This window comes from Pseudomonas sp. M1 (genome assembly GCF_022760135.1).
In the GTDB taxonomy this organism is placed as follows: domain Bacteria; phylum Pseudomonadota; class Gammaproteobacteria; order Pseudomonadales; family Pseudomonadaceae; genus Pseudomonas; species Pseudomonas citronellolis.
Window position 1 is genome coordinate 5556049 of the sequence record NZ_CP094343.1, and the last position, 57267, is coordinate 5613315.

Sequence of the window (57267 nt, forward strand, 5' to 3'; positions counted from 1 at the left end):
CCACACCGTCGTTCCCGCAGGATGCTCTACCCATGCTTCGCTCGCTGTCCTTCGCCAAGAAGATCCTTCTGGCGGCCTCCCTCGTGGTGATCTTCGCCTTCGCCTGCTTCATCTTCTTCAACGACTTCCGCCAGAGCCGCGCCATCCAGGAGGACACCGACTCCTACCTGCGCGAGATCGGCAGCCTCACCGCCAGCAACATCCAGAGCTGGCTGGAAGGCCGCATCCACCTGGTGGAGATGGAAGCCGCGCAACTGGCCGATGGCGAGCCCACCGCCGAGCGCATCCAGCACGTGCTGGAGCAGCAGGTGCTGCAGCGGAACTTCGAATCGGTGTACCTGGGCGAGGCCGCCAGCGGCGTCTTCACCATGCGCCCCTACTCGCCCATGCCCGACGGCTACGACCCGCGCCAGCGCGGCTGGTACAAGGACGCCGCGGCCGCCGGCCGGCTGATCGTCACCGAGCCGTTCCTCGACGCCGGCACCAAGGAGCAGATCCTCGCCATGTCCATGCCGGTCATGCGCAACGGCCAACTGGTCGGCGTGGCCGCCGGCGACATGAAGCTGCAGACCATCACCGCCATCCTCAACTCGCTGAAGTTCGACGGCGACGGCTATGCCTTCCTGGTCAGCGACGCCGGCAAGATCCTCCTGCACCCGGACGACGCGAAGGTGTTCAAGAACCTCGCCGAGGTCTACCCGCACGGCGCGCCGCAGGTCCGCCCCGGCGTGCAGGAAGTGGAAGTCGACGGCCATACGCAACTGGTCTCCATGACCCGCGTCGAGGGCCTGCCGGGGGTGTCCTGGTACGTCGCCCTGGTGCTGGACAAGAGCGCCGCCTACGCCATGCTCAGCGACTTCCGCACCTCGGCGGTGATCGCCACCCTGGTCGCCATCGTCGCGATCATCTTCCTGCTGGGCATGCTGATCCGCGTGCTGATGCAGCCGCTCACCGACATGGGCCGCGCCATGCAGGACATCGCCCAGGGCGAGGGCGACCTGACCAAGCGCCTGAAGGTCGACAGCCGCGACGAGTTCGGCCTGCTGGCCGAGGCCTTCAACCGCTTCGTCGCGCGCATCCACGAGTCCATCCGCGAAGTGGCCGGCACCGCGCGCCAGCTGCATGACGTGTCGCAGCTGGTGGTCAATGCCTCCAACTCGTCCATGGCCAACTCCGACGAGCAGGCCACCCGCACCAACAGCGTGGCAGCGGCGATCAACGAACTGGGCGCCGCCGCCCAGGAAATCGCCCGCAACGCCGCCGATGCCTCGCACCACGCCAGCGACGCCAGCCACCAGGCCGGCGACGGCCGTCAAGTAGTGGAGCAGACCATCGCCGCGATGAACCAGCTGTCGGAGAAGATCAGCTACGCCAGCACCCATATCGAGGCGCTGAACAGCCGCACGGTGAACATCGGGCAGATCCTCGAAGTGATCAAGGGCATCTCCGAGCAGACCAACCTGCTGGCGCTCAACGCCGCCATCGAAGCCGCCCGCGCCGGCGAGGCGGGCCGCGGCTTCGCCGTGGTGGCCGACGAGGTGCGCAACCTGGCGCACCGCGCCCAGGAATCTGCGCAGCAGATTCAGGGCATGATCGAGGAACTGCAGGTCGGCGCCCGCGAGGCGGTCAACACCATGGGCGAAAGCCAGCGCTACAGCCTGGAAAGCGTGGAGATCGCCAACCGCGCCGGCCAGCGCCTGGCCAGCGTGACCGGACGGATCAGCGAGATCGACGCGATGAACCAGTCGGTGGCCACCGCCACCGAAGAGCAGACCGCGGTGGTCGATTCGCTGAACATGGACATCACCGAGATCAACACCCTCAACCAGGAAGGCGTGGAAAACCTCCAGGCCACCCTGCGCGCCTGCGCCGACCTGGAGGCCCAGGCCGGGCGCCTGCGGCACCTGGTGGACAGTTTCCGCATCTGATCCGCCATCCATGAACAAGGCGCCTGCGGGCGCCTTTTTCATGTTCGCAAGATGCCATCTGTAGGAGCGGGCCCTGCCCGCGAATCGCGCGCAGGGCGCGCTCCTACAAGGGTGCGAGGCATGGGCACCCGTAGGGCGTATAACCGTTCGCGGTTATACGCCGATACACCTCATCCACAGGCCACCTCCTGGCCGAGCCCGGAATGCGCGGAAACAGAGGTTCGGGCTCGACCATGCAAGGGCCTGGAACCAAGGCCAAGCGGCGTATAACGCGGAGCGTTATACGCCCTACGCACGTCTCTGCCTTTCACCCTCCGACCGCTACCGTTCGTCCGCCTCGCTAAAGCTTCCTACAGAAAATGCCGACTTCTTGTCTGAAAGCCGCATCAGCCGGCGCTTCAGCCCCGGGCAAGGGCTTCCCGGCACAGGAGTGCCACCGGCCGCACGTCACCCGCGGGCGGCCCCACCGCCGCCCCACCCGGCGCGCGGTCTGTAGTCCGGGGGCTCGGAACCATCGCCGAGGCCCCCAAATCACTGGCCCCATCCCTGGATGCAAAAACAAGATGATGAAGAACCTGAAGTTCAGCCACAAAATACTGCTGGCCGCTTCTCTGGTGGTTTTCGCCGCATTCGCGCTCTTCACCCTGTACAACGACTCCCTGCAGCGCAACGCCATCCGCGCGGACCTGGAGTCCTACCTGCAGGAAATGGGTGAAGTCACCGCCAGCAACATCCAGAACTGGCTCAGCGGGCGCATCCTACTGGTGGAACACACCGCCCAGAGCATCGGCCGCGACAGCGCGCCGGCCAGCCTCGGCGGCCTGCTGGAGCAGAAGGCGCTGACCTCGACCTTCAGCTTCACCTACCTCGGCCAGGCCGACGGCACCTTCACCATGCGCCCGGACGACAAGATGCCCGACGGCTACGACCCGCGCACCCGCCCCTGGTACAAGGACGCCCTGGCCGCCGGCGGCACCACCCTGACCGAACCCTACGTCGATGCCGCCACCGGCCAGTTGATCATCACCATCGCCACGCCGGCCCAAGCCGCCGGCAAGACCGTGGGCGTGGTCGGCGGCGACCTCAACCTGCAGGCCATCGTGCAGATCATCAACTCGCTGGACTTCAGCGGCATGGGCTACGCCTTCCTGGTCAGCGGCGACGGCAAGGTGCTGGTCGCCCCGGACAAGCAGCAGGTGATGAAGAACCTCAGCGAAATCTACCCACAGAACACCCCGCGGATCGGCAGCGGCTTCAGCGAGAGCGAGCTCAACGGCTCTACCCGCATCCTCGCCTTCGCCCCGGTCAAGGGCCTGCCTTCGGTGAACTGGTACATCGGCCTGTCCATCGACAAGGACAAGGCCTACGCCATGCTCAGCACCTTCCGCACCTCGGCGGTGATAGCCGCGCTGGTCGCCATAGTCGCGATCCTTCTGCTGCTGGGCATGCTGATCCGCGTGCTGATGCAGCCCCTCACCGCCATGGGCCGCGCCATGCAGGACATCGCCCAGGGCGAAGGCGACCTGACCAAGCGCCTGGCGGTGCACAGCCGCGACGAGTTCGGCGCCCTGGCCGAAGCCTTCAACCGCTTCGTCGAGCGCATCCACGAGTCCATTCGCGAAGTCGCCGGCACCGCGCGCCAGCTGCATGACGTCTCGCAACTGGTGGTCAACGCCTCCAACTCGTCCATGGCCAACTCCGACGAGCAGGCCAACCGCACCAACAGCGTGGCCGCGGCGATCAACGAGCTGGGCGCCGCCGCCCAGGAAATCGCCCGCAACGCCGCCGATGCCTCGCACCACGCCAGCGACGCCAGCCACCAGGCCGGCGACGGCCGTCAAGTAGTGGAGCAGACCATCGCCGCGATGAACCAGCTGTCGGAGAAGATCAGCTACGCCAGCACCCACATCGAGTCGCTGAACAGCCGCACGGTGAACATCGGGCAGATTCTCGAAGTGATCAAGGGCATCTCCGAGCAGACCAACCTGCTGGCGCTCAACGCCGCCATCGAAGCCGCCCGCGCCGGCGAGGCGGGCCGCGGCTTCGCCGTGGTGGCCGACGAGGTGCGCAACCTGGCGCACCGCGCCCAGGAGGCCGCGCAGCAGATCCAGGGCATGATCGAGGAACTGCAGGTGGGCGCCCGCGAGGCGGTCACCACCATGGGCGAAAGCCAGCGCTACAGCCTGGAGAGCGTGGAGATCGCCAACCGCGCCGGCCAGCGCCTGGCCAGCGTGACCGGGCGCATCAGCGAGATCGATGCGATGAACCAGTCGGTAGCCACCGCCACCGAGGAACAGACCGCGGTGGTCGACTCGCTGAACATGGACATCACCGAGATCAACACCCTCAACCAGGAGGGCGTGGAGAACCTCAAGGCCACCCTGCGCGCCTGCGCCGACCTGGAGACCCAGGCCGGGCGGCTGCGGCAGTTGGTGGACAGCTTCCGTATCTGAACCGCCATCCATGAACAAGGCGCCTGCGGGCGCCTTGTTCATGTTCGCAAGAGGCCACCTGCAGGAGCGGGCCCTGCCCGCGAATCGCGCGCAGGACGCGCTCCTACAGGGGTGCGGGGCATGGGCACCCGTAGGGCGAATAACCGTTCGCGGTTATACGCCGATACACCGATCTCATGCCCGGCCCATCGCGGACGGAGTCCGCTCCTACGGTTCCAGGAAGCACGGCTTTTCGTAGGATGGCGTTGAGCGAAGCGATACCCATCACCGCAACCGCATGGGTTTCGCAAGCTCAACCCATCCTACGAAGAGCATCGCGGCGCCGGCTGTAAGCGATATGCCCACCTACCGCCGCTTGCCGCCCAGCAGCGAGCCCATCAGCCCGCGCACCAGTTCGCGGCCGATCTGGTTGGCGGCCTGGCGCACCACGGTCTTCATGGTCTGGCTGGCCAGGTTGCCGAGGATTTCCCCGGCCATGCTGCCCAGGCTGCTGCCAACGTCGGCCTTGGTTTCGCTGGGCGCCATCTTCTCGTCGGTGCGGCCGGTCAGGCGCTCGTAGGCCGATTCGCGGTCGATCGGCTTGTCGTAGCGCCCGGCCAACGGCGAAGTGCGGATGATCTGCGCGCGCTCGGCGTCGGTCAGCGGGCCGATGCGCGACTGCGGCGGGGCGATGGCCACGCGCTGGACCATGGCCGGGGTGCCCTTCTCTTCCAGGGTGCCCACCAGCGCTTCGCCGATGCCCAGTTCGGTGAGCACCTTCAGGGTGTCGAACGCCGGGTTCGGGCGGAAGCCGTCGGCCACCGCGCGCAGGGATTTCTGCTCCTTCGCGGTGAAGGCGCGCAGGCCGTGCTGAATGCGCAGGCCGAGCTGGGCCAGGACGTCGTCCGGCAGGTCGCTGGGCGACTGGGTGACGAAGTACACGCCCACGCCCTTGGAGCGGATCAGCCGCACCACCTGCTCCAGGCGGTCGTGCAGGGCTTTGGGCGTGCCGTTGAACAGCAGGTGCGCCTCGTCGAAGAACAGCGCCAACACCGGCTTGTCGGCATCGCCGCGCTCGGGCAGTTGCTCGAACAGTTCCGACAGCAGCCAGAGCAGGAAGGTGGCGTAGACCTTGGGCGCCTCGTGCACCAGCTTGCTGGCGTCGAGCAGGTGGATGCGCCCGCGGCCGTCGGAATCCGGGCGCAGGATGTCTTCCAGTTGCAACGCCGGCTCGCCGAAGAAGGCCTCGGCGCCCTGCTGCTCGAGGGTCGCCAGGCGCCGCAGCAGCGCCTGGGACGAGGCGCCGGTGAACAGCGCGCGGTCGTCGCCGAGCACTTCCGGGTGGTCCTTGAGGTAATTGAGCAGCGCCTTGAGGTCCTTCAGGTCGAGCAGCAGCAGGCCCTGCTGGTCGGCCACCTTGAAGGCGGCGAAGAGCGCGGCCTGCTGGCTGTCGGTCAGCTCCAGCAGGTTGCCCAGCAACAGCGGGCCCATCTCGCTGAGGGTGGTGCGCAGCGGGTGGCCGCAGTGGCCGGCGACGTCCCACAGGCTCACCGGGTAGGCCTGGGCCTGGTAGTTCAGCCAGGGCATCGAGGCGATGCGCTCGGCCACCTTGCCCTGCGGGTTGCCCGCCGCGCCCAGGCCGCAGAGGTCGCCCTTGATGTCGGCGGCGAACACCGCGATGCCGGCATCGCTGAAGCTCTCGGCCAGGTGCTGCAGGGTCACCGTCTTGCCGGTGCCGGTGGCGCCGGCGATCAGGCCGTGGCGGTTGGCCAGCTTCCACGGCTGGCTGACGGCCTGGCCATCGGGACCGGCGCCGATGATGAGTTGGTTGCTTGCTGACATCCTTGCTCCCCTGGTGAACGGAAGGTCACCCGGCAAGACTGGCGCTTCGCGCGCCCGAGCGCAACGGCGCCGCAGCGCTTTTCAGCCGCGGGCCTCGTCGACGCGGAAGACGTGCTTGAGGTAGCGGCCGAAATTCTCGTCGTTGCATTGCATCTTGCCCGGGGTATCGGAGATTTTCGCCACCGGCTGGCCATTGCAGGCGGTCATTTTCAGCACGATGTTCATCGGCTCGACGCCGGGGATGTCGCAGGTGAAATGGGTGCCGATGCCGAAGCTGACGTCGATGCGCCCGCGCAGCGAGCGGTAGATGTGCAGCGCCCGCGGCAGGTCGAGGCCGTCGGAGAACACCAGGGTCTTGCTGCGCGGGTCGATGCCGAGGCTCTCGTAGTGGGTGATGGCCTTCTCCGCCCAGACCAGCGGGTCGCCGGAGTCGTGGCGCAGGCCGTCGAAGAGCTTGGCGAAGTACAGGTCGAAGTCGCGCAGGAAGGCGTCCATGGTGATCACGTCGGTCAGGGCGATGCCCAGCTGGCCGCGGTACTCGCGGACCCAGGCGTCCAGCGCGGCGGCCTGGCTGTCGATCAGCCGCGGGCCGAGCTGCTGGTGCGCCATCAGCCATTCGTGGGCCATGGTGCCCAGCGGCTTGAGGTCGAGCTTGCGCGCCAGGTGCACGTTGCTGGTGCCGACGAAGCGCCCGGGGAAGCTCGCCTTCAGCTCGCGCACCACGCATTCCTGCACGGCATAGGAGAAGCGCCGACGGGTGCCGAAGTCGGCCATCTTGAAGCCGGCCAACTCTTCGGCGCTGGCCTCGCGGCGCAGCCAGTCGAGCTTGTCGCGCAGGCGCTCGCGCACCAGGTCGAGGGTCACCTGTGGATAACGCTGCAGGTTGCGCGCCTCGCTGATGCTGGCCAGCACCGGCACCTCGAAGAGGATCACGTGCAGCCAGGGGCCTTTCAGGCGCAGGAAGAACTCATCGTTCTCGATGCCGGTCTGCACGTAGCGCATGTTGAAGCGGAACAGGCCGAGGAAGCGGATGAAGTCCGGCTTGAAGAAGGGAATGCGTTCGAGGAAGGCCAGTTGCTCGCTGCTGAAGCTCAACCCGGCCAGCGCCTCGATGCGCTCGCGGATGCGCGCCAGGTAGGGGCGCAGGTCCTCGCGATTGCGGCAACGGAACTCCCACTCCACCTCGACGTTGGGGTAGTTGTGCAACACCGCCTGCATCATGCTCAACTTGTAGAAGTCGGTATCCAGCAGGTTCTGCACGCCGAAGGGGGTGAATGCGGACTCAGCCATGCTCGCCTCTCGCTTGTCGTCAGCTTGCAGTCTAACGGGATGTGTTCGGCAGGCGCAGAAAATCCGTAGCCCTCCGGCAAACACAAGACCCGTAGGATGGCGTTGAGCGGAGCGATACCCATCCGTTGAGGCGCGCCTTGGCGCAGCCGGCAAGACAGTTGCTCCTACGAGTTCAGGGAGGCACGGGCGGACTTTGTCCGCGATTGGATTCACCGGCCACGCCGGGCCGCGGCGCATCATGAAAAATGCCGTTTCCCCCATAGGGAGAAACGGCATTCTTTTCTTCACCGCCGAGGCGGACCCTGCTCAACGTGGCGCGCTGACACCACCCTGCGACATGCCAAAGAGGAACAGCAGCAGATCGTGGTCCGGCCGCGCCGCCTGTTTGGCCTGCACGTTCGCCGGCACACGGCAGCTGGCCTGCTCGCCATGGGAGCCGATCACCTCGGGACCCGGCTCATGCCAGGCAGCCGCCGCCAGCGTTGCCACGCCCAGGGCGCCAACGAGGAGCAAACTTCGTGTGATTTCTAGTTTCATGCCTGCAACCCTTTGATGGCGCTGCCAAACGCCGCCTCGTAACCATAGACAAAGGCTTGCCATTGCGCTTCCGTCCACGACGAACGGCGCTTCACCTGGCGCAGGTCGTGGCGGGCCGCGCGGCGGGCGCTGAAGCGCTGGCGGGCTTTTTCCAGGTCGATCAGGGCAACGTCGATCTGCTCGCCCTCGACCTTGACGAAGACATGCTTGAGGTACAGGCAGCCATGCTGCCAGCGGCCCAGGTTGAGCCTGGCGAGGGTCTTGCCGTACTGCTGCAGAATGCGCTGGTGCACGGCCTCGCCCCAGCGCTCGTGGTCGCCGCGGGCGTAGCAGTCTTCCAGGCTCGAATAGCCGTCCAGCGACTCGGTGACCAGCAGCGCCTGCCATTCGCCGTCCACCTTACGGCAGCCGGCGTAGACCAGGGTCGGCACCTTGACGCCCAAGCTCGCGGCGGCCTGCAGCGCATCGCGCTCGCGGATGGCGGTCGGGTAGCCGAAGGGGTGCAGCAGGTCGCGGTAGATATGCCCGACCTGCTGCTTGCGATAGAGCAGGCGGCCATCGTCGGTCAGCACGCGCTGGACCCCGCTTTCGCCGCCCCGCCGCCGATTCGGCTCCTCTACCCATTTGCCGGGAATCTGCAACCAGCGATCGATGGCATCTTCACCGGAAATTCGCTGCAGAGCGGCCAAATCAGCGCCCATCATTACTCCTTACGCAGAATGTAGACCCGCCACATGTGCACCAGCGGGACGAAATCGATATGGTCCTGCACCGAGAAACCGGCCTGGCGGAACTCCTCCTCGATGCTGCGGGCAGGAATCACGAAGCGGTTCTGGTACGCGTGCTTCTTGCGCCCTTCCTCGGCGCGACGACGTTTCCAGGCCTTGAAGTTGCCGTCGACCCACAGCGAGAGGATCACGCTGTCGCGGGTCACGCGGTGGAACTCGCGCAGCATGGTCATGCGGTCGCTCGGCTCACCGATGTGGTGCATCAGGCGCATGCTGAAGATGCTGTCGACGGCGTTGTCCGGCAGATCGATGGCGAACGCCGAAGTCTGCAAAGGTCGCACGCGTTTGACAACCTCCTCCGGCTGGCCGGCGCAGGCCACGGCGATCATGTCGGCGGAATTGTCCGCGCCGATGATCACCCGGTTGTCCTTCTCGGCCAGCATCGGCCAGAAGCGCCCGGCGCCGCACGGCAGGTCCAGCACCAGGTTCGGCTGGCCGGCCAGCTTGAGTGCCTGGCGGGCGATCTGGACATCGCGCCAATGGGAAAGTTTCCGGGACAGCCCACTGCGATGCTTGCGCAGGTAGCGCTCGGCATGCTGACGGTCGTACTTCTGGGAAAACTCAAGCTCGACGGGCTTGTCGCTCATGATGGGGTTCCTGCTCATTTTTTATACGAAACTAAGGGTGATTCTGTATCCATGCGGTCATGCGCATGTGAAAAATTCGTCAAGGCTCGCCCACCAGGCGAACCTCGAAACGGCATCCGTGCGGCTGCGCCGGCGTGAGGCCGACTTCCCAGCCTTCCGCCGCGCAGATCCGCTTCACCAGCGAAAGGCCCAGGCCAAGGCCCTCGCCGCGCTGTTGCGGGCCGCGGACGAAGGGCTGGAACATGCGTTCGCGCTGCTCCTCGGGGATGCCCTGGCCGCTGTCCTCGACGACGAAACCGCTGTCGGTCAATTGCAAGCGGATATGTCCGGCGTCCGTGTAGTGCATGGCGTTGCGCAACAGATTGCTCATCACCGAGCGCAGGAAAGCCGCGTTGTATTCCTCCGGCGGCACGCCCTGCACCTCGTAGATCAGTTGCAGCCCCTTGGCCTCGATGGGCCCGCGCCATTGCCCGGCCAGGTCGTCGGCGATGCGCTGCAGGCCGGCCCGCGGGGCGATGTCCAGTTCCTTGGTGCGCGAGCGCGCCAGCATCAGGAAGGTCTGCACCAGGTCGCGCATTTCCTCGCTGGCGCTGGCGATCCGCGCCAGCTGGGTGCGCGCCTTCGGGCTCAGGCCCGGTTCCTCGGCAAGCAGCTCGCTGCTGGTGGCGATCACCATCAGCGGCGTGCGCAGTTCGTGGCTGACGTCGCTGGTGAACAGCTTCTCGCGGGTCAGCACCTGGTGCAGTTGGCCGATCGCATAGTCGAAGGCCTCGGCCAGTTCGCCGACCTCGTCGTGGGCGTAGTCCGGCGCCAACGGCGGCGCCAGGTCCAGCAACTGGTCGCGGTGGCGCACCTGGCGCGCCAGGCGCACCACCGGCTCCATCACCTTGCGCGAGAGCAGCCAGCCGAGCAGGCCGGCCAGCGCCAGGCTGAGCACGTAGCCGGTCACCACGGCGGCGTACAGCACCTGCTCGCGCGCCTCGAAATCGCTCTGGTCCTGCAGCAGCACGTAGCGGCGGCCGTCGGTGTCGCGCACCAGCGCATGGAACGACAGCTCGCCGTCGAACACTTCGTGAAAGCCCGACTCCAGGCGCCGCAGCGCCGGCGGCATGGCGTAGATGCCGACGCCGTCGCTGACGAAGAAGCGCATGCCGGGGTCCAGCCGCGGGCCCCTGCCGCTGTGCAGGTCCTCGTTGATGATGCGGTCCAGTTCGCCGCCCAGGTCACGGGAGATCAGGCGTTCCTCGACCACGTGCACCACGCCGACGATGCTCAGGGAAAACAGGCCGCCGACCAGCGCGGTCATGAACACGAAGGCAAAGACGATCCGGCGGGAAAGGCTCTGCCTATACTCCATTCGTTTCCTCCGCCAGGCGGTAGCCGACACCGTGGACGGTGTGCAGCAACGGCAGGGCGAAAGGCTTGTCGATCACCTGGCGCAGTTGGTGCACGTGGCTGCGCAGGCTGTCGCTGTCCGGGCAGTCGTCGCCCCAGACGGCTTCCTCGAGCACGTCGCGGCGCACCACGTGGGGGCTCTTCTGCATCAGCACGGCCAGCAGCTTGAGGCCGATGGGGTTGAGCTTGAGCGCCTTGCCGGCGCGGTTCACTTCCAGGGTGTCGAGGTTGTAGCTCAGGTCCGCCACCTGCAGCTCGCGGCGGCCGCCGCCCTGGGTCCGGCGCAGCACCGCCTCGATGCGCGCGGCCAGCTCCGACAGGGCGAAGGGCTTGAGCAGGTAGTCGTCGGCGCCGGAGCGGAAGCCTTGCAGGCGGTCATCCAGTTGGTCGCGGGCGGTCAGCATGATCACCGGGGTGTCGCGCCGCGCGTCTTCGCGCAGGCGCCGGCACAGGGTGAAACCGTCCAGGCCGGGCAGCATCACGTCCAGGACGATCAGGTCGTAGTGCGCGGTGGCCGCCAGGTGCAGGCCAGACAGGCCGTCCTGCGCGCAATCCACCGTGTAACCCTTGAGCCCCAGGTAATCCGCCATGTTGGCCAGGATGTCCCGATTGTCTTCCACCAACAGAATCCGCATGTTCCTCTCCGCTTTGCAGGGCACCCTAGACTAGCTCGCTTAATTGGAACTTAAGCGTCTTTGACGTTTTTTTCACAAAGCGCCAGGCCGCGCCAGCCGGGGCGTGAAGGGGATCGCGGGAGAGGTGTCGCGAAGAGTCGCGGGGGCGAACTCGCAGCGCCCCGCGGCGGTTCATCTGCCCATCAGCCAGTTGCCGGTGAACAGGCCGAGCAGGGTCATCGCCAGGGAGCCGCCGACGTGCACGGCGACCGCGCCCATGGCCCAGGCCAGGCGGCCTTCCTGCAGCAGGGTGACGACCTCGGCGGAGAAGGTCGAGAAGGTGGTCAGGCCGCCGCAGAAACCGGTGATGATCAGCAGCCGCCACTCCGGGGCGATGCCCTGGGCGCTGGCGAAGTAGGCGACGGCGACGCCGATGATGTAGCCGCCGATCAGGTTGGCGGCCAGGGTGCCGGGAGGAACGTTGGGCATCAGGCTGTTCAGCTTGAGGCCGAGGTACCAGCGCAGCAACGCGCCGATGGCGGCGCCGAGGGCGATGGCGAGAACGGGTTTCCACATGATCCTGTCCTTGAGGGGCTTTCGGACAGGCCGCAGGCGAACGCCTACGCGCCTGGTCCAGGTGAATGCGTAGGCATCATCAGCCACGGGGGCGGTTGAAGGAGGTATGCCATCTCCTGCGCGGCACATCTTGGCACAAAGGGCCGGAAACGAAAAAGCCCCGCCGAAGCGGGGCTTTTTCTCAGCCTGGGGCCGGGTGACTAAGAACCTATCTACGATCTGCTGCGCGTCGGCATAACTGCGTTAAAAACAGACGAGTGATGCTCATTTAGCGGACTAAACTCGAACGCGAGCCCGGTGCTTCCCTCGCCTGTTTTGACTCGCTGCGCTCGCCCTTCGGGCCAGCCTTCGGCTGTTACTCCCGTTGGTCGTTGCGCCTTGTTCTGCTCTAGCTCGCGAGATCGTAAACAGGCTCTTACATCATGCCGCCCATGCCACCCATGCCGCCCATGTCCGGCATGGCCGGAGCGGCCTTGTCGTCCACCACTTCGGCAACCATGGCCTCGGTGGTGATCATCAGGCCGCCGATGGAGGCAGCGGCCTGCAGGGCCGAACGGGTGACCTTGGCCGGGTCCAGGATGCCCATCTCGATCATGTCGCCGTAGACACCGGTAGCGGCGTTGAAGCCGAAGTTGCCGGAGCCTTGCTTGACCTTGTCGACCACCACGCTCGGCTCGTCACCGGCGTTGGCGACGATCTGGCGCAGCGGGGATTCGACGGCGCGGCGCAGCAGGGCGATGCCGACGTTCTGGTCTTCGTTGTCGCCCTTCAGGCCTTCGATGGCCTGCAGTGCGCGCACCAGGGCCACGCCACCGCCGGGGACCACGCCCTCTTCCACCGCAGCGCGGGTAGCGTGCAGGGCGTCTTCGACGCGGGCTTTCTTCTCTTTCATCTCGACTTCGGTGGCAGCGCCAACCTTGATCACGGCAACACCGCCGGCCAGCTTGGCCAGGCGCTCTTGCAGCTTCTCGCGGTCGTAGTCCGAGGAGGTCTCTTCGACCTGCTTGCGGATCTGGGCGACGCGGGCCTCGATGTCGGCCTGGGCGCCGGCGCCGTCGATGATGGTGGTGTTTTCCTTGTTGATGGTCACGCGCTTGGCGTTACCCAGGTGCTCCAGGGTGGCGCCTTCCAGGCTCAGACCGACTTCTTCGGAGATGACGGTACCGCCGGTCAGGACGGCGATGTCCTGCAGCATGGCCTTGCGGCGATCGCCGAAGCCCGGGGCCTTGACGGCGGCGACCTTGACGATGCCGCGCATGTTGTTGACCACCAGGGTGGCCAGGGCTTCGCCCTCGACATCCTCGGCGACGATCAGCAGCGGACGGCCGGCCTTGGCGACGGCTTCCAGCACCGGCAGCATTTCGCGGATGTTGGAGATCTTCTTGTCGACCAGCAGCAGCAGCGGGTTTTCCAGCTCGGCCACCATGGTGTCCGGCTTGTTGATGAAGTAGGGCGACAGGTAGCCGCGGTCGAACTGCATGCCTTCGACGACGGACAGTTCGTTTTCCAGGCCCGAGCCTTCTTCTACGGTGATGACGCCTTCTTTACCGACCTTGTCCATGGCTTCGGCGATGATCTGGCCGATGGATTCGTCGGAGTTGGCGGAGATGGTGCCAACCTGGGCGATGGCCTTGGAGTCGGCGCAGGGCTTGGCCAGGTCCTTCAGCTGGGCGACGATGGCGATGGTGGCCTTGTCGATGCCGCGCTTCAGGTCCATCGGGTTCATGCCGGCGGCAACGGCCTTCAGGCCTTCGTTGACGATGGCCTGGGCCAGGACGGTGGCGGTGGTGGTGCCGTCACCGGCGGCGTCGTTGGCCTTGGAGGCAACGTCTTTCACCAGTTGGGCGCCCATGTTCTCGAACTTGTCCTTCAGTTCGATTTCCTTGGCAACGGACACGCCATCCTTGGTGATGGTCGGTGCGCCGAAGGACTTGTCCAGCACGACGTTACGGCCTTTCGGGCCGAGGGTGGCCTTGACGGCATCGGCCAGGACGTTCACGCCGACCAGCATTTTCTTGCGAGCGGAATCGCCGAATTTGACTTCTTTAGCAGCCATGTTCTGTTTCCTCTAAATCGAATTCAGTGGGGTTGGGGCGGACTGATCAGTCTTCCAGGACGGCGAGGATCTCGGACTCGCCCATCACCAGCAGTTCTTCGCCGTCGACCTTGATGGCGTTGCTGCCCGAGTAGGGGCCGAATACCACCTTGTCACCCACTTTCACTGCCAGAGCGCGAACTTCGCCGTTGTCCAGCACGCGGCCGGCACCGACGGCGACGACTTCGCCACGGTTCGGCTTCTCGGCGGCGGAACCCGGCAGCACGATGCCGCCTGCGGTCTTGGTTTCTTCCTCGCTGCGACGGATGACGACGCGATCATGCAGAGGACGAAGCTTCATAGTCGTAACTCTCCCAAACAGTGGTTTACAACGGCCGGATCAGTGTCCGGCAGGTTTTGTTGAAGCCGGCTTCGCCGGTTTGCGGCCCGACGGGCGAGCCGCGTAAGACAGCCTGTCCGAATGACAGGGACCTTGCGGTGCCTGCTACATGAGGTCGTCGTGGGGCATTTCAAGGCCGTGAAGAAAAAATTTTCAGCGCAGGCGATCGTTGTCGCGGCGTTCGAACTCGCCCTCGATCACGTTCGGCCCATGCGGGCCGCGGGATTGCGCCGACGGGTCGCCGGCGAAGGCGCGGCGCCGCTCTTCCTGCTCGCGCATGCGTCGGCGCAGGCCGCCCAGCAGCAGGCTGCGGGTGAACGGCAGCAGGCAGAGCAGGCCGATGACGTCGCTGATGAAGCCCGGCAGCATCAGCAGGGCGCCGCCGACGGCGATCAACAGGCCCTCGAGCATTTCCTGCTCGGGCAGCTCGCCGCGGGCCAGGCGCTCGCGGGCGCGCCACAGGGTGGCCAGGCCGGCCACGCGCAGCAGCGCCGCGCCAAGGAAGGCACTGGCGATGAGCAGCAGCAGGGTCCAGCCCACGCCGATGACGCTGCCGACCTTGATCAGCACGGCCAGTTCGATCAGCGGGAAGAGCAGCAGGAAGAACAGGGTAACTCGCATTTCAGGGGTCCTTGGCGGGGCGTCGGCCCGGATATTCAGTAGTTGGCGCCGACACCCGCCTATTTCAAGCCTGGATCACCTCGGTACCCGGCCAGGCCTGCGCCCGCGCCAGTTGCACCAGCGCCTGGCGAACCTCGCCGGGGTTGGCGCAGGGCGCCGGGAACGGCAGCCAGTGGAGGATGGAGCCGACGCGCAGATGGAAACCTTCCGTATCGATTCCCACCAGTTCCGGGGCCTCGCCCACCGGCAGGCCGGCCAGCTCCAGGTAATGCGCGATGGCGTTGGCGTGGTCCTGGTTCATGTGCCCGACCATGCCCCGCTCCACCTCGCCGACGAAGGGGTTGGCCAGCGGCACGCTGTCGGCGCCCAGCCAGTGGATGTCGCCGAAGCCGCCGATGAAGCGCCACTGCACCGGCTGCAGCGCCCAGAAGTCGAAGTCGTGGGCCGTGTGGTAGTCGCGCGAGCCGGGGAAGAAGCGGTAGTAGCGCTCCGCCGCGGCCTCGATCTCCTCGACGTCCTCCAGTTGCCGGGCCTCGGCCAGCAGGGTCAGGCGGCCGGCGGCCTGGATGTCGTCGGCGCCGCGCTCGCCGACCAGCAGCGAGCACTTGGCATCGGCCTGCAGGTTGTGGGTGTGCTGGGCGATCCGGCTGATCAGGATCAGCGGCCGGCCGGCGCCGTCCAGGCAGTATGGAACCACCGAGCCGAAGGGGTAGCCCGGCCACTTCTTCGACTGGGTGGAAAGCACTGCCCGGTATTCCTTGAGCAGCAATTCTCGGGCATTCTTGGCAGCTTTCACGCTCACCTTATGACTCCTCGCTAAGAATCCGTCGCAAACGGACGGGCACAGAAAATTCGTTCACCGTTGCCGGCGAGGCCAATCACTCGACATTGCCGTGGGGATTCCAACCATGCAATTGCAAGACAAGGTCATCATCATCACCGGCGGCGGCCAGGGCCTGGGCCGCGCCATGGGCGAGTTCCTCGCCGCCAAGGGAGCGAAACTGGCGCTGGTCGACCTGAACCAGGAGAAACTGGACGAGGCCGTCGCCGCCTGCAAGGCCGCCGGCGGCGACGCCCGCGCCTACCTGTGCAACGTGGCCAACGAGGAACAGGTTAGCCACATGGTGGCCCAGGTGGCCAGCGACTTCGGCGCCATCAACGGCCTGGTGAACAACGCCGGCATCCTGCGCGACGGCCTGACCATCAAGGTCAAGGACGGCCAGCTGAGCAAGATGAGCCTGGCCCAGTGGCAGGCGGTGATCGACGTCAACCTGACCGGCGTGTTCCTCTGCACCCGCGAAGTGGCGGCGAAGATGATCGAGCTGGACAACCAGGGCGCGATCGTCAACATCTCCAGCATCTCCCGCGCCGGCAACATGGGCCAGGCCAACTACTCCGCGGCCAAGGCCGGCGTCGCCGCCGACACCGTGGTCTGGGCCAAGGAACTGGCGCGCTACGGCATCCGAGTGGCCGGCGTGGCGCCGGGCTTCATCGAGACCGACATGGTCGCCAGCATGAAGCCCGAGGCCCTGGAGAAGATGACCAGCGGCATCCCGCTCAAGCGCCTGGGCCGCCCGGACGAAATCGCCCACTCGGTGGCCTACATCCTCGAGAACGACTACTACACCGGCCGCGTGCTGGAGCTGGATGGCGGGTTGAGATTGTAAAGCCCTAAGCCCTAAGCCCGAAGCTGGAAGCTGGAAGCTGGAAGCTGGAAGCGCCCTCCCGCCTCCAGCTTCTAGCTTCTAGCCTCCAGCTAATTTACTTACCACCCCACCCCGATCCCCAGCGTATAGCGCCGCTGGTTCACCCCGCCGTCCTCGGCGCTCAGGCGGTCCCATTCGCCCTTCAGGCTCAGCGCCGCCCAGGAGGTCAGCTTGTAGCGGACGCCCGCCTCGCTCTCCACCTCGTAGTCCACCTTCGACGACAGCGGCTTGCCCACCTCGCCGTTGGTGAAGATCTCGAACTGCTTGGCGAACAGGTAGCGGTTGTAGTCCCACTTCACGCTCGCCGAATAGAAGTGGTCCTTCTCGCCATCGACGAAGTCGTAGTCGTTGCGGTTGACCAGGGTGGCCAGGGAGAAGGCGCCCAGTTCGTTGTCCCAGAACTGGTAGCCGGGGCCGGTACCGACGGTGCGCTTCTTCTCCAGGTCCTCGACCCAGTCGCGCTTGTATTCCACCTTGCCCTGCCAGAACCAGTGCTCGTCCAGGAAGCGGTCCAGGGCGTATTCGGCGGAATAGTTGTTGACGCTGACCGAGTCGTCCTTCTTCTCGCGGTTGTACTCGCCCTGCAGGTTGTGCCGCCACATGCCGTGGCGGGCGTTGGTCTTGAAGTCGACGTCGTAGTCCTCGACGTCGTTCTCGGCCATGGTGTGGTCGACGGAGAAGTCCACCTGGCCCTTCCATACCCAGTCCTGCAGCAGCGGGCGCGGCGGCACTATCTGCTCGATGCTCGCCAGCGGTATCGTCTCCTCGGCGCCGTTGACCAGGGTGACCTTGCCCGGCTCGGCGGCCTTCAGGCCCTTGGAGTGCTCGCCGGTGGCGTCTTCGTCGTGCTTGACCAGCAGGTTCTGCTCGGTCTGCAGGGTGGCGATCTTGTCGCCGGTCAGGGTGACCTCGCCGGCATAGTCGGTGGCCAGCACCAGGCGGCCCCCGTCGTAGAGCTTGATCTTGCCGGTCAGCCGGTCACCGTTCTTCAACCAGACGGTATCGGCCAGGGAAGTCAGGGGAGCGGCGGCGACGGCAAGGCACAGCAGGGTTCTCGACAGCATGAGCGGCATTCAATTCGGATGGCTGGAAAAAAAGCCGGGCATTATCCGCATACCCGACACCAGAGCAACGACTGACCGGGGCCCATGCAGGGAGTTCAACTGGATGGATGAAGGGTACCTCCTGCATCATTGCCCCGACGGTGCCCGGCGATATGCTGTCGACCTGGCCCGCAGCCATCGGAAAGCCGCCCCATGCCTTCGAGAAAACCGCCCGCCCCCGCCCCTGAAAATGTCGCCGACCTCGGCCTGGAAAGCCTGCAGGTGCGCCGCGAAGCCATCTACCTGGCGCTGTCCCAGGTGCCCGAAGGCTACGTGGTGAGCTACGGCGAGCTGGCCCGCATGGCCGGCCTGGGCCGCGCCGCGCGCCTGGTGGGCCGCGTGCTCAGCCAGTTGCCGGAGGGCTCGCGCCTGCCCTGGCACCGGGTGATCGCCGCTGGCGGGCGCATCAGCCTGCCGCTGGGCAGCCCGGGCGGCGACGAACAACGGGCACGATTGCGCGCCGAGGGAGTCCGAATCCACAACGATCGGGTGGACATACGTCGGCATGGCTGGCTTCACGCCGGGCTCTGCTAGTAGAGTTCGCGATAATTTTTTGCGTGCTGGAAACCTTTCATGAAGAAGCACTCCTGGCGAGAGGCACTGGTTGCCTACAAGTCTCCCGCCAGTCTCGCGCTGTTGCTGCTCGGCTTCGCCGCCGGGCTGCCGACGATGCTGGTCTTCACCACCCTCTCGGTGTGGCTGCGGGAAGCCGGCGTGGCGCGGGAAACCATCGGCTTCGCCAGTTGGCTGGGGCTGGTCTACGCGTTCAAGTGGGTGTGGTCGCCGATGCTCGACCAGTGGCGCCTGCCCGTCGTCGGCCGGCTCGGCCGGCGCCGCTCGTGGCTGGTGTTCTCCCAGGCGCTGATCGCCATCGGCCTGCTCGGCATGGCCCTGTGCAACCCGCAGAGCCACCTGCCGTGGCTGATCGGCCTGGCCCTGGTGGTGGCCTTCGCCTCGGCCACCCAGGACATCGCCATCGACGCCTACCGCCTGGAGATCGCCGAGAACACCCGCCAGGCCGCCCTGGCCGCCTGCTACATGACCGGCTACCGCGGCGCCGTGCTGCTGGCCAGCGCCGGCGCGCTGTTCCTCGCCGAATGGCTGGGTTCCAGCAGCCTGCACTACAGCCAGGCGGCCTGGGGCCTGACCTATGCGCTGTTCGCCCTGCTGATCCTCCCCGGGCTGGTCACCAGCCTGCTGATCCGCGAGCCCGAGGTGAACGTCCAGCCGCAGGCGGTGGGCAACTCCGCCTACGCCTTCAACCACCAGCTGCTCTCGGTGCTGCAGCTGCTGGTGCTGCTGATCTCGGTGCCGGCCATGCTCACCGCGCTGACCAACCAGGCCTGGCCGCGGGCGGCGCTCTACGCCCTGTTCATCGTCCTCTGCCTGAGCCCGCGCGGGCGCAAGCAGATCCGCCCGGTGCGCGAGCTGCTCTCGCGGGTGCGCCGGCCGCTGCTGATCGCCGCCCACGGCAAGGGCGTGCCGCAGTTCGACTTCGTCCACCAGGCGGTGTCGGTGATAGTGCTGATCATCCTGCTGGTGACCGGCACCGCCATGACCAACTCCGCGGGCGCCGGCAAGTGGTGGCTGGCGAGCCTCTACCTGCTGATCGCCCTGAGCTGCCTCTCGGCCCCCGGCCGCCTGCTGATGGCGCCGGTGCTAACACCGATCACCGAGTTCATCCGCCGCTACCGCTGGCAGGCGCTGCTGCTGCTCGGGCTGATCTCCACCTACCGGCTTTCCGACACCGTGATGGGGGTGATGGCCGGGGTGTTCTACATCGACATGGGCTTCTCCAAGGAAGTGATCGCCACCGTCAGCAAGCTGTTCGGGGTGATCATGACCCTGGTCGGCGCGGCGGCCGGCGGCCTGCTCATCGCCCGCTTCAGCATCCTGCCGATCCTGCTCCTCGCCGGCGCCGCCTCGGCCGGCACCAACCTGCTGTTCGCCATGCTCGCGCACATGGGGCCGATCACCGACCCGAGCGTGATCAGCGAAGACGTCTTCACCCTGCTGCGCGAATTCGAGCCCCACGTCAGCATGTTCGTGCTGACCATCATGCTCGACAACTTCAGCGGCGGCCTGGCCGCCTCGGCCTTCGTCGCCTACCTGTCGAGCCTGACCAACCTGAAGTTCTCCGCCACCCAGTACGCCATGCTCAGCTCCACCATGCTGCTGCTGCCGCGCTTCATCGGCGGCTACTCGGGCAAGATGGTCGAGCACATGGGCTACGAGCACTTCTTCTTCGTCACCGCCGTGCTCGGCATCCCCACCCTGCTGCTGATCGGCTGGCTATGGATGCGCCGCGACAAGGGCATGCCCGACGGCGTACCGAGCGAGCCGGAAGAGCCGGCGGCCACGCGGCACAGCGCCGAGCGCAGCGGCTGAGCTGCCTTGGGCGGGCCCTGCCCGCGATTCGCGCGCAGGGCGCGCTCCTACAGGGGAATCTGCACCGAGGCGCCTTCGTAGGATGGGTTGAGCCTGCGAAACCCATGCGGTCGTGGCGATGGGTATCGCTTCGCTCCACCCATCCTACGCCAGAATTCTCCCTCGACCTGTAGGAGCGGGCCCTGCCCGCGATTGCGCCGGCAAGGCCGGCGCAGAAACGAAAAGGCCGGCATATCGCCGGCCTTATTCCATGGGCTCGCCCTCACTCGGCGAAGGCTTCTTCCTCGGAGCCCCTGACCACCCGCACCACCCGGCTCGGCAGGGCCAGGTCGATGCCCCGGTCGCGCAGGCACAGGCGCACCTGCTCGTTGAGCATGAAGGTCACCGCGCCGAAGTCGGCGTTGGCGGTCCACAGGCGCAGCGACAGGGTCACCGAGTTCTCGCCCAGGGCCGAGACCACCACCACCGGCGCCGGGTTCTTGAGCACGCGCGGGTCCTGGGCCAGTTCCAGGAGGATGCCGCGGGCCGCGTCCAGGTCGGCGTCGAAGGCCAGCTTGATGTCGAAGATCACCTGGCGCGTGGCCTGGCTCGAGACGTTGGTGATGATGCCGTTGGACAGCGCGCCGTTGGGCATGATGACCGTGCGGTTGTCGCCGGTGCGCAGCACGGTGTGGAAGATCTGGATGCTGTCCACGGTGCCGGAGACGCCCTGCGCCTCGATGGCATCGCCGACCTTGAACGGGCGGAACAGCAGGATCAGCACGCCGCCGGCGAAGTTCGACAGGCTGCCCTGCAGGGCCAGGCCGATGGCCAGGCCGGCGGCGCCGATGGCGGCGACGAAGCTGGTGGTCTGGATGCCGATCATCGAGGCCACGCTGACCACCAGGAGGATCTTCAGCGCCACGTTCACCAGGCTGCCGATGAAGCCCTGGAGAGTCTTGTCCACCCGCTGGCTGGCCATCAGCCCGCCCACCCGGCGGGTCAGCAGGTTGATCAGCCACCAGCCGATCAGCAGGGTGATCAGCGCCAGCACGGCGTTGCCCAGGTAAGTCAGCACCACCGGCATCCAGGCCTCTGCGCTCCGTACTAGCTGGTCGTAATTCATGTCCATGGAATGGGGCCCCCTTGGTTTTCGATTCTTAGAAATACGAACGCCATGGCGAACCATGGCGATCGGTATTCGCCGAGCGGCGCTCTATTTGCGACGCCGCCCGGACGACGAGGTTCCGCTCAATCGCGGAAGTTGTTGAACTGCACCGGCATGCCCAGGGACTCGCCGCGCAGCATGGCGATCACTTCCTGCAGGTCGTCGCGCTTCTTGCCGGTGACGCGCACCTGCTCGCCCTGGATGGCGGCCTGGACCTTCATCTTGCGGTCCTTGATCAGGCCGACGATCTTCTTCGCCAGGTCCTTGTCGATGCCCTCGCGGAAGTTCACTTCCTGCTTGACCACCTTGCCCGAGGGGTAGGCGTCCTTGAGCTCCATGCACTGGATGTCGATCTTGCGCTTGATCAGGTTGCTGCGCAGGATGTCGAGCATCTGCTCCAGCATGAAATCGGCCTCGGCGGTCAAGGTAACCGACTTGTCCTTGGGCTCGAAGCTGCACTTGCCCTTGAGGTCGAAGCGGCGCTCGAGCTCCTTGCCGGCGTTGTCCAGGGCGTTGGTCAGTTCGTGCTTGTCCAGTTCGGACACCACGTCGAACGAAGGCATGTCATCTCTCCAGATGGACGGCGCGATCCGGTTCACACTCGGGCACGCGCCTGGCTTGACGGTAAAAATGCGCGCTCATTATAACTGAGCCACAAGCACGCGCCCGGCCCAGAACCGGCGAATCCCCGCCTCCTCCGAGTCCCCTGCCCCATGCCAACCAACCATCTGAGCATCCTGGTGGTCGACGACGCGAAATTCTCCAGCGCCATGATCGGCCGGGCGCTGAGCCAGGCCGGCTACCAGAACGTGCGCTTCGCCAGTAGCGCCAGCGAGGCCCTGCAACTGCTGGAACGGGAACCGGTGAGCGTGCTCCTGGCCGACTGGCTGATGCCGGAGATGGACGGCCTGGAGCTCACCGCGCGGGTACGCCAACTGGACGAAAGCGGCGACCACTACACCTACATCATGCTGCTCACCGGCAAGGAGGGCGACAACGCCCTGGCCGAGGCCTTCGACCGCGGCGTGGACGACTTCGTCAGCAAGACGGCGATGAGCGAGCAACTGGTGCCGCGGGTGCTGGCCGCCGACCGCCTGTGCAACACCCTGCAGCGCCTGCTGGTGGAGAACCGCCTGCTCACCGAGAACATCAACCGCCTGGAAGAGCGCAACCTGGTGGACGCCGCCACCGGCCTGGGCAACCTGCGCTACCTGCGGCAGAAGCTCGCCGACAGCATCCGCCAGGTGGAATCCCGCGGCGGCGCGGTGTGCTACCTGCTGATCGGCATTCCCGCCCTGCTGGAGCAGGACGGCCAGCACTTCCCCGGCTTCCACCAGGAGCTGCTGCACGGCATCGGCCGGCGCCTGCAGCAACTGGTGCGGCCGCTGGACGTGCTGACACGCATCGACGAACAGCACTTCGGCCTCATCACCCTGATCGACGACCTCCAGGAATGCTCGCCGAGCAGCTTCCGCCGCCTGCACGAAGGGCTCAACCTCAAGGCCTTCAAGACCAGCCGCGGTTTCGTCAGCCTGAAGGCCGGCATCGGCCTGGTGGGGCTGGACGCCAAGTCCCTGCCGCTGCAGGCCGAAGAGGTGATGGAACAGGCCCGCCAGTTGCTGCCCGACGCCTATGCCAGCGGGCGAATCAACGCCAGCCGGCTGCCCGGGGTGCGCTAGACTTCGCTGTACGCCCATCGACACGCGAAGCCCACCATGAACTGGACCATTCTCGGCGCCGGCAGCCTCGGCAGCCTCTGGGCCGCCCGCCTGGCCCGCGCCGGCCTGCCCGTGCAATTGCTGCTGCGTGACCGCCAGCGCCTGGCGGCCTACCGCGCCCGCGGCGGCCTCACCCTCTGCGAGGACGGCCGCGAGAGCCTCTACCCGATCCCCGCGGAAACCGCCGGGCACCTGAACGCGCCCATCCAGCGCCTGCTCCTGGCCAGCAAGGCCTACGACGCCGAGGAAGCCGCCGCCAGCGTGGCCGCGCACCTGGCGCCCGGCGCCGAGATCATCCTCCTGCAGAACGGCCTGGGCAGCCAGCAGGCGGTGGCCGCGCACCTGCCGCGGGCGCGCTGCCTGTACGCCTCCAGCACCGAAGGGGCGTTCCGCGACGGCGATTTCCGCGTGGTCTTCGCCGGCCGCGGGCAGACCTGGCTCGGCGACGAGCGCGGCGGCCCTGCGCCGGCCTGGCAGGACGACTTGGCCCGCGCCGAAATCCCCGTGCAGTGGAGCGGCGACATCCTCGAACGGCTGTGGCGCAAGCTGGCGCTGAACTGCGCGATCAACCCGCTGAGCGTGCTGCACCACTGCCGCAACGGCGAACTGGCCGGCCATGCCGAGGAAGTCGCCGGCCTGTGCGACGAACTCGGCCAACTGCTCCACGCCTGCGGCTACGACACGGCAGCGCGGGAGCTGCAGGGCGAAGTGGAACGGGTGATCGCCGCCACCGCGGCCAACTATTCCTCCATGTACCAGGACGTGGCCAACGGGCGGCGCACCGAAATCGCCTACCTGCTCGGCCATGCCTGCGCCGAGGGCCAGCGCCGCCACCTGGCGCTGCCCGGGCTGAACGCCCTGCACCGGCGCCTGCGCGACGCGCTGCGCCAACGCGGATTGCCCGAGGCCTGAACGGCGGGCTAACCTGCCCGCCACGCTTTCGATCGCCGAGCCCCTATGCTGTCCTTCATCAACCTGCGCCAGCGCCTGGAAAACCTGCCGGTCGGCCAGAAGATTCTCGCCGCCCTGCTGGTGCTGCTGGCCACTGTTTTGCTGGCGGCCAACCTGGCGTTCATCAGCGCGGCCTACTGGATCTCCCAGGACAGCGTGGCGCCCCAGGCCCTGCAGACCATCGGCCGGCTGATCGCCAACCCGGCGCTCAGCTACCCGGCGCTGAGTTCCCCGGAGCAGGCCGACACCCTGCTGCACCAGCTCGACGACTACCAGCCGCTGCGCGCCGCCGCGCTCTACGACGCCAACGGCACGCGCATCGCCCAGTCGCCGCGGGAAGGCTCGCTGCCCAGGCACCTGGAGGACCTGGAGCGCTGGCGCGCCCACGAATACCGCCTCAACGCCCTGTTCGAACTGCCGCAGCCCGGCGGGCGCAACGGCTACCTGCTGCTGGTGGCCAGCAGCGAGCTGCCCGGCGCCTTCTACACCGGCACGCTGACCGCCAGCCTGGCGATCCTGGCCGTGAGCGTGCTGCTGTGGATGCTCATCGCCCGGCAGATCCGCCGCCTGATCACCCGGCCGATCCGCAGCCTGGAAGAGCTGTCGCGCCAGGTCACCCGCGAGGAGAACTACTCGCTGCGCGCCGAACGCGGCAATGCCGACGAGATCGGCCGCCTGTCCGACGCCTTCAACACCATGCTCACCCGCATCGAGGCCCGCGAGCAGCAGCTCAAGCGCGCCCGCGACGACGCCCAGGACGCCATGGCCCAGGCCCAGGACCTGGCCGAGGAAACCCGCCGCTCCAACCGCAAGCTGGAGCTGGAAGTGCAGGTGCGCAGCAAGATCGAGAAGAAGCTCACCGGCTTCCAGCACTACCTCAACAGCATCATCGACTCCATGCCCTCGGCGCTGATCGCGGTGGACGAGCAGCTCTACGTCACCCAATGGAACCAGGAGGCCAGCCGGCTTTCCGGCACCAGCCTGGACGACGCGGTGAACCAGCCGGTGTTCCTCGCCTTCCCCTCGCTCAAGCCCTTCCTGCTGCAACTGACCCGCGCCGCCGAGCAGCACAAGGTGGAGCGCGTGGAGCGCGTCACCTGGGCATTGATCGACTCGCCACGGCACTACGCCCTGACCTTCTATCCGCTGATGGGCGGCACCGGCCGTGGCGCGGTGATCCGCATCGACGACATCACCGAGCGCCTGGGCATGGAAGAGTTGATGGTGCAGTCGGAGAAGATGCTCTCGGTGGGCGGCCTGGCCGCCGGCATGGCCCATGAGATCAACAACCCGCTGGGGGCCATCCTGCACAACGTGCAGAACATTCGCCGGCGGCTGTCGCCGGAACTGCCGAAGAACCTGGAAGTGGCGGCCGAGGTGGGCGTCGCCCTGGACGACCTCAACCACTACCTGGAGGCGCGGGAGATTCCCAAGCTGATGGACGGCATCCAGTACGCCGGCTCGCGCGCCGCCAAGATCGTCACCCACATGCTCGCCTTCAGCCGCCGCAGCCACCGGCAGATGGCGCCCTGCGAACTGCCCTCGCTGATCGAGCAGGCGGTGGAGATCGCCGGCAACGACTTCGACCTGGCCGGCGGCTTCGACTTCAAGTCGCTGGAGATCGTCCACGAGTTCGACCCGCGCCTGGGCCCGGTGCCGGTCATCGCCAACGAATTCGAGCAGGTGCTGCTCAACCTGCTGAAGAACGCCGCCCAGGCCATCCACCTGCGTGACGACGAAGAGGAAGGCGAGCACGGCCGCATCGTCCTGCGCACCCGGCTCAACCCGCCGTGGGCGGAAGTGCAGGTGGAAGACAATGGCTGCGGCATGCCGGAAACGGTGCGCAAGCGCATCTTCGAGCCCTTCTTCACCACCAAGGAAGTGGGCCAGGGCACCGGCCTGGGCCTGTCGGTGTCGTATTTCATCATCACCAACAACCACAAGGGGCAGATGGAAGTACAATCGGAACTCGGCCAGGGCACCTGCTTCACCCTGCGCCTGCCGCTGGGCGACGAGCCCGTGGCGCCGGTGGCGCTACCGCCCCCGCAGAACAAGGAGCTCTGAGGCATGGGCTATCGCCTGTCGAAGATCTACACCCGCACGGGCGACGCCGGCGAGACCGGCCTGGCCGACGGCAGCCGGGTGCCGAAACACCACCCGCGGATCGAAGCCATCGGCTGCGTGGACGAGCTGAACAGCCAGTTGGGGCTGCTGCTGGCCGACCTGCAGGAAGCCCGCAGCGCCGCGCTGGACCAGTTGCTGACGGTGCTGGCGCCGGTGCAGCACCGCCTGTTCGACCTCGGCGGCGAACTGGCGATGCCGGAATACCGCGCCCTGGACGACCACGAGGTGGCGCGCCTGGAACAGGCCATCGACGCCTGGAACGAGGAGCTGGAACCGCTGAAGGACTTCATCCTCCCCGGCGGCTCCCGGCTGGTGGCGCAGATCCACGTATGCCGCGCCCTGGCGCGCAAGGCCGAGCGCCGCTGCCAGCAGCTCAACGCCGAGGAGCCCCTGGAAGGCGCCGGGCTGCGCTACCTGAACCGGCTGTCGGACCTGCTGTTCGTGGCAGCCCGCATAGCCGCCAAGCGCCAGGGCGTCGCCGAAGTGCTGTGGAAGGCAGCGGAAAAGCCCGCGTAGATGTGTAAGCGGGCCCTGCCCGCGATTCGCGCGCAGGGCGCGCTCCTACAATGGGAATGGCGTAGGGGCGGTTGTAGCGGATCTCATCCGCGATCCGCGCCGATACGTCCGGCTATCGCGGACAAGGTCCGCTCCTACGGGGAAACGCCATGCCTCACGGCAAAACTGTAGGAGCGGGCCCTGCCCGCGATTCACGCGCAGGGCGCGCTCCTACAATGGGAATGGCATGGGTGGAGCAGCGTAGGAGCGGATCTCATCCGCGATCCGCGCCGATACGTCCGGCTATCGCGGACAAGGTCCGCTTACGGGGATACGCCATGCCTCACGGCGAAACTGTAGGAGCGGGTCCTGCCCGCGAATCGCGCGCAGGGCGCGCTCCTACAATGGGAATGGCACGGGAGCGGTTGTAGGAGCGGATCTTATCCGAGAATCGTGCCGATACGTCCGGCTATCGCGGACAAGGTCCGCTACGGGGAAACGCCATGCCTCACGGCGAAACTGTAGGAGCGGGCCCTGCCCGCGAATCGCGCGCAGAGCGCGCTCCTACAATGGGAATGGCGTGGGTGGAGCAGCGTAGGAGCGGATCTCATCCGCGAATCGCGCCGATACGTCCGGCTATCGCGGACAAGGTCCGCTCCTACGAACGTGTTTCCCTGAAGCCCCGTAGGATGGGTTGAGCGAAGCGATACCCATCCTACGAAAAGCCCCCGGTGCAGCCGGAAAGAAAGCGGCACCTACGACGGCCTATGCCCCGGCCTTCGGCCAGAGCGCGCGGATGCCGGCCACGCCCTGGGCGCCTATCTGCCAGGCGCGTTCCAGGTCCTGCGGGCCCAGGCCGCCGAGCAGGAATACCGGCTGGTTGAAGCCTTCCACCAGTTGCTGCGCCACGTCCCAACCCATTGCCGGTTCGCCCGGATGGCTCTCGGTCGGCTGCACCGGCGACAGGGTGACGAAGTCCACGCCCATCGCGCTGGCCAGCGCCAGCTCCTCGGCGCCGTGGCAGGACGCCGCCAGCAGGCGCTCCTGGGGGAACGGGCGACCGTTGGGGGCGTACTTGCGCAGTTGCTCGGCGGTCAGGTGCCAGCCGGCGGCGGGGAAGTCGCCCAGCCATTCCAATGGGCCCTTGAGCATCAGCTGCGCCTTGCCCGCGCACAGCCCGACGGCGTCCACCGCCATGTCGCGGTACTCCGGGCTGTACATGTTCGGCGCGCGCAGCTGGATCAGGCGGATACCGCCCGCCACGGCGGCGCGGATGCCCTGCAGGACTTCCTGCGGCTCCAGGCCGTCGGGGGTGATCAGGTAGCGTTCGGGCAGCCGCGCGGCCTGCACGATGGGCCGGTTGGCGGCGGGGAACTCGTAGTCGGGCAGCTCCCGCGGGGCCACCCAGGCCAGCGGCTGGCCTTCGGCGCCATGGGGTTCGCCGGAGAACGCCGAGACTTCCCAGACGTCCAGCAGCACCTGCTTGTCCGGGTAGTCGTGGGCCACGCGGATCAGCGGCCGGGCGCGCTCGACGCGGATGCCCAGCTCCTCTTCCAGCTCGCGGGCCAGCGCGGCCTGCACCGGCTCGCCCTCCTCCACCTTGCCGCCGGGGAATTCCCAGAGGCCGCCCTGGTGCTTGTCGTCCGGGCGCCGGGCGATCAGCACGCGGCCATCGACGCCACGGATCACGGCGGCGGCGACATGTACTCGTTTCACAGCATTACTCCTCGTCGGTTGCCGGCGCTCAGGGGCGCTCGGCCAGCGCGGCCTGCAGCCAGGGCTGGAAGGCCGCCCACTGGTAGATGGTGTCCACGTAGGCCTTGGCCAGCGGCGGCAGCTCCACGGCGTAGCTGCGCAGGCGCGTGGCCACCGGCGCGTAGAAGGCGTCGGCGATGCTGGCGTGGCCGAACAGGAACGGCCCGTCCTGGCCGAAGCCCTGGCGGCACAGGGTCCACAGCTCGATGACGCGGGCGATGTCGGTTTCCACTTCGGGCGGCACCTTGGCCAGCGGCTTGTGCCGCTGCAGGTCCATGGGCATATGCGAGCGCAGGGCGAGGAAGCCGCTGTGCATCTCCGCGCAGATCGACCGCGCCAGCGCCCGGGCCGCCTCGCCGCGCGGCCACAGGTGCGCCTCGGGGAAGCGTTCGGCCAGGTATTCGGCGATCGCCAGGGAATCCCAGATCACCCCGTCCTCGCACTTGAGCACCGGCACCTTGCCGGTGGGCGAGTGCTCGCGGATGCGCCGCGCGGTGTCGACGCCGCCCAGCGGGATCAGCACCTCTTCGAATTCCGCGCCGGTCAGTTGCATGGCCAGCCAGCCGCGCAACGACCAGGACGACAGGTTCTTGCTGCCAATGACCAGTTTCATCGCTCGTTTCTCCGCTACGAAGCTAGAAGCTAGAAGCTAGAGAGCGTGGCGCCTTTCACTTCCGGCTTCAAGCTTCCAGCTTCCCGCTCCCATCAAGTCCTGTATTCCGCGTTGATCTTCACGTACTCATGGGACAGGTCGGTGGTCCAGATGGTCTCGCTGCAGTCGCCGCGGCCCAGCTCGATGCGGATGGTGATCTCTTCCTGGGCCATCACCCGCGCGCCCTGGTCCTCGGTGTAGCTGGCGGCGCGGCAGCCGCGGCTGGCGATGCAGACTTCGTCGAGGAAGACGTCGATCCTGCTGACGTCCAGGTTCGGCACGCCGGCGTAGCCGACCGCGGCCAGGATGCGGCCCCAGTTAGGGTCGGAGGCGAACAGCGCGGTCTTGATCAGCGGCGAGTGGGCCACGGCGTAGCCGACGTCCAGGCACTCCTGGTGGGTGCCGCCGCCGTTGACCTGCACGGTGACGAACTTGGTAGCGCCCTCGCCGTCGCGGACGATGGCCTGGGCCAACTCCATGGACACCTCGATCACCGCCTGCTTCAGGGCGCTGAACAGCGCGCCGCTGGCCTGGGTGATCTCCGGCAGCACGGCCTGGCCGGTGGCGACCAGGATGCAGCTGTCGTTGGTGGAGGTATCGCCGTCGATGGTGATGCGGTTGAACGACTTGTTCGCCGCGTCGCGCAGCAGGTCCTGCAGCACGCCCTGGGCGACCTTGGCGTCGGTGGCGATGTAGCCGAGCATGGTGGCCATGTTCGGCTTGATCATGCCGGCGCCCTTGCTGATGCCGGTGACGGTGACGGTGACGCCGTCATGCACGAACTGGCGGCTGGCGCCCTTGGGCAGGGTATCGGTGGTCATGATGCCGGCGGCGGCCTCGGCCCAGTTGTCCGGGCCCAGGGCGGCCAGGGCGGCCGGCAGCGCGGCTTCGATCTTGGCCACCGGCAGCGGCTCGCCGATCACCCCGGTGGAGAACGGCAGCACCTGGCTTTCGTCCACGCCGGCCAGTTCGGCCAGCTTGGCGCACACCGCCGAGGCGTTGGCCAGGCCCGGCTCGCCGGTGCCGGCGTTGGCGTTGCCGGTGTTGGTCACCAGGTAGCGCACCGGCCCGAGGAAGCGCTGCTTGCACAGCAGCACGGGGGCGGCGCAGAAGGCGTTGGTGGTGAACACACCCGCCACGCTGGAGCCTTCGGCGCATCGCATCACCACGACGTCCTTGCGACCGGGGCGCTTGATGCCGGCGGAAGCGATGCCGAGTTCGAAGCCGGGGACCGGGTGCAGGGTGGAGATGGGGCCGAGACCGACAGCCATGGATGTGCTCCTTACGAAAAAGGGTGGATCGAATGTGAAAAACGCCGCGAGCGGCAGGGCCGGTCGCGGCGTCGGGGGTTACGACGGCAGGCGGATCAGTTCACCTGGCCGTGGCAATGCTTGTACTTCTTGCCGGAGCCGCAGGGGCACAGCTCGTTGCGGCCGATCTTCGGCTCGGCGCGCACCGGCTCCAGCGGCACGACCTGACCCGGGCCCTGTTCGCCCTCTTCGCCTTCCTCGGCATCGGGGGCCTGGTCGATGGACGGCGCCTCGGCATGCTGGAACTGCATGCGCTTGGCCATTTCCTCGGCTTCGCGGCGCAGGCGCGCCTCTTCCTCGGCCGGGTCCTCGCGGCGGACCTGGACGAAGGACAGCACGCGGATGGTGTCGCGCTTGATCGAGTCCAGCAGTTCCTGGAACAGGTTGAAGGACTCGCGCTTGTACTCCTGCTTCGGGTTCTTCTGCGCGTAGCCGCGCAGGTGGATGCCGTGGCGCAGGTGGTCCATGGTGGACAGGTGGTCCTTCCACAGGTCGTCCAGCACGCGCAGCAGCATCTGCTTCTCGAAGGTGCGCAGGGCCTCGGCGCCGGCCAGGTCTTCCTTCTCGTTGTAGGCGGCGACCAGCTCGGCGAGGATCTTCTCGCGCAGGGTCTCCTCGTAGAGCTTCTCGTCGTCGTCCAGCCACTGCTGGACCGGCAGCTTCAGGCCGAAGTCGCTGTACAGCGCGGCTTCCAGGCCGGCGATATCCCACTGCTCGGGCAGCGACTGCGGCGGGATGTGCTGGCTGATGGTGTTGTTCAGCACTTCCTCGCGGAACTCGGCGATGGTGTCGCCGATGTTCTCCGCGGCCAGCAGGCTGTTGCGCATGTGGTAGATCACCTTGCGCTGCTCGTTGGCCACGTCGTCGAATTCGAGCAGTTGCTTGCGGATGTCGAAGTTGCGGCCTTCGACCTTGCGCTGCGCCTTCTCGATGGCGTTGCTGACCATGCGGTGCTCGATGGCCTCGCCCGGCTGCATGCCCAGGGCCTTCATGAAGTTCTTCACCCGGTCGGAGGCGAAGATGCGCATCAGGTTGTCTTCCAGCGACAGGTAGAAGCGGCTGGAACCCGGGTCGCCCTGGCGGCCGGAACGGCCCCGCAGCTGGTTGTCGATACGGCGGGACTCGTGGCGCTCGGAGGCGATCACATGCAGGCCGCCGGCCTCGATCACCTGCTGGTGGCGCTTCTGCCACTCGGCCTTGATCTGGGCGATCTGCTCGTCGCTGGGGTTCTCCAGGCTGGCGATCTCGGCTTCCCAGTTGCCGCCCAGGAGGATGTCGGTACCACGGCCGGCCATGTTGGTGGCGATGGTCACCGAGCCCGGCGCGCCGGCCTGCGCGATGATCTCGGCTTCCTTCTCGTGGTACTTGGCGTTGAGCACCTTGTGCTCGATGCCGGCCTGCTCCAGCAGCTTGGACACGTACTCGGAGGTCTCGATGGACGCGGTACCGACCAGGATCGGCCGGCCCAGGGCCTGGCTCTGCTGGATGTCGGTGATGATCGCGGCGTACTTCTCTTCCTGGGTCAGGTAGACCAGGTCGTTGAAGTCCTTACGGGCGACCGGCCGGTGGGTCGGGATCACCACCACGTCCAGGCCGTAGATCTGGCGGAACTCGAAGGCCTCGGTGTCGGCGGTGCCGGTCATGCCGGACAGCTTGGTGTAGAGGCGGAAGTAGTTCTGGAAGGTGGTGGAGGCCAGGGTCTGGCTTTCGGCCTGGATCGGCAGGTTTTCCTTGGCCTCGATGGCCTGGTGCAGGCCCTCGGAGAGGCGGCGGCCGGGCATGGTGCGGCCGGTGTGCTCGTCGATCAGCAGGACCTGGTCGCCCTGGACGATGTACTCGACGTTGCGGTGGAACAGGGTGTGGGCGCGCAGCGCGGCGTAGACGTGGGTCAGCAGGCTGAGGTTGTGCGCCGAGTAGAGGCTCTCGCCCTCGCCGAGCAGGCCGGCCTGGCTCAGCAGTTCCTCGACGTAGGCGTGGCCCTGCTCGTTGAGTTCGACCTGGCGGGTCTTCTCGTCGATGCTGTAGTGGCCCTGCTGGGTCACCTGGCCTTCGACTTCCTCGATGTGGCGCTTCAGGCGCGGGATCAGCTTGTTGATCTTGATGTACAGCTCGGAGCTGTCTTCGGCCTGGCCGGAGATGATCAGCGGGGTCCGCGCCTCGTCGATGAGGATGGAGTCCACTTCGTCGACCACGGCGAAGTTCAGCTCGCGCTGGAACTTGTCCTGCAGGCTGAAGGCCATGTTGTCGCGCAGGTAGTCGAAGCCGAATTCGTTGTTGGTGCCGTAGGTGATGTCCGAGGCGTAGGCCGCGCGCTTCTCTTCCGGCGGCTGGAAGGGCGTGACGATGCCCACCGAGAGGCCGAGGAACTCGTACAGCGGACGCATCCAGTTGGCGTCGCGGCGGGCCAGGTAGTCGTTTACGGTGACCACGTGCACGCCCTTGCCGGACAGCGCGTTCAGGTACACCGCCAGGGTGCCCACCAGGGTCTTGCCCTCGCCGGTGCGCATCTCGGCGATCTTGCCCTCGTGCAAGGTCATGCCGCCGATCAGCTGGACGTCGAAGTGACGCATGCCCATCACCCGCTTGCCCGCCTCGCGGCACACGGCGAAGGCTTCCGGGAGGATCTGGTCGAGGGTCTCGCCCTTGGCCAGGCGCTGCTTGAATTCCTCGGTCTTGGCCTTCAGTTGCTCATCGGAAAGCGCCACCATCTGTGGTTCGAGCGCATTGATGGCCTGGACCTGCTTGGCCATGCGCTTCACTTCACGCTCGTTCTTGCTTCCAAAGAGTTTTTTCAACAAAGGCGCAAACATATCGACTGGGTCATCCGAACTTGGGGAATGGAGGGCTGCCCGACTGGCTGGCCGCGGCTTGCATCGACGGCAAAGGGGGCATTCTACTCGGAAACGTGAACGAAAGAAGTGCCCAGGTCATGCCGGGGACTTTCCATGCGCGCACATTGCCCGGCAGGAACTCGGGGGAGGACTGGCAGTCCGCCTGCTTTATATTGTGTCGCGCCGGCAAAGTTCAAGGCTCGGCGCCGGCGGGCGTCGGCGCGACGGCCTGCGATGACCGCATTCTGATACCATCGGCGCTCAACAACCCCGGAATTTTCACCATGGCGTTCCGCCCGCTGCCCGCACAGGCCACCACCAAGCTGCTGCGCGAAGCCAAGCCGCTGCAGTCGCTGTTCAACGAGGCCCAGCGCCTCGCCCAGTTGCAACAGCTGCTCGACAGCCAGCTGCAGCCGGCCGCGCGCCCGCACTGCCGGGTCGCCTCCTGGCGCGGCGGCAACCTGCTGCTGGTGCTCACCGACGCGCACTGGGCCACGCGCCTGCGCTACCAGCAGAAGCGCCTGCTGCGCCAGTTGCAGATGTTCGACGAGTTCGCCGGGCTGCAGCACATCCTGTTCAAGGTCCAGCCCCAGGTCGAGCGCCAGGCGCCGGTGCGCACCCACCAGCTCTCCCCCGCCGCCGCCGAGGCCCTGCAGGAGGCCGCCGAAGGCATCGCCAACCCGCGCCTGCGCGCGGCGCTGGAACGCCTGGCCAGCCGCAGCCGCCCGCGCGAAGACTGAACCCCTCGCCTACCGCCGGTCTCATAACGCCCCTCGTCGGCGCTTGCCGATGAACTCGTGAGAACTTTCCCCCTCCAAACTCCAAGCCTCTTGCCCGCGCCATTTCGCGCGCATAAAAAAAGGCCACCCGAGAGTGGCCTTCAATATGTACAGCTTGAAAGGAGGAGGTTTCCTCAAACGGCCGCAGCGGGCCGCATGTAGGAAATCGGCGCGGTGCTCGCGTCTTCGAAGGTGACCACTTCCCAGGCCTCCTTGTCCGCGATGAGTGCGCGGAGCAGGCGGTTGTTCAGGGCATGGCCGGACTTGAAGCCGCGGAACTCGCCGATAAGGCTGTTACCAAGCAGGTACAGGTCACCGATGGCGTCCAGGATCTTGTGCTTGACGAACTCGTCCTCGTAACGAAGGCCGTCTTCGTTGAGCACGCGATACTCGTCGACCACGATGGCGTTCTCCACGCTGCCACCGAGCGCCAGGTTCTGCGAACGCAGGTACTCGATGTCGCGCATGAACCCGAAGGTCCGCGCGCGGCTGACTTCCTTGACGAAGGAAGTGCTGGAGAAGTCCACCGTCGCCTTCTGGGTGCGACCACGGAAGACCGGGTGATCGAAATCGATCTCGAAGCTCACCTTGAAGCCGTCGAAGGGAACGAAAGTGGCGCGCTTGTCGCCCTCTTCCACGGTCACTTCACGCTTGATGCGGATGAACTTCTTGGCCGCCTCCTGCTCCTGCAGGCCGGCGGATTGGATCAGGAATACGAAGGGCCCCGCGCTGCCGTCCATGATCGGCACTTCCGAGGCGGACAGCTCGACATAGGCGTTGTCGATGCCCAGGCCAGCCATGGCCGAGAGCAGATGCTCCACCGTATCCACTTTGACGTCACCCTTGACCAGGGTGGTCGACATGGTGGTCTCGCCGACGTTCGAGGCCCGAGCCGGGATTTCCACCACCGGGTCGAGGTCGGTACGGACGAACACGATACCGCTGTCCACCGGAGCCGGCTTCAGGGTGAGGTAGACCTTCTCCCCCGAGTGCAGACCGACGCCGGTGGCCCGGATGATGTTCTTCAAGGTGCGTTGTCTGATCATGGCTTTGGCCGCTTTCGCGCAAGTTGCGAACTGTTGTCAACAATGGGCGGCGATGATAGCAGAACCGCCCTTTGCTGAACACCAATCACATTCATACTCCTGATAAATTGCCTCAATCGGCCTGGCGACGCAGGAATGCCGGGATGTCCAGGTAGTCCAGGTCGTCCTGCGGGTTGAGCTTGGCCGCGGTGGCCGCGCTGCCGTGCGCCTGGTTGCGCATCACGGTCGGGCGGTCCAGGTCGCGGTAGTTCACCGATTGCTGCTCGCGCTGTACCGGAGCCTGGCTGCTGACCGCCTGGGTCTGCACGGTGTTGTCGACCACCTTGACCGGTTTTTCCAGGCGTGCGCCCAGGCCGGTGGCGACCACTGTGACGTGCAGTTCGTCGCGCATGTCCGGATCGATCACGGTGCCCACCTTGACGGTGGCGTGCTCGGAGGCGAACTGCTCGATGATGTTGCCGACGTCGGAGTACTCGCCCAGGGACAGGTCGGGACCGGCGGTGATGTTCACCAGGATGCCGCGCGCGCCCTGCAGGTTGACGTCTTCCAGCAGCGGGTTGCGGATCGCCGCCTCGGTGGCCTCGCGGGCACGGTTCGGGCCGCTGGCGGCGCCGGTGCCCATCATGGCCATGCCCATCTCGCTCATCACGGTCTTCACGTCGGCGAAGTCGACGTTGATCATGCCCGGACGCTTGATGATGTCGGAGATGCCGCGCACGGCGCCGGCCAGCACGTCGTCCGCCTTGGCGAAGGCGGCCAAGAGGCTGGCGTCCTTGCCGAGGATGGTCAGCAGCTTCTCGTTGGGGATGGTGATCAGCGAGTCGACGCTTTCCGCCAGGGAGCGGATGCCCTCGTCGGCGATCTGCATGCGCTTGCGGCCTTCGAACGGGAACGGACGGGTGACCACTGCAACGGTCAGGATGCCCATTTCCTTGGCCACTTCGGCGATGATCGGCGCCGCACCGGTACCGGTGCCGCCACCCATACCGGTGGTGATGAAGACCATGTCGGCGCCTTCCAGCACCTCGGCGATGCGCTCGCGATCCTCGATCGCGGCCTGGCGGCCGACTTCAGGGTTGGCGCCGGCGCCCAGGCCCTTGGTCACGCCCGGGCCGAGCTGCAGCACGGTGCGCGCCGCGATGTTCTTCAGCGCCTGGGCGTCGGTGTTGGCGCAGATGAACTCCACGCCGTCGACGTTGTTCTTGGCCATGTGGTTCACGGCGTTGCCGCCGCCACCACCGACACCGATGACTTTGATTACTGCCGTTTGTGGGACGTTATCGACGAGTTCAAACATTTTCCCCTCTCCTTCCTTTCTAGTTGTGTCGCCTACGTTTTACCGCGCCGGTAAATCAGAAATTGCCCTGGACCCAGCGTTTGAGCCGTTCCAGAACAGGTGTCTTGGGTTCATCGCTGAAGCTGCCGCCGGACATGGAGATGCCGTCGGATTGCTTCTGCAGGCCATACATGAGCAGGCCCACGCCAGTGGAATAGATAGGATTGCGCACGACGTCGGTCAGCCCCTTGACGCCATGCGGCACGCCCAGGCGCACCGGCATGTGGAAGATCTCTTCGGCCAGCTCCACGGCGCCTTCCATCTTGGAGGTGCCGCCGGTCAGGACGATCCCGGCCGGGATCAGGTCTTCGTAGCCGCTGCGGCGCAGCTCGGCCTGGACCAGGGTGAAGAGTTCGTCGTAACGCGGCTCCACCACCTCGGCCAGGGCCTGGCGCGACAGCTCCCGCGGCGGCCGGTCGCCGACGCTGGGCACCTTGATGGTTTCGCCCGCGCCGGCCAGCTTGGCCAGTGCGCAGGCGTAGCGGATCTTGATTTCCTCGGCGTACTGCGTGGGCGTGCGCAGGGCCATGGCAATGTCGTTGGTGACCTGGTCGCCGGCGATCGGGATCACCGCCGTATGGCGGATGGCGCCCTCGGTGAAGATGGCGATGTCGGTGGTGCCGCCGCCGATGTCCACCAGGCACACGCCCAGTTCCTTCTCGTCCTCGGTGATCACCGAGTAGGCCGAAGCCAGTTGCTCGAGGATGATGTCGTCGACTTCCAGACCGCAGCGGCGCACGCACTTCTCGATGTTCTGCGCGGCGTTCACCGCGCAGGTCACCACGTGCACCTTGGCTTCCAGGCGCACGCCGGACATGCCCAGCGGCTCGCGCACGCCTTCCTGGTTGTCGATCACGTAGTCCTGCGCCAGGGTGTGCAGCACCCGCTGGTCGGCCGGGATCGCCACGGCCTGGGCGGCGTCGAGCACGCGGTCGATGTCGGCCGGGCTCACCTCGCGGTCGCGGATCGCCACGATGCCGTGGGAATTCAGGCTGCGGATGTGGTTGCCGGCGATGCCGACGAAGGCCGAGTGGATCCGGCAGCCGGCCATCTGCTGCGCCTCGTCGATGGCGCGCTGGATGGACTGCACGGTGGACTCGATGTTCACCACCACGCCCTTCTTCAGGCCGCGCGACGGATGGGTGCCGATGCCGACGATCTCCAGCTTGCCATCGGCCGCTACCTCGCCCACCAGCGCCACCACCTTGGAGGTGCCGATGTCCAGGCCGACGACCATCTTGCCGCTCTGCACGCTTGCCATGTTTATTGCTGTCTCCTCAAATCACTGCGCGGGCGCGGCCTGGGCCACGTCCGTCTGCGGCAGCGGGTCGCGCCACGCCACGGCCAGGCCGTTGGGGTAGCGCATGTCGATGCGCGCAATCTTCGATATCTGTTCTTTCAGGGCCTTTTCGTAGATGGTCACGAAACGGCGGATCTGTTCGACCGTGTGGTCGCGGCCCAGGACGATCTGCACGCCCTGGGCGGTATCCAGGGTCCAGGCGCCGCGCGAGCTCATCTCCAGGCTGGCGATGGTGAAGCCCAGGGGCCGCAGCAGTTGGCTGAGGATCTGGTACTGCTGCATCACCTTCTGCTGGGCGAACTGCGGGCCGGACAGGCGCGGCAGGTGTTCGTAGTGCGACACCTCGTGGGGCGCGAAGGCCTGGCCCTGGTTGTTCAGCAGCGCTTCGTCGCCCCAGCGGGCCACCGGCAGTTGTTCCTCCAGGTGGATCACCACCTGGTCCGGCCAGACGCGGCGGACTTCGGCGTGGGCGATCCAGGGCATCTGCTCCAGCTCCTGGCGCATGCCGGCCAGGTCGATGCTGAAGAAGCTGGCCGAGACGAACGGTGCGATGCGCTGCTGCACCGCCTGCTGGCTGATGTAGCTGAGGTCGCCTTCGACGCTGATCTTGGCGATCGGGCGGTCGGCGTAGGGCAGCACGTACTGCGCGCCCTGGTAGGCGCCGAAGCCCAGCACGGCCAGCAGCACCGGCCACATCAGTATGCGCAGGAAGCCGAAGCTGGGCCTGGGCAGGCGAGCGCTGATCGGCTCCTTAGCCACCAGGCGGCTGGCGCCGCGCGGCACCGGCTTGCGTGCGGGCACGCGGCCGATACCGGGTTGCGAGTGGCGGAGCATCGCGCCGTTCATGGTCTTACCCCCTTGCCTCGACGCTGTCGGCGAGGATCGCCAGCACCAGTTGCTGGAAATCCAGGCCGGCCGCGCGCGCGGCCATGGGCACCAGGCTGTGGTCGGTCATGCCCGGTGCGGTGTTGACTTCGAGCAGCCAGAAACGCCCCTCGGCGTCCTGCATCACGTCGGTCCGTCCCCAGCCCTGGATGCCGAGGGCCTCGCAGGCGCGGGCGCACAGGTCCTGCAGCTCGCGCTCCTTCTCGGGGCTCAGGCCGCAGGGGATGCGGTACTGGGTGTCGCTGGCCAGGTACTTGGCGTCGTAGTCGTAGAAGCTGTGCGGGGTGCCCAGGCCGATGGCCGGCAGCACCTGGCCGCGCAGGGTGGCCACGGTGAACTCGGGGCCGCTGATCCACTGCTCGACCAGCACTTGCGAATCGTATTCGGCGGCGCTGCGCCAGGCGGCGATCAGCGCGTCCACGCCGTCGACCTTGGCCATGCCGATGCTGGAGCCTTCATGGGCCGGTTTGACGATCAGCGGGAAGCCCAGTTCCGCCGCGGCGCGGCGGCAGTCGTCCTCGCTGGCCAGCACGGCATAGGCCGGCGTCGGCAGGCCCAGGCTCAGCCACACGCGCTTGGTGCGCAGCTTGTCCATGGCCAGGGCCGAAGCCAGCACGCCGCTGCCGGTGTAGGGAATGCCGGCGACTTCCAGCAGGCCCTGCATGCTGCCGTCCTCGCCGCCACGGCCGTGGAGGATGATGAAGGCGCGGTCGATCTTCTCGCTCAGCAGGCGCTGCAGCAGGTCGTCGCCCACGTCGATGCCGAAGGCGTCCACCCCGGCGTCCTGCAGGGCCTTGAGGACCATGCCGCCGGATTTCAGCGAGACCTCGCGCTCGGCGCTCTTGCCGCCGTAGAGCACGGCGACGCGGCCGAAGGCGCGGGGCTCGAGGGTGGATTTGAGTGCATCGTTCATCACGCCTTCCTCGGGGCGTCGCCGCCGAACATCGGGTTCTTGATCAGCGCCGGGGCCAGGCCGCCGATGTCGCCGGCGCCCTGGCAGAGCAGGATGTCGCCGGCGCGCAGCAGCGGCTTGAGCAGCGCGGCGAGGTCGCCGTCGCGCTCCAGGTAGATCGGGTCGAGCTGGCCGCGCTGGCGGATGCTGTGGCACAGCTGGCGGCTGTCGGCGCCGGGGATCGGCTCTTCGCCGGCCGGGTAGACCTCCATCAGCAGCAGCACGTTGGCCTCGCCGAGCACCTGCACGAAGTCTTCGTAGAGGTCGCGGGTGCGGGTGTAGCGGTGCGGCTGGTAGACCATCACCAGGCGGCGCTCCGGCCAGCCGCCGCGCACGGCCTTGATCACCGCCGCGACTTCGCGCGGGTGGTGGCCGTAGTCGTCGACCAGCATCACGCTGCCGCCGTCGACCTGCAGTTCGCCATAGACCTGGAAGCGCCGGCCGACGCCCTGGAAACCGGACAGGCCCTGGACGATGGCTTCGTCGGAGATGCCTTCGTCGGTGGCGATGACGATGGTCGCCAGGGAGTTCAGCACGTTGTGCAGGCCGGGCATGTTCACCGAGACGTCCAGCGGCTCGCGCTCGGGGCGCAGCACGGTGAACCAGGTGCGCATGCCTTCCTGGCGGATGTTGATGGCGCGAACGTCGGCGTCCTCGCTCAGGCCGTAGGTGACGGTCGGGCGCGCCACCTGCGGGAGGATCTCGCGGACTACCGGGTCGTCCACGCACATCACCGCCAGCCCATAGAACGGCAGGTTGTGCAGGAAGTCGACGAAGGTCTTCTTCAGCTTGTTGAAGTCGCCGCCGTAGGTGGCCATGTGGTCGGCGTCGATGTTGGTGACCACGGCGACCATCGGCTGCAGGTGCAGGAAGCTGGCGTCGCTCTCGTCGGCCTCGGCCACCAGGTAGCGGCTGGTGCCCAGCTGCGCGTTGGTGCCGGCGGCGTTCAGGCGGCCGCCGATGACGAAGGTCGGGTCCAGCCCACCGGCGGCGAACACCGAGGCGATCAGGCTGGTGGTGGTGGTCTTGCCGTGGGTGCCGGCCACGGCGATGCCGTGGCGGTAGCGCATCAGCTCGGCGAGCATTTCCGCGCGCGGCACCACCGGCACGCGGCGCTCCAGGGCGGCGGCGACTTCCGGGTTGGCCTTGTTCACCGCGCTGGAAACCACCAGCACGTCGGCGCCGTCGGCGTTTTCCGCGCGGTGGCCGATGAATACCTGGGCGCCGAACTTCTCCAGGCGCTCGGTCACAGCCGAGGCCTTGAGGTCGGAACCGGACACTTCGTAGCCGAGGTTCAGCAGCACTTCGGCGATACCGCACATGCCCGCGCCGCCGATGCCGACGAAGTGGATGCGGCGGATGCGCCGCATGGTGCGGGTGATGCCGTTGGGTTCCTTAACCACGGGCCACCTCCAGGCAGGCATCGACTACCGTGCGGGTAGCCTCGGGCATGGCCAGGCGCCGGGCGCTGGCGGCCATCTGCTTCAGGGATTCGGGATGCATCGATACCTCGGACAGCTGCGCGGCCAGGTCGGCGGCGCCGGTAGACTTTTGCGGCAACAGGCGGGCGGCGCCCTCCCGTACCAGGAATTCGGCATTGCGCGTCTGGTGGTCGTCGATCGCGTGGGGCAGCGGCACCAGGAAGGACGGCAGGCCGGCGGCGGTCAGCTCGCTGACGGTCAGGGCGCCGGCGCGGCAGATCACCAGGTCGGCCCAGGCGTAGGCCGCGGCCATGTCGCCGATGAACGCAGCGACGTCGGCTTGGACACCAGCCTGGGCGTAACGCTCCGCGGTGACTTCGGCATGCTGACGACCGGCCTGGTGGCGAATGGCCGGGCGCTGCTCGGCGGGGATCAGCCGCAGCGCCTCGGGCAGCAACTTGTTCAGCGGCTCGGCGCCCAGGCTGCCGCCCAGCACCAGCAGGTTGACCTTGCGGCCGGCCAGATCGGCGCGGGCATCGGCCTCGAGGAACAGCTCGGCGCGCACCGGGTTGCCGGTGGTCAGGCGCTTGGCGCTGGCCGGGAAGGTGTCCGGGAAGGCCTCGCAGACGCGCTTGGCCAGCGGCGCCAGGCCACGGTTGGCGGTGCCGGCGACGGCGTTCTGTTCGTGGATCACCAGGGGCGCGCCGCTCAGCTTCGCCGCCACGCCGCCGGGGCCGGTGACGTAGCCACCCAGGCCGAGCACGCAGACTGGCTTGATCTTGCGCACCACGCCCAGGGCCTGGAACAGCGACTTGAGCAGGTCGAAGGGCGCGCGCAGCAGGGCCAGGCGGCCCTTGCCGCGCAGGCCGCTGACGTTGATCAGGTGCAGCGGCAGGCCGGCCTTGGGCACCAGGTCGTTCTCGATGCCGCGCGGGGTGCCGAGCCAGTGCACGGCATAGCCGCGGGCCTGGAACTCGCGGGCGCAGGCCAGGGCCGGGAACACGTGGCCGCCGGTGCCGCCGGCCATGATGAGGACGTTACCTTTCATCGGCGAAGTCCTCCTCGGTGAATTCGTACTCTTCGCTGCCCACCGCGGTGCGCCGCTCCCATTCGATGCGCAGCAGCATGCCCAGGCAGCCGCAGCAGATGACCAGCGAGGAACCGCCGTAGCTGAGGAACGGCAGGGTCAGGCCCTTGGTCGGCAGCAGGCCGACGTTCACCCCGACGTTGATCAGGAACTGGCCGATCCACAGGAACGCCAGGCCGTAGGCCACGTAGGCGGAGAAATACTGCTTGGCCTGCTCGGCCCAGATGCCGATGTAGAGCGCGCGCAGGCCGACGAAGACGAACAGGCCGACGGTGGCCAGGGCGCCGACGATGCCCAGCTCCTCGGCCAGCACGGCGAACACGAAATCGGTGTGCGCCTCGGGCAGGTAGAACTGCTTCTGGATGCTGTTGCCCAGGCCCATGCCGGTCCAGCCGCCGCGGCCGAAGGCGATCAGCGCCTGGCTGAGCTGGTAGCCGGCGCCGAACTGGTCGGCCCAGGGGTCGCTGAAGTTGGTCAGGCGCGCCATCCGGTAGGGCTGGGTCCAGATCAGCAGGGCCACCGCGCCCACCGCCAGGGCCACCATCAGGCCGAAGCGGAACAGGCCGACGCCGCCGAGGAACAGCATGGCCGCCGCGGCGCCCATCATCACCACGGTGGCGCCGAAGTCCGGCTCGCGCAGCAGCAGGCCGGCGAACGGCAGCAGCACGGCGAAGGGCTTGAAGAAGCCGATCCAGCTCTCGCGCACCTCGTGCTGGCGGCGCACCAGGTAGCCGGCCATGAACACCACCACGAAGACCTTGGCGATCTCCGAGGGCTGGATGTTGAACAGGCCGAAGCCGATCCAGCGCATGGAGCCGTTGACCTCGCGGCCGACGCCGGGGGTGATCACCGCCACCAGCAGCAGGAAGGCCACGCCCAGCAGCTTCCAGCTGTGGCGCTGCCAGGTCTCCATCGGCGTCAGCATGGTCACGCCGCAGGCGACGAAGCCGATGGCCAGGTAGATCAGGTGGCGCACCGAGAAGTACAGCGGGTTGCCCGACTGCGCCGCCGCCACTTCCGAGGACGCCGAGGTCACCATCACCAGACCCAGGCCGAGCAGCGCCAGGCAACCGGCGAGCAGCGGGAAGTCCAGATCGATGCCGTTGCGGCTGATCAGCGGGGACGGGTATGGGCGCAGGAAGGAGAACATCAGGCGATCTCCTCCACGGCCCTGGCGAACAGGCGGCCGCGCTCTTCGAAGTTCTTGAACATGTCCAGGCTGGCACAGGCCGGCGACAGCAGCACGGCATCGCCCGGCCTGGCCAGCTCGGCGGCCTTGCGCACGGCTTCGTCCAGGGTCTGCACGCGCACCTTCGGCGTCTCGTCGCTCAACGCGGCGCCGACCAGCTCGGCATCACGGCCGAGCAGCACCACGGCGCGGCAGAACTTCGCCACCGGCTCGCGCAGGGCGCTGAAGTCCGCGCCCTTGCCGTCGCCGCCGGCGAGCAGCACCAGCTTGCCGTCGATGTCGGCGCCCAGGCCCTCGATGGCGGCCAGTGCGGCGCCGACGTTGGTGGCCTTGGAGTCGTCATAGAAGCTCACCCCGGCGCGCTCGCCGACCCACTGGCAACGGTGGGCCAGGCCGGCGAATTCACGCAGGGTCCGCAGCATGGGCTCGAACGACAGGCCCACGGCGTGGCCCAGGGCCAGGGCGGCCAGGGCGTTGGATTGGTTGTGGGCGCCGCGGATCTTCAGCTCGCGCACCGGCATCAGCGCCTCGAACTGGAAGGCCAGGTACTTCTCGCCACCCTCTTCCACCAGGCCGAAGGCCTTGAAGTCGGGCTTGTTGGTGCCGAAGGTCCAGCACGGCACCGAGTCGGCGATCAGCGGCCGGCTCAGGGCGTCGGCGCGGTTCACCACCACCTGGCGGGCGCCGCGGAAGATGCGGTGCTTGGCCAGGTGGTAGTCGGCCATGCCGTCGTAGCGGTCCATGTGGTCTTCGCTGACGTTCAGGCAGGTGGCGACCTCGGCGCCCAGGCGCTCGCAGGTCTCCAGCTGGAAGCTGGACAGCTCCAGCACGTACAGCTCGACGTCGTCGGCCAGCAGGTCCAGAGCCGGGGTGCCCAGGTTGCCGCCCACGGCCACGCGCTTGCCGGCCGCCGCGGCCATCTCGCCGACCAGGGTGGTCACGGTGCTCTTGGCGTTGGAGCCGGTGATGGCGACGATCGGCGCCTTGGCATGGCGGGCGAACAGGTCGATGTCGCCGGACAGGCGCACGCCACGGGCGGCGGCCTCGACCAGCGCCGGCGTGCGCAGCGACAGGCCGGGGCTGACGTACAGCTCGCTGGCGCGGCAGAGGAAGCCGGCGTCCAGCTCGCCGCAGCGGACTTCCACCTGCGGGTACTGGGCGCGCAGGGTGGCCAGCTCCGGCGGATTCTCGCGGGTGTCGGCCACGGCGAAAGGCACGCCCTGGCGCGCCAGGAAGCGCACCAGCGACATGCCGCTCTTGCCGAGGCCGACAACGATGCGGAAATTGTCCGAAGCGATCAGGCTCATGCTCGCTCTGCCCTCAACGCAGTTTCAACGTGGCCAGGCCGATCAGCACGAGAATCACCGTGATGATCCAGAAGCGCACGATCACGCGCGGCTCCGGCCAGCCCTTGAGTTCGAAGTGGTGGTGGATGGGCGCCATGCGGAACACCCGTTTCCCGGTCAGCTTGAAGCTGGCGACCTGGATGACCACCGACAGGGTTTCCATGACGAACACCCCGCCCATGATGAACAGCACGATTTCCTGGCGGACGATCACCGCGATGGTGCCCAGCGCGGCGCCCAGGGCCAGCGCGCCGACGTCGCCCATGAAGACCTGCGCCGGGTAGGTGTTGAACCACAGGAAGCCCAGCCCGGCGCCGACGATGGCGGCGCAGAAGATGATCAGCTCGCCGGCCCCCGGCACGTTGGGGATCAGCAGGTATTCGGCGAATTTCACGTTGCCCGACAGGTAGCAGAAGATGCCCAGGGCGCCGCCGACCATCACCGTCGGCATGATCGCCAGGCCGTCCAGGCCGTCGGTCAGGTTCACCGCGTTGCTGGAGCCGACGATGACGAAGTAGGTCAGCACCACGAAGAAGATGCCCAGGGGAATCTCGATGTTCTTCAGCAGCGGCAGGATCAGCGTGGTCTCGACCGGCGTCTCGGCGGTCAGGTAGAGGAAGACCGCGGCGCCCAGGCCGAACACCGACTGCCAGAAATACTTCCAGCGGCTCGGCAGGCCGCGGGAGTTCTTCTCGATCACCTTGCGGTAGTCGTCGACCCAGCCGATGGCGCCGAACAGCAGGGTCACGGCCAGCACCACCCAGACGTAACGGTTCGACCAGTCGGCCCAGAGCAGGGTGCTGATGGCGATGGCGGTGAGGATCAGGGCGCCGCCCATGGTCGGGGTGCCCTTCTTCGACAGGTGCGACTGCGGCCCGTCGTTGCGCACGGCCTGGCCGATCTGGCGGATCTGCAGGGTGCGGATCATCCACGGGCCCAGCCACAGCGACAGGGCGAGCGCGGTCAGCACGCTGAGGATGCCGCGCAGGGTCAGGTACTGGAAGACGCCGAAGCCCTTGTAGAACTGTTGCAGGTACTCGGCGAGCAGCAGCAGCATTAATGTTTCTCCTCGGGGGACGCGCACAGCGCCGCGACGACCTTGTCCATCGCCGCGCTGCGCGAGCCCTTGATCAGAATGGTGGTGGTGGAGGGTTCGCCGGCCAGGGCCTGGATCAGGCTGGCCTGGTCGGCGAAGTGCCGGCCCGCCGCGCCGAACGCCTCGACGGCGTTGCGCATCAGCGGCCCCACGGCATAGAGCGCACCGACCTTGCCCGCGGCGTAGGCGCCCACCTCGCGGTGCGCGGCCTCGGCCCAGGCGCCCAGTTCGCCCATGTCCCCGAGGACCAGGACGGTCCGGCCGGAAAAGCCGGCGAGTATATCAATGGCCGCGCAGATTGACGCCGGGTTGGCGTTGTAGCTGTCGTCGATCACCCGCATGCCGTTGGTCGCCAGCTGGGCTACCGCGCGGCCCTTGACCGGCTGCAGTTGCGCAAGGCCCTGGACGATCCCGACCAGCGGCACGCCAAGGGCGTGGGCGGCGGCGGCGGCGGCCAGGGCGTTGGCGACGTTGTGCTCGCCCAGCAGGTTGAGCTGGATGCGCGCCTCGCCGGCCAGCCCCAGCAGGGTGAAGCCGACGCAGCCGCGGGCGTCGCGCTGCAGGTCGCGGGCGCGGAAGTCGGCGCTGGCCTTGTTCAGCGCGAAGCTCAGCAGGCGGCGTTCGCCATTGCGCTTCTTCCAGGTGTCGAAGGCGCGGTCGTCGAGGTTGAGCACGGCGGTGCCGGTATCGTCGAGCCCTTCGAGGATCTCGCCCTTGGCCTGGACGATCTTGTCCTGGCCGCCGAACTCGCCGACGTGGGCGGTGCCGGCGTTGGTGATGATGGCCACCTGCGGGCGCGTCAGCCCGACGGTGTAGGCGATCTCGCCGACGCGCGAGGCGCCCAGCTCGATCACCGCGCTGGCGTGTTGCGGGCCGATCTGCAGCAGGGTCAGGGGTGCGCCCAGGTCGTTGTTCAGGTTGCCGCGGGTGGCCAGGACTTCGCCCTGGGTGCGCAGGATGCTGGCGAGCATCTCCTTGACCGTGGTCTTGCCGCTGGAGCCGGTCACCGCCGCCACCTTGCCGGTGAAACCGGCGCGGTTCAGCGCGCCCAGGCGGCCAAGGGCCTCGCGGGTATCGGCCACCAGCAGTTGCGGCAGCGGCGCATCCGCCACTTCGCGCTGCACCAGGGCGGCGACGGCGCCCTTGGCGGCGACCTCGGCAAGGTAGTCGTGGCCGTCGAAGCGCGGCCCGGCGAGGGCAACGAACAGCTGGCCGGCCTCGATGGCGCGGCTGTCGGTGCTCACCGCGTCGAAGGCGACGTCGGCGCCGAGCACGCGGCCCTCGAGGGCGGCGGCGACTTCACTGAGCAGCAGCGGCTTAAGCATCTTTCTTCACCTCCCAGGCAGCCAGCGCCTTGGCGGCTTCTTGCAGATCAGAGAACGGATGGCGGACGCCGGCGATCTCCTGGTAATCCTCATGGCCCTTGCCGGCCAGCAGCACCACGTCGTCGGCGCTGGCGCCGGCGATCAGCTCGGCGATGGCCTGGCCGCGGCCCGGCACGAAGCGCACGGCCTCGGGCCTGGCGAAACCGGCGCGGATGTCGTCGATGATCCGCGCGCTGTCTTCGCTGCGCGGGTTGTCGTCGGTCACCAGCACGCCGTCGGCATGCTGTTCGGCCACCTGGGCCATGATCGGGCGCTTGCCGCGGTCGCGGTCGCCGCCGCAGCCGAACAGGCACAGCAGCTTGCCGTGGGCGTGCGGGCGCAGCGCCAGCAGGACTTTCTCCAGGGCGTCGGGGGTGTGGGCGTAGTCCACCACCACCAGCGGCTTGTCGCCGCCGCCCAGGCGCTGCACGCGGCCCACCGTGCCCTGCAGCTGCGGCAGCAGCTTGAGGATGTCGCCCAGCGGGTAGTCCAGGCCGAGCAGCGCGCCGACCACCGCCAGCAGGTTGCTCAGGTTGAAGCGGCCGAGCAGCGAGCTGCGCAGCACGCCTTCGCCCTTGGGCGTGACCAGCAGGGCTTCGACGCCGGCGTCGCTGAAGCGCGCCTCGCGGCAATAGAGGAAGGCGCTGGCGTCTTCCAGGCTGTAGCCCATCAGGCGCGAGGGATGGGTTTCGCCGGCCAGTTGGCGGCCGAAGGCGTCGTCCAGGTTGATCACCCGGCACTTCAGGCCCGGCCAGGCGAACAGCCGGGCCTTGGCGGCGCCATAGGCTTCCATGGTGCCGTGGTAGTCGAGGTGGTCGCGGGACAGGTTGGTGAACACCGCGACGTCGAATTCGAGGGCGGCCACGCGGCCCTGCTCCAGGCCATGGGAGGACACTTCCATGGCCACGGCGCGCGCGCCGGCCTGCTTCAGCCGCGCCAGGGTGGCCTGCAGCGCCAGGGCGTCGGGCGTGGTGTGCTTGCCGCTTTCCAGGGCGTCGTGGAAACCGTTGCCGAGGGTGCCGACGATGCCGCAGCGCTGGCCGAGCAGGTCCAGGGCCTGGGCCAGCAGCTGGCTGACGCTGGTCTTGCCGTTGGTGCCGGTCACGCCGATCAGCTCGATGCCGCGGCTGGGCTCGCCGTAGAAGCGCCCGGCGATGGCCGAGAGCTGCGCGGCCAGGCCCTTGATGGCGACCAGCGGCGTATCGCCGATGGGCGCGACGGACGCGCCCTCGGCTTCGTAGGCGATGGCGGCGGCGCCACGGGCGACGGCATCGGCGATGTGCGCGCGGCCGTCATGCTGGGCGCCGGGAATGGCCAGGAACAGGTCGCCCGGCTTGACCGCGCGGCTGTCCAGGGTCAGCTCGCGGATCAGCACGCCGGCTTCGGCCTGCGGCAGCAGTTGGTTGAGGCTCATCGGCATCAGCCACGCCCTCCTTTCGTGGGCGCAGCATCGGCTTGCTGCTGCGGGGTCGTCTGCAGGTTGTCTGGCGGAATGTTCATCAAGCGCAGCGTGCCGGACATCACCTTGCTGAACACCGGGGCCGAGACCAGGCCACCGAAGTAGCCGGCCTTGCTGGGTTCATCGATCACCACGACGACCACGAAACGCGGGTTGCTCATCGGCCCGAAGCCGGCGAACAGCGAGCGGTAGGAGTTCTCGGCGTAGCCCTTGGCGCCGGTCTGGGTCTTGCGCGCGGTACCGGACTTGCCGGCCACGTGATAGCCGGGGACCTGGGCGCGGTAGACGCCGTTCGGCGCCTCGACCACCTGCTGCAGCATGCCCTGCATGGTCTTGGCGACCGGCTCCGGGATCACCTGGGTGGCGGTCGGCAGGCGGTCGGCGCGGACCATGGTCAGCGGCACCGTCTGGCCGTTGTTGGCCAGGGCCGCGTAGGCATGGGCCAGCTGGATGGCGGTGACCGACAGGCCGTAGCCGTAGGACAGGGTCGCGGTCTCGGCCTTGCGCCACTCGCGGTAGTTGGGCAGGTTGCCGACACGCTCGCCGGGGAAGCCAAGGCCGGTGTCCTGGCCGAGGCCGACCTTCTGCATCAGTTGGTAGATGGCTTCGCCGCCGATGTCGAAGGCGACCTTGCTCATGCCCACGTTACTGGAGCGGATGAGGATGCCGGTGAGGTCCAGCACCGGACCTTCGGTGCGCGACACGTCGCGGATGGTGTAGCGGCCGATCTGCAGGGTGCCGGGGTAGACCTCGACGGTGTCGCTGGGCTTCCAGCGCCCGGTTTCCAGGGCCGCGCTCATGGAGAACGGCTTCATGGTCGAACCCGGCTCGAAGACGTCGATCATGGCGCGGTTGCGCATCATCTCCGGCTGCATGTCGCGGCGGTTGTTCGGGTTGTAGGTCGGCTGGTTGGCCATGGCCAGGACCTCGCCGGTCTTCACGTCGAGGATCACCAGGCTGCCGGCCTTGGCGCCGTTCTCGACGATGGCGTTGCGCAGCTCGCGGTTGGCCAGGTACTGCAGGCGCAGGTCGATGGACAGCGCCAGGGTCTTGCCGGCCTTGGCGTTACGCGTCACCTGCAGGTCGCGGATCAGGTGGCCGCGGCGGTCCTTGAGCACCTGGCGCTTGCCCGGCACGCCGGCCAGCCAGCTGTCGTAGGACAGCTCGACGCCCTCGCGGCCGCGGTCGTCCACGTCGGTGAAGCCGACCACCTGGGCGGCGACGTCGCCGGCCGGGTAGAAACGACGAAACTCCTCGATGGAGTAGACGCCGGGAATCCTGTTGGCCTTGACCTCGGCCATCACCGCCTCGCCCTGCTCGGGCGTCAGCCCTCGGACCAGGTAGATGAATTCCTTGTCGGCCATCTGCTCCAGCCGCGCGCTCAACGCATCGCGGTTGACGCCCAGGGCGTGGGCCAGGATCGGCCACTTGTCGCGCTCCAGGACCAGTTCCTTGGGGTTGGCCCAGAGGGTGGCGACCGGGGTGCTCACCGCCAGCGGCTCGCCGTTGCGGTCGGTGATCTGCCCGCGGTGGGCCGGAATGGAGATGTGCCGCACGCTGCGCGCGTCGCCCTGCTCCTGGAGGAAGTCGTGGTCGATCACGTGCAGGTCGACGATGCGCCAGACGATGGCCGACACCATCGCCAGCAGCAGCCCGACGGCGACGCGGAAACGCCAGGGGTAGAGCGCGCCGTTGAGGTTCTTCATGGCGCCACCATGATGATTTCCGCCGGGTCCGGCACGCGCATCTTCAACTGGCCGGTGGCCAGGGTCTCGATGCGGTTGTAGGCGGTCCAGGTGCTCTGCTCCAGGACCAGCCGGCCGTATTCGGCCTGCGCCTTGTCGCGCACGCTCAGCTCGGTGTACAGGGTGTTCAGCAGCTGGCGGTTCCAGTAGGCGCTGTAGGCCACGGAAATCGCCGACAGCAGCACGCCGATGAACAGCAGCAGCATGATGAAGCTGCCGGTGGGCAGGCGCTTGGCGAACAGGCGGCTCATCGCAGCTTCTCCGCCACGCGCATCACCGCGCTGCGCGAGCGCGGGTTGGCCTTGAGCTCGGCCTCGGAAGCGTACTGCGGCTTGCCCAGCAGCTTCAGGCGCGGCTCGAAGGCCTTGGCGCGGATCGGCAGGTCGCGCGGCAGGTTGTCCGCCTCGCCCTTGGCGTGCTTGCGCATGAACTGCTTGACGATGCGGTCTTCCAGGGAATGGAAGCTGATCACCACCAGGCGGCCGCCCACGGCCAGGGCCTCCAGGGCGGCGTCCAGGCCGCGCTCGAGGTCGCCCAGTTCGTTGTTGACGTGGATACGCAGGCCCTGGAAGGCCCGGGTGGCCGGGTTCTTGCCCTTTTCCCAGGCCGGGTTGGCCTCGGTGATCACGGCGGCCAGGTCGGCAGTGCGCACGAAGGGCTTCTCCGCCCGGCGCTGCACGATGGCGCGGGCCATGCGCTTGGCGAAGCGTTCCTCGCCGTACTCCTTGAACACCCGGGCGATCTCGTCCTCGGCGGCGCTGGCGATCCACTGGGCGGCGCTGACGCCGCGGCTGGGGTCCATGCGCATGTCCAGCGGGCCGTCGTTGAGGAAGCTGAAGCCGCGCTCGGGGTCGTCCAGCTGCGGCGAGGACACGCCCAGGTCCAGCAGAACGCCGTCGACCTGGCCGGTCAGGCCGCGCGCGGCCAGCTCTTCGCCCATCTCGGCGAACGACCTTTGTACAACGACGAAGCGGCCATCTTCGGCCGCCAGTGCTTGACCCGTGGCTATCGCCTGGGGGTCCTTGTCGAACCCGAGCAACCGCCCGCCCGGGTCCAGCCTGCCAAGCAAGGCCCGGCTGTGCCCTCCCCTGCCGAAGGTACCGTCCACATAGCAGCCGCCCGCCCTTGGGGCCAGCGCTTCGACGGCCTCCTCGAGCAGTACGGTGATGTGTTGGTAGGTGGCGTTCACAGGCAGGCTCACAAAATAAGGTCGCGTAGTTCGTCCGGCAGTCCGCCGGGCTCCTTGATGGCGGCGAGGTCGGCCTCGGCCACCGCATTCCACTTGTCTTCGTCCCACAACTGGAACTTGTTCAACTGGCCGACGAGCATCGCCCGCTTGTCCAGCCTGGCGTACTCGCGCAGCCGCGGCGGCACCAGGAAACGCCCGTTGCCATCCAGTTCCAGGTCCACCGCGTTACCGATCAGCAAACGCTGCAGGCGCCGCGTCTCTTCACGCAGCGAGGGCAGCTCGCGGAGCTTGGCTTCGATGATTTCCCATTCGGGCAAGGGGTAGACGGTCAGGCAGGGGTCGACGGTATCGATGGTGACGATGAGCTGGCCATTGCAACGCGAAACGAGCTCGTCACGATACCGACTCGGCATCGCGAGGCGCCCTTTGGCGTCGAGACTGATGGCGTTAGCTCCGCGAAACACGTCAGCGTTTCCCCCGGTGGTTGGCTTTCCTTGCCAGTTGATCCCACTTTTACCCACTTCATACCACTTGCGCACACTATAGAAATGCGCGCTCCCCACCGTCAAGGCGAGGCTGGAGGGAAAAATCCTTATAGGACGGAGATTTAGCGTGCTTTTAAGAGGTTTCGCAGCGTTTTTGACGCCACCTTGAAAGGCAAAAAGCCCAGTGTTTTCAAAACACTGGGCTTTTCTACTTAAAGCAACTTCTTAAGATTTATGTTTCTTCCATCGCGCGACAAATGGTCGTTGTGGGAAGAAGTGGGAAAAGAGGAGAGAGTCGATCTGTAAGCCGGGTTCTGTCGAGGACAGCCATTCCTCTGGGACATCCATCACTGAACGCCTCAAGCGACCTACCCGAATCCAGCGCGGGCCACGCAACGGATTCCTATTTGGTCTTGCTCCGAGTGGGGTTTACCTAGCCACGCACTGTTGCCAGCCGTGCGGTGCGCTCTTACCGCACCTTTTCACCCTTACCGGCGCTGTAGCGCTTAGGCGGTTATTTTCTGTGGCACTTTCCGTAGGCTCGCGCCTCCCAGGCGTTACCTGGCACTCTGCCCTATGGAGCCCGGACTTTCCTCCCCCCCGTGGCGAACCACGAAGCAGCGACTGTCCAATCGACTCTCCGCCGCCAAGGTTAGCGACAGCGGCGGCCAGCCGCAAGGGCAATCCGCCAGCCTGGTACGAAGGTCTTAAAATCGCGAACCGACGCTTCAGTCCGCCTTGCGCTCCAGCGCCGCCTGGTACAGCAGGTTCTTGCGCACCCCGGTGATCTCCGCCGCCAGCGCCGCCGCGCGCTTGACCGGCAGCTCCGCCAGCAGCAGGTCGAGCACCCGCAGCGATTCGGCGTCGATGCCCTCATCCTCAGGCGCCTCCCAGCCGGCCAGCAGCAGCACGCACTCGCCGCGCTGCTGGTTGGCGTCCGCCGCCACCCAGTCGCGCAGCTCGCCCAGGGGCAGGCCCTTGAGGGTCTCGAAGGTCTTGGTCAGCTCGCGGGCCAGCACCGCCTGGCGCGCCTCGCCGAACACCTCGACCATGTCCTGGATGCACTCCAGGATGCGGTGCGGCGCCTCGTAGAAGATCAGCGTGCGCGGCTCCTCGCGCAGCGCCTCCAGGCGCGCCTTGCGCCCGGCGGTCTTGGCCGGCAGGAACCCTTCGAAGACGAAGCGGTCCGACGGCAGGCCCGCCGCCGACAACCCGGCGATCAGCGCGCAGGCCCCCGGCACCGGGACCACCCGGATACCCGCGGCGCGCGCCTGGCGCACCAGGTGGTAGCCGGGGTCGGAAATCAGCGGCGTGCCGGCGTCGGACACCAGCGCCACGTCGTCCCCCGCCAGCAGGCGGGTGATGAAGCGCCCGCCCTGCTCGCGCTCGTTGTGCTCGTGGCAGGCGGCCAGCGGCGTCTCGATGCCGAAGTGCTGCAGCAGGCGGATCGAATGGCGGGTGTCCTCGGCGGCGATGAGGGCCACCTCGCGCAGGGTGCGCAAGGCGCGGGCGCTGATGTCGTCGAGGTTGCCGATGGGCGTAGCCACCACATACAAGGTACCGAGGGACACGCAGCACTCCTTAAGCCCGAACCGGAAAATTCCCCATTGTATCCCGTTTCCGGCACCCGCCATCGCCTCGGCCAGCCGCCTTGGGTACAATTGCCGACTCTTTTTGAATGCGCCACGAGAAGCCCGATGATGATCGCTCGACTGCGTCCGCTTTCCGCCCTGTGCCTGGCCACCCTGCTGGCCGCCTGCGCCAGTTCGCCCTCTTCCAACCTCGGCGAACTGCCGCGCACCCCGAACGCCAGCATCGAGCAACTGCTGCAGCAGGCCGCCACCGCCAAGCCCGGGGAAGCCGTGCTGCTGAAGCTGTCGGCCGCCGACCTGGCCTACCAGCAGAAGGACGTCGGCCGCGCCGCGCAGATCCTCGAACAGATCCCGATGGATAGCCTGAAGCCGGCGCAGCAGATTTTCGCCAGCACCCTGGACGCGCAGATATCCCTGGCCCGCAACAAGCCCAAGGCCGCCCTCAAGGCCTTCGACCACCCCAGCTTCACCCACCTGGGCGAACTGCCGGTGGAACAGCAGGCGCGCAGCGGCCTGGTCAAGGCCCAGGCCCTGGCCGCCGACAGCCAGCCCCTGGCCGCCGCCCGCGAACGCGTGTTCGTCGACCCGCTGCTCAACGCCGAGGCCAGCAAGGCCAACCACGAGGCCATCTGGGGCCTGGTCTCCAGCCTGCCGGTGGAGCAGCTGCAACCCGTGGCCAACGAAGGCGACCTGAACGGCTGGATGGAGCTGGCCCGCGTGGTGAAGAGCGCCTCGACCCTGCAGGAGCAGCAGGCCAACATCGACACCTGGCGCCAGCAGAACCCGCAGCACCCGGCGGCCAAGCAACTGCCGGACGCCCTGGAGAAGCTCAAGTCGCTGGCCGCCCAGCCGCTGAACAAGATCGGCCTGCTGCTGCCCCAGCAGGGCCAGTTGGCCGGCGTCGCCCGAGCCCTGCAGGACGGCTTCATGGCCGCCTATTACCAGGCCCAGCAGAGCGGCAGCCAGCAACCGTCCATCCAGCTCTACGACAGCAGCCAGGTGCGCTCGCTGGACGACTTCTACCGCCAGGCCCAGGCCGACGGCGTGCAACTGGTGGTCGGCCCGCTGGAGAAGCCGCTGGTCAAGCAACTCGGCGATCGCCCGCAGCTGCCCATCACCACCCTGGCCCTGAACTACACCGACAGCGCCCAGACCGGCCCGGCCCAGCTGTTCCAGTTCGGCCTGTCGGCCGAGGACGAGGCCCGCGAAGTGGCCCGCAAGGCCTGGGACGACGGCATGCGCCGCGCCGTGGCGCTGGTGCCGCGCGGCGACTGGGGCGACCGCGTGCTGGCCGCCTTCAGCCGTGACTGGCAGGCCCGCGGCGGCACCCTGATCGCCGCCGAGCACGTCGACCAGCCGGTGGAGCTGGCCCAGCAGATCGCCGACCTGCTCCAGCTGCGCCAGAGCGAAGGCCGTGCCAAGCGCCTGCAGGGCGTGCTCGACAGCAACGTCGACACCCAGCCCTCGCGGCGCCAGGACATCGACTTCATCTTCCTCGCCTCGACCCCGCAGCAGGCGCGCCAGATCAAGCCGACCCTGGCCTTCCAGTACGCCGGCGACCTGCCGGTCTACGCCACCTCCAACCTCTACACCGGGCAGAACAACCCGGCGCAGGACCAGGACCTCAACGGCATCCGTTTCTGCGAGACGCCCTGGCTGCTGCAGACCGGCAACCCGCTGCGCCAGCAGGTCGTGGCCCAGTGGCCGCAGGCCGCCAGCAGCCTCGGCCGACTCTACGCCATGGGCGCCGACGCCTACCGCCTGGCGCCGCGCCTGCCGGAACTCAAGGCCCTGCCGAGCATGCAGCTCGACGGCTTCACCGGCAACCTGAGCCTGGCGCCCAACCAGCGCATCCAGCGCCAGCTGCCCTGGGCGGAATTCCGCAATGGCCAGGCGCAGCCGCTGGAGAACGGCGGCCTTTGAGCGGACGGCGCGGCGACTCGCAGGAACTCGGGCGCCGCGCCGAGCAGCTCGCCCGCGAGCACCTGCAGCGCCATGGCCTGCGCCTGCTGACGCAGAACTGGCGGTGCCGCCGCGGCGAGCTCGATCTGGTCATGCTGGACGGCGATACAGTAGTATTCGTCGAAGTTCGCTGCCGCCGGCACCAGGCCTGGGGCGGCGCCCTGGAAAGCGTGGACGCGCACAAGCGCCAACGGCTGATCGCCGCCGCCGAACATTTTCTGCAACAGGAAGCCCGCTGGTCCCGGCACCCTTGCCGGTTCGACGTAATAGCGGTGCAGCCCTCCGCGGGAACCCCACCCGCTCAACTGAACTGGATCACCAACGCCTTTGACACCTGATCAGACGCTCGACGAAAGGTCACACCTGATGGACATGCAATCCCGTATCCGCCAGCTCTTCCATGCCAGCATCGAGACCAAGCAGCAGGCCACGGAAGTGCTGATTCCGCATATCGAACAGGCCAGCATGGTGATGGTCAATGCCCTGCTCAACGAAGGCAAGATCCTCAGTTGCGGCAACGGCGGCTCGGCGGGCGACGCCCAGCATTTCTCCTCGGAACTGCTCAACCGCTTCGAGCGCGAGCGCCCGAGCCTGCCCGCAGTGGCCCTGACCACCGACAGCTCGACCATCACCTCGATCGCCAACGACTACAGCTACAACGAGGTGTTCTCCAAGCAGATCCGCGCCCTCGGCCAGCCCGGCGACGTGCTGCTGGCGATTTCCACCAGCGGCAACTCGGCCAACGTCATCCAGGCCATCCAGGCCGCCCACGACCGCGAGATGGTGGTGGTGGCCCTGACCGGCCGCGACGGCGGCGGCATGGCCTCGCTGCTGCTGCCGGAGGACGTCGAAATCCGCGTGCCGGCCAAGGTGACCGCACGCATCCAGGAAGTGCACCTGCTGGTGATCCACTGCCTGTGCGACCTCATCGATCGTCAACTGTTCGGGAGTGAAGAATGAGTCGTAGTCCGCTGACCCTCGCCGGCCTCCTTGCCCTGACCCTGGTCATGGGCGGCTGCAGCAGCTTCCTCAGCGCCACCCGCGAGGAGCCCATCGACGACAACCGCGGCACCCGCACCATCGGCAGCACCATCGACGACTCGCTGATCGAGACCAAGGTCGCGGTCAACGTCGCCAAGGCCGATCCGGACCTGGACCGCAACTCGCACATCGTGGTCATCAGCTACAACGGTGTGGTCCTGCTGGCCGGCCAGACGCCGCGCGCCGACCTGAAGAACAAGGCCGAGCAGGCCGCGCGCAACGTGCAGAAGGTCAAGACCGTGCACAACGAGCTGCAGGTCCTGCAGCCCTCCTCGCTGCTGGCGCGCAACAACGACACCTGGCTGACCACCAAGATCAAGACGCAGATGCTCACCGACGCCAACGTGCCGTCCTCGCGCATCAAGGTCGTCACCGAGAACGGTATCGTCTACATGCTGGGCCTGGTGACCCGCCGCGAAGGCGACCTGGCCACCCAGGTGGTGCAGAACGTCAATGGCGTGCAGAAGATCGTGCGGCTGTTCGAGTACATCGACTGAGCGACCTCAACCAGTTGAAAAAGCCCCGCCACGCGGGGCTTTTTCTTGCTACCGCGACCGCTGTAGGGCGCATAACCGTTCGCGGTTATCCGCCGTTGGCCGTGCCACCGAGGCGCCTACAGCCCAGCGGAAGGCATGGCGTCTCCCCTGTAGGAGCGAGCTTGCTCGCGAACGGGGTTTGTCGGTGGCGTAGGTGCTGGACTCAAGAGCACCCTCTCCCCAGCCCTCTCCCTGAAGGGAGAGGGGGCTGTCCTGAGTGGCTGGAGAGTTC

General features: G+C 67.3%; 50 protein-coding genes, 1 other RNA gene, 1 pseudogene and 1 riboswitch. Of the genes and pseudogenes, 15 read left to right on the forward strand and 37 right to left on the reverse strand.

The window, feature by feature from the left end; genetic code table 11:
• Window positions 1-32: 32 nt before the first annotated feature.
• From PM1_RS31425 to PM1_RS24550, 3 genes and pseudogenes are all read left to right on the forward strand, one after another.
• A pseudogene (locus PM1_RS31425) lies at window positions 33-1073 on the forward strand (HAMP domain-containing protein); the annotation flags it as partial.
• A 90-nt stretch (window positions 1074-1163) separates the two neighbouring features.
• The gene (locus PM1_RS31430) at window positions 1164-1928 is read left to right on the forward strand and encodes a methyl-accepting chemotaxis protein (protein WP_404944714.1); all 765 of its coding nucleotides are present in this window, start codon (window positions 1164-1166) and stop codon (window positions 1926-1928) included.
• 563 nt (window positions 1929-2491) lie between these two features.
• Window positions 2492-4381 (forward strand): methyl-accepting chemotaxis protein, encoded by a 1890-nt coding sequence (locus PM1_RS24550; RefSeq protein ID WP_009617988.1) that lies wholly within the window; start codon window positions 2492-2494, stop codon window positions 4379-4381.
• Window positions 4382-4726: 345 nt separating this feature from the next.
• Here the strand turns inward: PM1_RS24550 and PM1_RS24555 are convergent, their stop codons facing one another.
• The 12 genes from PM1_RS24555 to PM1_RS24610 form a co-directional block, all read right to left on the reverse strand.
• Window positions 4727-6202 carry a helicase HerA-like domain-containing protein gene (locus PM1_RS24555; protein WP_009617986.1) on the reverse strand — a complete coding sequence of 492 codons (1476 nt, stop codon included), beginning with the start codon at window positions 6200-6202 and terminating at the stop codon, window positions 4727-4729.
• 81 nt (window positions 6203-6283) lie between these two features.
• Complete coding sequence (pncB, locus tag PM1_RS24560) at window positions 6284-7492, reverse strand: nicotinate phosphoribosyltransferase (protein WP_009617984.1); 1209 nt, start codon at window positions 7490-7492, stop codon at window positions 6284-6286.
• Window positions 7493-7798: 306 nt separating this feature from the next.
• The gene (locus PM1_RS24565; protein WP_009617982.1) at window positions 7799-8029 is read right to left on the reverse strand and encodes a hypothetical protein; all 231 of its coding nucleotides are present in this window, start codon (window positions 8027-8029) and stop codon (window positions 7799-7801) included.
• Window positions 8026-8730: a lipopolysaccharide kinase InaA family protein gene (locus PM1_RS24570; protein WP_009617981.1), complete on the reverse strand. Its 705-nt coding sequence runs from the start codon at window positions 8728-8730 to the stop codon at window positions 8026-8028. Before PM1_RS24570 ends, PM1_RS24565 begins: the two co-directional genes overlap by 4 nt.
• A gap of 2 nt (window positions 8731-8732) precedes the next feature.
• A complete protein-coding gene (locus PM1_RS24575; protein ID WP_009617980.1) occupies window positions 8733-9404 on the reverse strand; it encodes a class I SAM-dependent methyltransferase in 672 nt (223 codons plus the stop codon).
• 79 nt (window positions 9405-9483) lie between these two features.
• The gene (locus tag PM1_RS24580) at window positions 9484-10761 is read right to left on the reverse strand and encodes a sensor histidine kinase (protein WP_009617978.1); all 1278 of its coding nucleotides are present in this window, start codon (window positions 10759-10761) and stop codon (window positions 9484-9486) included.
• Window positions 10751-11434: a response regulator transcription factor gene (locus tag PM1_RS24585; protein ID WP_009617976.1), complete on the reverse strand. Its 684-nt coding sequence runs from the start codon at window positions 11432-11434 to the stop codon at window positions 10751-10753. The genes PM1_RS24580 and PM1_RS24585 overlap by 11 nt, the downstream gene beginning before the upstream one ends.
• Before the next feature lie 171 nt (window positions 11435-11605).
• On the reverse strand, window positions 11606-11989 hold the full coding sequence (crcB, locus tag PM1_RS24590) for a fluoride efflux transporter CrcB (RefSeq protein WP_009617970.1): 384 nt from the start codon (window positions 11987-11989) through the stop codon (window positions 11606-11608).
• A 63-nt stretch (window positions 11990-12052) separates the two neighbouring features.
• A riboswitch (Fluoride riboswitch) is annotated at window positions 12053-12115 on the reverse strand.
• 289 nt (window positions 12116-12404) lie between these two features.
• Window positions 12405-14045, reverse strand: a complete 1641-nt coding sequence (gene groL, locus PM1_RS24595) for a chaperonin GroEL (protein WP_009617969.1) — start codon at window positions 14043-14045, stop codon at window positions 12405-12407.
• A gap of 46 nt (window positions 14046-14091) precedes the next feature.
• On the reverse strand, window positions 14092-14385 hold the full coding sequence (locus tag PM1_RS24600) for a co-chaperone GroES (RefSeq protein ID WP_009617968.1): 294 nt from the start codon (window positions 14383-14385) through the stop codon (window positions 14092-14094).
• A 192-nt stretch (window positions 14386-14577) separates the two neighbouring features.
• Window positions 14578-15045, reverse strand: a complete 468-nt coding sequence (locus PM1_RS24605; protein WP_009617966.1) for an FxsA family protein — start codon at window positions 15043-15045, stop codon at window positions 14578-14580.
• Window positions 15046-15109: 64 nt separating this feature from the next.
• Window positions 15110-15847, reverse strand: a complete 738-nt coding sequence (locus tag PM1_RS24610; protein ID WP_009617964.1) for a HugZ family pyridoxamine 5'-phosphate oxidase — start codon at window positions 15845-15847, stop codon at window positions 15110-15112.
• 106 nt (window positions 15848-15953) lie between these two features.
• Here PM1_RS24610 and PM1_RS24615 point away from each other — a divergent pair, with 106 nt between their 5' ends.
• The gene (locus PM1_RS24615) at window positions 15954-16712 is read left to right on the forward strand and encodes an SDR family oxidoreductase (protein ID WP_009617962.1); all 759 of its coding nucleotides are present in this window, start codon (window positions 15954-15956) and stop codon (window positions 16710-16712) included.
• A 98-nt stretch (window positions 16713-16810) separates the two neighbouring features.
• Here PM1_RS24615 and PM1_RS24620 read toward each other — a convergent pair whose 3' ends face one another.
• Window positions 16811-17815: a DUF481 domain-containing protein gene (locus tag PM1_RS24620; RefSeq protein ID WP_009617960.1), complete on the reverse strand. Its 1005-nt coding sequence runs from the start codon at window positions 17813-17815 to the stop codon at window positions 16811-16813.
• A 192-nt stretch (window positions 17816-18007) separates the two neighbouring features.
• Here PM1_RS24620 and PM1_RS24625 point away from each other — a divergent pair, with 192 nt between their 5' ends.
• Window positions 18008-18388: an MGMT family protein gene (locus PM1_RS24625; RefSeq protein ID WP_009617955.1), complete on the forward strand. Its 381-nt coding sequence runs from the start codon at window positions 18008-18010 to the stop codon at window positions 18386-18388.
• A gap of 39 nt (window positions 18389-18427) precedes the next feature.
• Complete coding sequence (gene ampG / locus PM1_RS24630; protein ID WP_009617953.1) at window positions 18428-20242, forward strand: MFS transporter AmpG; 1815 nt, start codon at window positions 18428-18430, stop codon at window positions 20240-20242.
• Window positions 20243-20504: 262 nt separating this feature from the next.
• On the opposite strand, the gene PM1_RS24635 is transcribed toward ampG, so the two are convergent.
• Window positions 20505-21353 carry a mechanosensitive ion channel family protein gene (locus PM1_RS24635; RefSeq protein WP_009617952.1) on the reverse strand — a complete coding sequence of 283 codons (849 nt, stop codon included), beginning with the start codon at window positions 21351-21353 and terminating at the stop codon, window positions 20505-20507.
• Between the two features lie 119 nt (window positions 21354-21472).
• A complete protein-coding gene (locus PM1_RS24640) occupies window positions 21473-21952 on the reverse strand; it encodes a YajQ family cyclic di-GMP-binding protein (RefSeq protein ID WP_009617950.1) in 480 nt (159 codons plus the stop codon).
• 150 nt (window positions 21953-22102) lie between these two features.
• Between PM1_RS24640 and PM1_RS24645 the strand changes: the two genes are divergently transcribed.
• The 4 genes from PM1_RS24645 to PM1_RS24660 are packed head-to-tail and all read left to right on the forward strand — an operon-like array spanning window position 22103 to window position 26698.
• Complete coding sequence (locus PM1_RS24645) at window positions 22103-23068, forward strand: response regulator (protein WP_009617948.1); 966 nt, start codon at window positions 22103-22105, stop codon at window positions 23066-23068.
• A 36-nt stretch (window positions 23069-23104) separates the two neighbouring features.
• Window positions 23105-24019 carry a putative 2-dehydropantoate 2-reductase gene (locus tag PM1_RS24650; RefSeq protein WP_009617946.1) on the forward strand — a complete coding sequence of 305 codons (915 nt, stop codon included), beginning with the start codon at window positions 23105-23107 and terminating at the stop codon, window positions 24017-24019.
• A gap of 57 nt (window positions 24020-24076) precedes the next feature.
• Entirely contained in the window at window positions 24077-26122 is a 2046-nt protein-coding gene (locus PM1_RS24655; protein ID WP_024128173.1) for a sensor histidine kinase, read from the forward strand.
• A gap of 3 nt (window positions 26123-26125) precedes the next feature.
• A complete protein-coding gene (locus PM1_RS24660; protein WP_009617942.1) occupies window positions 26126-26698 on the forward strand; it encodes a cob(I)yrinic acid a,c-diamide adenosyltransferase in 573 nt (190 codons plus the stop codon).
• 744 nt (window positions 26699-27442) lie between these two features.
• On the opposite strand, the gene PM1_RS24665 is transcribed toward PM1_RS24660, so the two are convergent.
• The 4 genes from PM1_RS24665 to secA all read right to left on the reverse strand — a co-directional run bounded on the left by PM1_RS24665 (window position 27443) and on the right by secA (window position 33204).
• Window positions 27443-28393: a Nudix family hydrolase gene (locus PM1_RS24665; RefSeq protein WP_009617936.1), complete on the reverse strand. Its 951-nt coding sequence runs from the start codon at window positions 28391-28393 to the stop codon at window positions 27443-27445.
• 28 nt (window positions 28394-28421) lie between these two features.
• Window positions 28422-29045, reverse strand: a complete 624-nt coding sequence (locus PM1_RS24670; RefSeq protein ID WP_009617934.1) for a glutathione S-transferase family protein — start codon at window positions 29043-29045, stop codon at window positions 28422-28424.
• Between the two features lie 92 nt (window positions 29046-29137).
• The gene (gene argJ, locus PM1_RS24675; RefSeq protein WP_009617932.1) at window positions 29138-30355 is read right to left on the reverse strand and encodes a bifunctional glutamate N-acetyltransferase/amino-acid acetyltransferase ArgJ; all 1218 of its coding nucleotides are present in this window, start codon (window positions 30353-30355) and stop codon (window positions 29138-29140) included.
• A gap of 95 nt (window positions 30356-30450) precedes the next feature.
• Complete coding sequence (secA, locus tag PM1_RS24680; protein WP_009617931.1) at window positions 30451-33204, reverse strand: preprotein translocase subunit SecA; 2754 nt, start codon at window positions 33202-33204, stop codon at window positions 30451-30453.
• A 305-nt stretch (window positions 33205-33509) separates the two neighbouring features.
• Here secA and PM1_RS24685 point away from each other — a divergent pair, with 305 nt between their 5' ends.
• Window positions 33510-33965, forward strand: a complete 456-nt coding sequence (locus PM1_RS24685) for a DciA family protein (RefSeq protein ID WP_009617929.1) — start codon at window positions 33510-33512, stop codon at window positions 33963-33965.
• Window positions 33966-34138: 173 nt separating this feature from the next.
• On the opposite strand, the gene lpxC is transcribed toward PM1_RS24685, so the two are convergent.
• The 18 genes from lpxC to rsmI form a co-directional block, all read right to left on the reverse strand.
• Window positions 34139-35050 carry a UDP-3-O-acyl-N-acetylglucosamine deacetylase gene (lpxC, locus tag PM1_RS24690; protein WP_009617927.1) on the reverse strand — a complete coding sequence of 304 codons (912 nt, stop codon included), beginning with the start codon at window positions 35048-35050 and terminating at the stop codon, window positions 34139-34141.
• Between the two features lie 112 nt (window positions 35051-35162).
• Complete coding sequence (gene ftsZ, locus PM1_RS24695) at window positions 35163-36347, reverse strand: cell division protein FtsZ (protein WP_009617925.1); 1185 nt, start codon at window positions 36345-36347, stop codon at window positions 35163-35165.
• Window positions 36348-36402: 55 nt separating this feature from the next.
• Window positions 36403-37647: a cell division protein FtsA gene (gene ftsA / locus PM1_RS24700; protein WP_009617923.1), complete on the reverse strand. Its 1245-nt coding sequence runs from the start codon at window positions 37645-37647 to the stop codon at window positions 36403-36405.
• 21 nt (window positions 37648-37668) lie between these two features.
• Window positions 37669-38532 (reverse strand): cell division protein FtsQ/DivIB, encoded by an 864-nt coding sequence (locus tag PM1_RS24705; protein WP_009617921.1) that lies wholly within the window; start codon window positions 38530-38532, stop codon window positions 37669-37671.
• Window positions 38533-38536: 4 nt separating this feature from the next.
• Window positions 38537-39484, reverse strand: coding sequence for a D-alanine--D-alanine ligase (locus PM1_RS24710; RefSeq protein WP_009617919.1), 948 nt, complete (start codon window positions 39482-39484; stop codon window positions 38537-38539).
• On the reverse strand, window positions 39484-40926 hold the full coding sequence (gene murC / locus PM1_RS24715; protein ID WP_009617917.1) for a UDP-N-acetylmuramate--L-alanine ligase: 1443 nt from the start codon (window positions 40924-40926) through the stop codon (window positions 39484-39486). The genes PM1_RS24710 and murC overlap by 1 nt, the downstream gene beginning before the upstream one ends.
• A complete protein-coding gene (gene murG, locus PM1_RS24720) occupies window positions 40919-41992 on the reverse strand; it encodes an undecaprenyldiphospho-muramoylpentapeptide beta-N-acetylglucosaminyltransferase (protein WP_009617915.1) in 1074 nt (357 codons plus the stop codon). The genes murC and murG overlap by 8 nt, the downstream gene beginning before the upstream one ends.
• Window positions 41982-43181, reverse strand: coding sequence for a putative lipid II flippase FtsW (ftsW, locus tag PM1_RS24725; protein WP_009617913.1), 1200 nt, complete (start codon window positions 43179-43181; stop codon window positions 41982-41984). Before ftsW ends, murG begins: the two co-directional genes overlap by 11 nt.
• Window positions 43181-44527, reverse strand: a complete 1347-nt coding sequence (gene murD, locus PM1_RS24730; protein ID WP_009617911.1) for a UDP-N-acetylmuramoyl-L-alanine--D-glutamate ligase — start codon at window positions 44525-44527, stop codon at window positions 43181-43183. Before murD ends, ftsW begins: the two co-directional genes overlap by 1 nt.
• Window positions 44528-44540: 13 nt before the next feature.
• On the reverse strand, window positions 44541-45623 hold the full coding sequence (mraY, locus tag PM1_RS24735; protein WP_009617910.1) for a phospho-N-acetylmuramoyl-pentapeptide-transferase: 1083 nt from the start codon (window positions 45621-45623) through the stop codon (window positions 44541-44543).
• Window positions 45623-46987 (reverse strand): UDP-N-acetylmuramoyl-tripeptide--D-alanyl-D-alanine ligase, encoded by a 1365-nt coding sequence (locus PM1_RS24740; RefSeq protein ID WP_009617909.1) that lies wholly within the window; start codon window positions 46985-46987, stop codon window positions 45623-45625. Before PM1_RS24740 ends, mraY begins: the two co-directional genes overlap by 1 nt.
• Complete coding sequence (locus PM1_RS24745) at window positions 46980-48446, reverse strand: UDP-N-acetylmuramoyl-L-alanyl-D-glutamate--2,6-diaminopimelate ligase (RefSeq protein ID WP_009617908.1); 1467 nt, start codon at window positions 48444-48446, stop codon at window positions 46980-46982. Before PM1_RS24745 ends, PM1_RS24740 begins: the two co-directional genes overlap by 8 nt.
• Window positions 48446-50191 (reverse strand): peptidoglycan D,D-transpeptidase FtsI family protein, encoded by a 1746-nt coding sequence (locus tag PM1_RS24750; protein ID WP_009617906.1) that lies wholly within the window; start codon window positions 50189-50191, stop codon window positions 48446-48448. The genes PM1_RS24745 and PM1_RS24750 overlap by 1 nt, the downstream gene beginning before the upstream one ends.
• Window positions 50188-50481, reverse strand: a complete 294-nt coding sequence (gene ftsL / locus PM1_RS24755; protein WP_009617905.1) for a cell division protein FtsL — start codon at window positions 50479-50481, stop codon at window positions 50188-50190. Before ftsL ends, PM1_RS24750 begins: the two co-directional genes overlap by 4 nt.
• Entirely contained in the window at window positions 50478-51419 is a 942-nt protein-coding gene (gene rsmH, locus PM1_RS24760) for a 16S rRNA (cytosine(1402)-N(4))-methyltransferase RsmH (protein WP_009617904.1), read from the reverse strand. The genes ftsL and rsmH overlap by 4 nt, the downstream gene beginning before the upstream one ends.
• An 8-nt stretch (window positions 51420-51427) precedes the next feature.
• A complete protein-coding gene (gene mraZ / locus PM1_RS24765; protein ID WP_024128170.1) occupies window positions 51428-51883 on the reverse strand; it encodes a division/cell wall cluster transcriptional repressor MraZ in 456 nt (151 codons plus the stop codon).
• A gap of 308 nt (window positions 51884-52191) precedes the next feature.
• An RNA gene (gene rnpB / locus PM1_RS24770) (RNase P RNA component class A) lies at window positions 52192-52544 on the reverse strand.
• 88 nt (window positions 52545-52632) lie between these two features.
• Entirely contained in the window at window positions 52633-53475 is an 843-nt protein-coding gene (gene rsmI, locus PM1_RS24775; RefSeq protein ID WP_009617902.1) for a 16S rRNA (cytidine(1402)-2'-O)-methyltransferase, read from the reverse strand.
• Between the two features lie 129 nt (window positions 53476-53604).
• On the opposite strand from rsmI, the gene PM1_RS24780 reads away from it, so the two are divergent.
• The 4 genes from PM1_RS24780 to PM1_RS24795 are packed head-to-tail and all read left to right on the forward strand — an operon-like array spanning window position 53605 to window position 56996.
• A complete protein-coding gene (locus PM1_RS24780; RefSeq protein WP_024128169.1) occupies window positions 53605-55419 on the forward strand; it encodes a penicillin-binding protein activator in 1815 nt (604 codons plus the stop codon).
• Window positions 55416-55796, forward strand: a complete 381-nt coding sequence (locus tag PM1_RS24785; RefSeq protein ID WP_009617900.1) for a YraN family protein — start codon at window positions 55416-55418, stop codon at window positions 55794-55796. The genes PM1_RS24780 and PM1_RS24785 overlap by 4 nt, the downstream gene beginning before the upstream one ends.
• 28 nt (window positions 55797-55824) lie before the next feature.
• Window positions 55825-56418, forward strand: coding sequence for a phosphoheptose isomerase (locus tag PM1_RS24790; RefSeq protein WP_009617899.1), 594 nt, complete (start codon window positions 55825-55827; stop codon window positions 56416-56418).
• Window positions 56415-56996, forward strand: coding sequence for a BON domain-containing protein (locus PM1_RS24795; protein WP_009617898.1), 582 nt, complete (start codon window positions 56415-56417; stop codon window positions 56994-56996). The genes PM1_RS24790 and PM1_RS24795 overlap by 4 nt, the downstream gene beginning before the upstream one ends.
• The last annotated feature ends 271 nt before the right edge of the window (window positions 56997-57267 follow it).

Coding starts and splice junctions, on each gene's coding strand:
- PM1_RS31430 (WP_404944714.1), top strand. CDS start 1,164: ATGGCCAACTCCGACGAGCAGGCCACCCGCACCAACAGCGTGGCAGCG.
- PM1_RS24550 (WP_009617988.1), top strand. CDS start 2,492: ATGATGAAGAACCTGAAGTTCAGCCACAAAATACTGCTGGCCGCTTCT.
- PM1_RS24555 (WP_009617986.1), bottom strand. CDS start 6,202: ATGTCAGCAAGCAACCAACTCATCATCGGCGCCGGTCCCGATGGCCAG.
- pncB (WP_009617984.1), bottom strand. CDS start 7,492: ATGGCTGAGTCCGCATTCACCCCCTTCGGCGTGCAGAACCTGCTGGAT.
- PM1_RS24565 (WP_009617982.1), bottom strand. CDS start 8,029: ATGAAACTAGAAATCACACGAAGTTTGCTCCTCGTTGGCGCCCTGGGC.
- PM1_RS24570 (WP_009617981.1), bottom strand. CDS start 8,730: ATGGGCGCTGATTTGGCCGCTCTGCAGCGAATTTCCGGTGAAGATGCC.
- PM1_RS24575 (WP_009617980.1), bottom strand. CDS start 9,404: ATGAGCGACAAGCCCGTCGAGCTTGAGTTTTCCCAGAAGTACGACCGT.
- PM1_RS24580 (WP_009617978.1), bottom strand. CDS start 10,761: ATGGAGTATAGGCAGAGCCTTTCCCGCCGGATCGTCTTTGCCTTCGTG.
- PM1_RS24585 (WP_009617976.1), bottom strand. CDS start 11,434: ATGCGGATTCTGTTGGTGGAAGACAATCGGGACATCCTGGCCAACATG.
- crcB (WP_009617970.1), bottom strand. CDS start 11,989: ATGTGGAAACCCGTTCTCGCCATCGCCCTCGGCGCCGCCATCGGCGCG.
- groL (WP_009617969.1), bottom strand. CDS start 14,045: ATGGCTGCTAAAGAAGTCAAATTCGGCGATTCCGCTCGCAAGAAAATG.
- PM1_RS24600 (WP_009617968.1), bottom strand. CDS start 14,385: ATGAAGCTTCGTCCTCTGCATGATCGCGTCGTCATCCGTCGCAGCGAG.
- PM1_RS24605 (WP_009617966.1), bottom strand. CDS start 15,045: ATGCGAGTTACCCTGTTCTTCCTGCTGCTCTTCCCGCTGATCGAACTG.
- PM1_RS24615 (WP_009617962.1), top strand. CDS start 15,954: ATGCAATTGCAAGACAAGGTCATCATCATCACCGGCGGCGGCCAGGGC.
- PM1_RS24620 (WP_009617960.1), bottom strand. CDS start 17,815: ATGCTGTCGAGAACCCTGCTGTGCCTTGCCGTCGCCGCCGCTCCCCTG.
- PM1_RS24625 (WP_009617955.1), top strand. CDS start 18,008: ATGCCTTCGAGAAAACCGCCCGCCCCCGCCCCTGAAAATGTCGCCGAC.
- ampG (WP_009617953.1), top strand. CDS start 18,428: ATGAAGAAGCACTCCTGGCGAGAGGCACTGGTTGCCTACAAGTCTCCC.
- PM1_RS24635 (WP_009617952.1), bottom strand. CDS start 21,353: ATGGACATGAATTACGACCAGCTAGTACGGAGCGCAGAGGCCTGGATG.
- PM1_RS24640 (WP_009617950.1), bottom strand. CDS start 21,952: ATGCCTTCGTTCGACGTGGTGTCCGAACTGGACAAGCACGAACTGACC.
- PM1_RS24645 (WP_009617948.1), top strand. CDS start 22,103: ATGCCAACCAACCATCTGAGCATCCTGGTGGTCGACGACGCGAAATTC.
- PM1_RS24650 (WP_009617946.1), top strand. CDS start 23,105: ATGAACTGGACCATTCTCGGCGCCGGCAGCCTCGGCAGCCTCTGGGCC.
- PM1_RS24660 (WP_009617942.1), top strand. CDS start 26,126: ATGGGCTATCGCCTGTCGAAGATCTACACCCGCACGGGCGACGCCGGC.
- PM1_RS24670 (WP_009617934.1), bottom strand. CDS start 29,045: ATGAAACTGGTCATTGGCAGCAAGAACCTGTCGTCCTGGTCGTTGCGC.
- argJ (WP_009617932.1), bottom strand. CDS start 30,355: ATGGCTGTCGGTCTCGGCCCCATCTCCACCCTGCACCCGGTCCCCGGC.
- secA (WP_009617931.1), bottom strand. CDS start 33,204: ATGTTTGCGCCTTTGTTGAAAAAACTCTTTGGAAGCAAGAACGAGCGT.
- PM1_RS24685 (WP_009617929.1), top strand. CDS start 33,510: ATGGCGTTCCGCCCGCTGCCCGCACAGGCCACCACCAAGCTGCTGCGC.
- lpxC (WP_009617927.1), bottom strand. CDS start 35,050: ATGATCAGACAACGCACCTTGAAGAACATCATCCGGGCCACCGGCGTC.
- ftsZ (WP_009617925.1), bottom strand. CDS start 36,347: ATGTTTGAACTCGTCGATAACGTCCCACAAACGGCAGTAATCAAAGTC.
- ftsA (WP_009617923.1), bottom strand. CDS start 37,647: ATGGCAAGCGTGCAGAGCGGCAAGATGGTCGTCGGCCTGGACATCGGC.
- PM1_RS24705 (WP_009617921.1), bottom strand. CDS start 38,532: ATGAACGGCGCGATGCTCCGCCACTCGCAACCCGGTATCGGCCGCGTG.
- PM1_RS24710 (WP_009617919.1), bottom strand. CDS start 39,484: ATGAACGATGCACTCAAATCCACCCTCGAGCCCCGCGCCTTCGGCCGC.
- murG (WP_009617915.1), bottom strand. CDS start 41,992: ATGAAAGGTAACGTCCTCATCATGGCCGGCGGCACCGGCGGCCACGTG.
- ftsW (WP_009617913.1), bottom strand. CDS start 43,181: ATGTTCTCCTTCCTGCGCCCATACCCGTCCCCGCTGATCAGCCGCAAC.
- murD (WP_009617911.1), bottom strand. CDS start 44,527: ATGAGCCTGATCGCTTCGGACAATTTCCGCATCGTTGTCGGCCTCGGC.
- mraY (WP_009617910.1), bottom strand. CDS start 45,623: ATGCTGCTGCTGCTCGCCGAGTACCTGCAACAGTTCTACAAGGGCTTC.
- PM1_RS24740 (WP_009617909.1), bottom strand. CDS start 46,987: ATGCTTAAGCCGCTGCTGCTCAGTGAAGTCGCCGCCGCCCTCGAGGGC.
- PM1_RS24745 (WP_009617908.1), bottom strand. CDS start 48,446: ATGCCGATGAGCCTCAACCAACTGCTGCCGCAGGCCGAAGCCGGCGTG.
- PM1_RS24750 (WP_009617906.1), bottom strand. CDS start 50,191: ATGAAGAACCTCAACGGCGCGCTCTACCCCTGGCGTTTCCGCGTCGCC.
- ftsL (WP_009617905.1), bottom strand. CDS start 50,481: ATGAGCCGCCTGTTCGCCAAGCGCCTGCCCACCGGCAGCTTCATCATG.
- PM1_RS24780 (WP_024128169.1), top strand. CDS start 53,605: ATGATCGCTCGACTGCGTCCGCTTTCCGCCCTGTGCCTGGCCACCCTG.
- PM1_RS24790 (WP_009617899.1), top strand. CDS start 55,825: ATGGACATGCAATCCCGTATCCGCCAGCTCTTCCATGCCAGCATCGAG.
- PM1_RS24795 (WP_009617898.1), top strand. CDS start 56,415: ATGAGTCGTAGTCCGCTGACCCTCGCCGGCCTCCTTGCCCTGACCCTG.